Origin of the sequence: Nocardia sp. NPDC006044 (genome assembly GCF_042871115.1) — a bacterium.
Classification (GTDB): Bacteria; Actinomycetota; Actinomycetes; order Mycobacteriales; family Mycobacteriaceae; genus Nocardia.
The window spans coordinates 173,015-216,025 of record NZ_JBIAID010000007.1 but is presented as its reverse complement, the minus strand read 5'-3'; the positions used below and the strand labels follow the sequence as shown (position 1 = coordinate 216,025).

Genomic DNA, 43,011 nt, shown 5'->3' with positions numbered 1-43,011 from the left:
TTTTTTTTTTTTTTTTTTTTTTTTTTTTTTTTTTTTTTTTTTTTTTTTTTTTTTTGTTTTTTTTTTTTTTTTTTTTTTTTTTTTTTTTTTTTGTTTTTTTTTTTTTTTTTGGTGGGGGGGGGGGCGGGGGGGGCGGCGGCGCCCCCCCCCCCCCCCCCCCCCGCCCCGCCCGGAGGGGCTTTGCCCCCCGGACCCCCCTCTCTGGTTGGCAGTCCTAGGTAGTGGAGTGGTTCTGATGGCTGCCACCAACTTGCAGTCGGGGCCTGTCCCGGAATGTCTTGCTGCGCAAGTGTGCATCCTTTACGGTGCTCCGGGGGTTTGGCTGTTCAACTGATCGTTTGAAATTTGGCGTGCTGCAATGTGTTCCACGTGGAACGGGTGCGCTGGTGGGGGACGACGTGGAAGGTTCAGCACCCCAGCACGTCTCACATCCGAGAGGTGCTGGGGTGTTTCGCTGGTCAGCGGGGGATTGCGGCTGCTTCCAGGCGGGCGAGGGTTTCGGGGGTCGGCCAGTGGCGGATTTCGTAGCGGCGGGGGGACATGTGGGGGATGGGGGTGAGGCCGGTGATTTCGGCTACTGCGGGGAAGGGGACTTCGAAGAGGGTTTGCATTTGGCCGTTCTCGTCGGTGCAGAAGACGACTCGATCGGCCTCCGGGAGAAGGTATTCGACGTCCTTGCCCCAGATTGTGACGGTGTGGGGGCCGGTGTCGTCGGATAGGTACATGACGGAGCCGGCGAAGGCGGTGGCCAGGTCTTCGTGGTCGGGGTAGGCAAGATAGTCGTCCACCGCTTGCTCCAGCACTGCGGCTTGGGCTCCGTATTCGGTTATGGCCAAACCACATCGGGCGCGGAGGGCTAGCACGCGGTGACGGTGGTCGGGGATTTGGTCGAGCGGGACGACGGTGCCGTGGTCGTCGACCGTGTAGGCCTGCGGGGAAATGGGGCGCACGGCTTCGCGGTAACGCTGCTCGACGTGTTCGAAGACCGGAGCGAGGTCGTCCAGATCGGGGGCGATGATGAGGGTGTCCACGTCGGGGAGGAAGGCGATCGGGCGGTGGGTGCCGTCGCCGGAACCGGCCAGCCAGCCGGGAATCAGGGGCCACGAGGTGCAGTAGCCGTCGCCGTTGTCGGCGAAATGGATCAAGCCGTCTCCCTTGAAACCACCGGAACCGACCATGGCGGTGAGGTTTTCGCGGGCAGCGGCGAAGACTTCGTCGGCGCTGACGTCCCAACGTCGCAGGGTCTCCGAGGAGACGATCGAGCGGGAATGCGGGCGGTCGATCGCGACCAGTTCGTCGATGAACGGGAACGCGGGGCGCGAAATCGACCGCATACCGTCGGTATCGGAGTTGATCCCGAAGGTGTTGGGGCGCAGTATCGGTCGCAGCAGGGGCCGGACCTCGGGCCAGGTGTCCGGCGCGTCGTCATCGGGCACGGCGGCGACGAAATTCGCGATGCGCCGGTCCCGGTCTTCCGCGGAGAGACCCGCGGTCTCGCGATAGATATTTCCGAGGTACAGCCGGAGGCTGCCCACGGTGATCTCGAAACCGTCGGGGTCGTACTCCGCGTCGTGCTGGCCGGCGGCGGTCAGTTGGTGCAGGACGAGCGCCGCGAACTGGTCGGCGTCGGTCCCGATGTTCTCCTCCACGCGGCCACCGTAACCGGCAGGACCGACGAGTGCACAGGGGTCATTCCTCGGAGAGCGGTCCGTGCCGATCGAGGTGCAGGTAGGTGTAGCCGGTGACGATGAGGCAGACGACGGTGGCGGTGATGAGCATGGCCCAGCCGGCGACGAGCAGGCTCAGCAGGCCACCGAGCAGGGCGCCGAGCGCGAAACTCAGGTAGAGCAGGAAGTAGCCGAGCCAGTCGGCGTAATCGCCGCCGCTCATGTGGCGTTCGATGCCCTGGGCCAGCTTGACCAAGGTGCCGGTGACGTAGCTCAGGGGCACGGACACCTCGCCGTCCTTGACGAACGAGGTGTTGAGCGCGCCGACGCCGAAGGCGACGAACAGGATCGGCACGAAGTCGATGGAGGCGGTGTCGGGGTCCTGGAAGCGCACGATGTCGATGATCGAGGCGGTGGCGAGGCTGAACGTCGTCAGCAGCGTGGGACCGTGCGGATGCCCGGACCAGTAGCGCCTGCGGCACCAGGAGGCGACCACGACACCGGCGACGAACGACCCGAGCAAGCCGGCCGCCGCTGCCGCGGTGTCGTTCTGCTGATGGAAGTGGCCGAGGATGGCGCGCTCGGTGTTGCCGGTCATGAAGGTGACGAAGTAGCCGGCGGTATGCATGAACGCGGCGGCGCCGATCAATCCGGCCAATGCGGCCAGTACCCAGGACAATCTGGCCTCGTTGTCGAAAAGTGCCCGTTTGCGTGCTTCGTCCGGTTTCGGCACAGGTCAGGCTCCTTTCGAAGGTGAATGCGACTCTTCAGTGTTACCGCTCGCCGGCGGAACGCGCATGCGCAGCGCCGTGGTTTGCCAGACGGTCACCAACGCGACATCGACCGGCCGTTCGGCCGGCCGGTGGTCGGTTGGTCGGTATCCGAGCGGTAACCGAGTGACTTGAAAGTGCCGACTTCCGTGGTCAGCGGCGGTGACGCATGATGCTGTCGGTAACAATTAGTAACCGACCGAAGCGGTTGCCGAACGGCGCTCGGGATCATCGGAGCGCCGACGAGCGGCCCGTCCGTTGTGACCGGTCGCACGGAAGGAGCAGGGGCAATCCGCGCAGCCGGATCTGGCGGTCGCCGGTGGACGCCGAACGCGTCGCGGTCTGACGGCGGGCCGAGCGGGCCGCCGCCGGTTACCGTGCACGAGTGGACTCCGTGCTCGATTTCCTGCTGACCGAACCGCTCGCCGCGGCCCCGCTCGACGATGTCGCCGCGGCCTGGACCCGACATCGGGTGGCCGCGAACCGATTCGGCAAACCGGTCGATGTCGCCCTGGCCGGCGGCTTCGGCGCGGACCGGCTCGGTTACGCGTTCCTGTCCGGGTATCAGGAGGCGTTGCGCACGCTGATTCCGGATCTGCCTGCGGACGAGCTGGTCGCGTTGTGCGCGACCGAGGCGGGCGGCGGACATCCGTCGGCGATTCGGACGACGTTGGCCGAAGACCAGGGCGCCGTCCGGCTCAACGGGACGAAAACCTTTGCCACGCTTGGCATGCTGGCGCACCGGCTGGTGGTGATCGCGAGTGCCGGCGCGGACGAGGCAGGCCGGAATCGGTTGCGCGCCACCATGGTCGACGTGCGGGCCGCCGGGGTGCACGTGACGAATCTGCCCGCCACTGCGTTCGCCCCGGAGATTCCGCATGCGATGGTCACGCTGACCGACGTTGCGGCAGTGGTGTTGCCGGGCGACGGCTACCTGGATTACCTCAGGCCGTTCCGCACGATCGAGGACGTGCATGTGCTCGCGGCGGCGCTGGGCTGGTTGATCCGGGTGGCGCGGGCGGCGGACTGGCCGCGGTCCGCGCTGCAACGACTGCTCACCGCGGTGTCGGCGGTGCGCGGGCTGGATATCGATGCGCCGAGTTCGCCGGGCGTGCACATCGCCTTGGGCGGCGCGTTCGACTATGTCGGCACGGTGCTGACGGAGCTGGATTCCCTGTGGGCGTCGGCGGATTCGGCCACACGGCAATTGTGGGAACGGGATCGTCCGCTGCTCACGATCGCCGGAAGGGTGCGCGATCAGCGGCTGGCAACGGCCTGGCGATCAGTGCGACCCGAGCCGGAGCAGGCCGTGTGACCTGGTCCGAAAATGGGGAGCGGGCCTCGGCGAAGGGGGGGAGTTAGCCGAGGCCCGCGTAAGGTCGGCCCGGGGGGGAGGGGCCGACTTGAATGATCCTACGCGATGATCCGCGATTGTGTGCGCGTGGGGAGGGCCACTTTTCCAAGATTTTTTGGGTGGGCTTACTTTCTGCTTGCTCGGCGACGATTCGGGTACTCGAGATGCCTCGCGGGGGCATGGCTCGAGGGTGGCCTGGTGTTTGCCAAAACTACTGTTGCGCAGGTCGATACCTGATTTGTGCCAGCTCGGATCTGGGCCGATGGCAGTGGTGGAAAACATGCCGACCGGTCGCTGTGTGGCGAGGATCGCTGTCGGATATGGGTGATTCGCGTCCGGCGGCCGCGCACGGTGCCGCGTGTCGTTTCGGCGCGCGGATTCACGGCTCTCCCGAATCTGTCGTACCCCGGTGCGAACATGTGTTCGTGTTCACCCGGTGCGCGACCAATCGCCTCGGCCGAGCGGTCAAGGCGCTCGGCCGATTTCACGGCGGCCCGCCCCGGCCTGAGTATCGCGCGGCGGCGAATCGAGTAGTCGGCTACCCGCGACCGGTCCCGCTGCGGCGCGGGAGTATCGAACCGGTCGCACTTCGATCCGGCACCCCCGAGCACCGCCTGGATCGAGGTGCGACCTTTGTCTATCTGTGGAGAGCCGTCGCGGCAGATTTGGGGGTGGGCAGCCGCGCGCGAACTCTGTACATTGTAGAGAGATCATCTTGTCGCGGGCCGGGCTGCTCGCAACCGGGTGGTTCACTTTCCATGATCGAGAAACCGAACAAATCGGATGAAATTGTCGGTGGGTGGCGCAATACTGTCCCGAGTATCGGTAAAGGTCCCGATCCAGCGAATTCGGCAGACGCCAACGCACCGGCGTCGAGCAAATACATCCTACGAAACTCACGAACTCAGGAGAATCATGCCCGACGCAATAGTCGCCGAGGGACTGGTCAAACGATATGGCGATCTGGTCGCCCTCGACGGACTCGACCTCGCGGTCCCGGAAGGGACCGTCACCGCGCTGCTCGGACCCAACGGCGCAGGTAAGACCACCACGGTCCGGGTGCTCAGCACGCTACTGGTACCGGACGAAGGGCGGGCGACGGTCGCGGGCATCGACGTGCTGCGTGATCCCCGGACGCTGCGCTCCCGGATCGGCGCATCCGGTCAGTACGCCGCGGTGGATGAATATCTGACCGGTTTCGAGAATTTGGAAATGGTCGGGCGGCTCTATCACATGGGCGTGCAGCGCAGTAAAGCGCGCGCCCGCGAACTACTCGACCGGTTCCGGCTGAGCGACGCCGCCGACCGCCCGGTGAAAACGTATTCCGGGGGCATGCGCAGGCGACTCGACCTGGCCGGAGCGCTGGTGGCCAACCCGCCGGTGCTGTTCCTGGACGAGCCGACCACCGGCCTGGATCCCCGGGCCAGGCTCGACCTGTGGGACGTCATCGAGGAACTGGTCGCGGGCGGCACCACCCTGTTGCTCACCACGCAGTACATGGACGAGGCCGATCGGCTGGCCGACGCGATCGCGGTGATCGACCACGGCAAGGTCATCGCGCGCGGCACCGCGGATGAGCTCAAGACCCTGGTCGGCGGCGATCGGATCGAGCTGACCGTCGACCACGCGGACAACCTCGGCACCGCGATGCAGGCGCTGAAAGGCCTGGCGGACGGGGAAATTCACGTCGAACCCGGGCTGCGCCGGATCACCGTCCCGGTGTCGGACGGCTCGCAGGCGCTGGTCACGGCGATCGGCAAGCTGGCCGAGCACGACGTCAAGATCCACGACGTCGGCCTGCGGCGCCCTTCGCTCGACGATGTCTTCCTCACCCTCACCGGGCACGAGGCGGAGGAATTGGTCAACGACAACGGCCGCGCGGCCGGAAAGCTCGAAGCAGCGGAAGGAAAGACCCGATGACCACCGTGGCCTCGGTGAATGACCGGCCTTCGGCCGTCGACCGGCTCTCGATGGTGGTCAGCGACAGCCTGACCATCGCGAAGCGCGGCGTGATCAAGATCCGGCGAGTGCCGGACGTGCTGATCTTCTCGACGCTCTCGCCGATCATGTTCGTGCTGCTGTTCGCCTACATCTTCGGTGCGGCGATCGATGTGCCCGGCGTCTCCGGCGGGTACCGGGAGTTCCTGATCGCGGGCATCTTCGCGCAGACCGTGGTGTTCGGTGCGTCGTTCACCGGTGCGGCGCTGGCGGAGGACATGCAGAAGGGCATCATCGACCGGTTCCGTTCGCTGCCGATGGCCCCGTCGGCCGTGCTGATCGGCCGGACGCTCAGTGACGTGGTGATCAACGTGGTCAGCCTGACCGTGATGTCGCTGACCGGCCTGGTGGTCGGCTGGCGGATCCGCGGCTCGTTTCTGGACGCGGTGCTGGCCTATGTGCTGCTGTTGCTGTTCGCCTACGCGGTGTCCTGGGTCATGGCCTATGTCGGCCTGCTGGTCCGCGCGCCGGAGGTGTTCAACAACGCCAGCTTCATCGTGGTCTTCCCGCTGACGTTCATCGGCAACACCTTCGTGCCGAGTGAGAAGCTGCCGACCGCGCTGCGGGTGATCGCCGAATGGAACCCGGTCTCGGCGCTCACCCAGGCGACCCGCGACCTGTTCGGCAACACCAGTCCGTTGTCGCCTGAACCCACCGCGTGGTCACTGCGCCATCCCGAAGTGACCACGCTGATCTGGGTGGTGGTGATCATGGTGGTGTTCGTGCCGCTGGCGGTGCGTCAGTACAAGAACACCGTCAGCCGCTGACCGGTCAGCGCCCGTTCTCCAGGCCGGCCCCGGCGACCGGGGCCGGTGCGGAGCCGTTGCGCGAGTAACCGATCCGCGGCGGCGCCGGGGCGGGGGCGGGCGGCTGCGGGCGCTTGCTCCGGATCAGCAGGGCCACGGCACCCGCCAGCGCGACGGCGGTCGCGACGATGAGCCGGTTACGAGTACGTGCGGATACATGTAGGGGCCCCAAGGTCATTGGCCCATGCTGGCACAACCGGACCGTTCATGCAGTAGCGCCAGCTCAGCGGCGCGTAATCGGTGGCCGAACGCGGCCACGCGCCGGAGCCGACACGGGCGGCACCGGCCGGTGCCGCCGGGGTTCCCGGGCGGCGGGACCGTAGCATTGCGGCGTGACCTCACCGAATCAGACCGCTGTGGCGACGCTGCACACGAATCGCGGCGACATCAAGATCTCGCTCTTCGGTAACCACGCGCCCAAGACAGTTCGCAACTTCATCGGCCTGGCCGACGGTTCCGCTCCGTACACCACCGCGAACGCGAGCGGCGGCAGCACCGGCCCGTTCTACGACGGTGCGGTGTTCCACCGGGTGATGGCCGGGTTCATGATTCAAGGCGGGGATCCCACCGGCACCGGACGCGGCGGCCCTGGCTACGAATTCGGCGACGAGTTCCACCCGGAACTGCGCTTCGACCGCGGCTACCTGCTGGCCATGGCCAACGCGGGACCCGCGACCAACGGGTCGCAGTTCTTCATCACCGTCGGCCCCCAGCCGCACCTCAACCGCAAGCACAGCATCTTCGGCGAGGTCGTCGATCCCGAGTCGCGCAAGGTGGTCGACGCGATCGCCACCACGGCCACCGACCGCAACGACCGTCCTCTGGAACCCGTCGAAATCACCAAGATCACGATCGAATGAGCTTATGACCGCCCAGCCGCCTGCGCCGACGTGCGTTCGCCATCCCCAACGTCCGACCGGCCTGGCGTGCACGCGCTGTGGACGGCCCGCCTGCCCCGAATGCCTGCGTCCCGCGGCGGTCGGCCAGCACTGCGTCGATTGCCTGCGGCAGGAGCAACGTGACGTTCCGCCGGTCCGCACTGTCGCCGGCGCGCCGGTGGCCAGGGCGTCGCTGCCCTACGTGACCTATGCGCTGATCGCGATCAACGTCGCGGTGTTCGCGATCACCGCCGCGCAGGCGAAGAGCCTGGTGAACAACCGGGCCTCGGCGCTGTTCGCGGACTGGGTGCTCTTCCCGCCGTGGGTCGCCGACGGGCAGTGGTTCCGGGTGATCGGCTCGGGCTTCCTGCACTACGGCCCGATCCACCTGCTGCTCAACATGTTCGCGCTGTATGTGATCGGCCGCGACGGCGAGCTGGTGCTCGGCCGGCTGCGTTACCTGGCGGTCTATCTGGTGTCGTTGCTCGGCGGCTCGGCCGCGGTCATGGTGTTTTCCCAGGACAGCGCGACCGCGGGCGCCTCGGGTGCGGTGTACGGCCTGTTCGGCGCGATCACCGTGATCCTGATCCGGCTGCGGCAGAACCCGAATCAGATGCTGATCCTGATCGGTATCAACGTGTTCATCAGCTTCTCGCTGCCGGGCATCTCGCTGTTCGGCCACCTCGGCGGTCTGGCCGCCGGCACGCTCGCGACGCTGGGCATCCTGTTCCTGCCCGGCTGGCTGCGCGCGACATCGCAGGACACGGCGCGGCTGATCGGCTGGGTCGCGGTCGCGGCCGTCGCACTGGTGGCGCTCGGAGTGATCGGCGCGACCGCGATGTCGCTCACCTGATTCGCCGCTCGCACCGAAGTTGTCACCAGCCCCTGTGGATAACTCTGGCCGAAACGGATCAGCTGGGGCGTTCTCCGGTCAGCCGGAGGGTGTGGACAAGGGTGTCGTAGACGTCGTCGGGCCGGGTGCCGAGATCCCAGCGGCCGAAGATCAACAGCCGTTCGGTGCCGTCGTGGTCGACGTCGATCTCCAGCATCGGCATCTTGCGGCCGAGGCGGCGATAGTCCACCACGCGCGCCCGGATGATCTGATCGCGGGCGTATTCGTCGGCGCCGAGCGCCTTGCGCACAACCAGGCGCGGGTCGGCGCCCGGAAGCACGGAAAGCCGAGGTCGCTGTCGGAAACCCAGTCCGGCCAGCACCAGCAATCCGGCCGCGGCCAGGCCGACAAGCAGTCGGCTGGCGGCCTCGTCGGCCAGGATCGCGGCGACCGCCAGGACGACACCACCACCGGCGACCGCGACTAGCGCGGGGGTCGGCGTGGTCCAGGCGAGTCGCGGCGTGGCGTCGCGGGGCGCGGAATCTGCCGACTGGGGATCAGGAGAATCCGGTGTCACGCGTCACTTTCCCCAATCGGTCCTCGAGTTGTCCACAGGTTCATCCACAGGTGTGTATGAATGACACGTCTGTAACCAAGATGTGGTGTCCGGTTCACCGGAAACAACCCAGATGTGGTGTCAGCGCCACCGCATCGTCATGATCAGACCGACCACCATGAGGCCGAATCCGATCAGGAAGTTCCATGCGTTCAGATCGTTCATCCAGCCGATGTGGTCGGCGGCGAGGTAGTACACGAGCAGCCAGGCCAGGCCCGCGAGCATGAACCCGAGCATGATGGTGACGTACCAGACCGGCGACGGCCCGACCTTTACCTTCACCGGGGTCCGGCTGGCAGGGTTGATCGTGTAGTCGGTCTTCTTCCGGACCTTCGACTTGGGCATGACGTCCTCGTATTTCGGCGTGCAGGTCGGTACCGGCGGGGCAGGCGCGGGTGGGTCGTGCGGAGCTCGCTCGCCGCAGTGGACGAGGCTCCGGCACCCTCCGGTGTGTGTCTAGGCTATCCCAACTGGTAATGGATGCGACGCGGCGGCGTGCGGGGACGTAATCTCGGACCATGCGTGTTCTGGTCGTCGACAATTACGACAGCTTCGTCTTCAACCTGGTCCAGTACCTCGGGCAGTTGGGTGCCGAGGCCGTGGTCTGGCGCAACGACGACCCGAACCTGGCCGAGGTGGACTCCGTGGTCGCCGAGTTCGACGGCATCCTGATCAGCCCCGGACCCGGCACCCCCGATCGCGCGGGCGCCAGCATCGACCTGGTGCGCGCCTGCGCCGCGCACAACGTCCCGCTGCTCGGCGTGTGCCTGGGCCATCAGGCGATCGGCGAGGCATTCGGCGCCACCGTGACCCGCGCGCCCGAACTGCTGCACGGAAAGACCAGTTCGGTGTTCCACATCGGCGCCGGCGTGCTGGCCGGCCTGCCCGACCCGTTCACCGCGACCCGCTACCACTCGCTCACCGTGCTGGAAGACACCCTGCCCGCGGAGATCGAGGTGCTCGGCCGCACCGAATCCGGCATTGTGATGGCCATGCGGCACCGCACCCTGCCGATCCATGGCGTGCAATTCCATCCCGAATCGGTGCTGACCCAGGGCGGTCACCGGATGCTGGCCAACTGGCTCGGCGTCTGCGGCGAACACCCGGCGGAGAGCCTGGTGCAGACGCTGGAGGCGGAGGTCGCCGCGTTGGTGCTGCAATGAGCGCACGGCGGTGCGCGGGTCGGCGGCACCGTGGACCCGGAGACTGTGTGCGGCACCGGCTGACCGGCTCGTCGAAACCGTGTCTTCACGAACGGGCGCGGGGGTGAACATCGGGAGCGAGCGCGTCGCGGACGCCGGGCGCAGTGCGACCGCAATGCGTCCCCACGTGCTGCTGTCGGTCGCGGTCAGTGTCGACGGGTACATAGACGACGCCAGCTCTGCGCGGCTGCGGTTGTCGGATGCGGCCGATTTCGATCGGGTCGATCAGGTGCGCGCGGATTCCGACGCGATCTTGATCGGTGCGCAGACGCTGCGGCGGGACAATCCGCGGCTGCTTGTGGACAGTGCCGATCGCCGGGCCGCGCGGATGGCCGCGGGCAAACCGGAGTTCCCGCTGAAGATCACCCTCACGGCCAGCGGTGACCTCGACCCGGCCCTGCGGTTCTGGCACCACGGCGGTGACAAACTCGTCTACACGACCGATGCGGGCCTGCGGCAACTCGCCGACCGCCTGTCCGGGCTCGCCGAAGTGGTCTCGCTCGGCGCCGAACTCGACCTCGGCGCGCTGCTGGACGACCTCGGTCGCCGCGGCATCGGCCGGCTCATGGTCGAGGGCGGTACTCGCATCCACACCGCCTTCCTCGCCGCCGATCTCGCGGACGAGCTGCACCTGGCCGTCGCGCCGCTGCTGGTCGGAGACCCCGGAGCACCCCGTTTCCTCGACGCCGCCGACTATCCCGGCGCCCCGCACCGCCGAATGCGACTCGCCGGCGTCACGCAGGTCGGTGACGTCGCGGTCCTGCGCTATCTGCCGAGGCCGGAAACCCAGGCAGAACAGGACGTTCGGTTGATGCGGCGGGCAATCGAACTCGCGCGGCTGTGCCCGCCGAGCGACACGGCGTTCTCGGTCGGCGCCGTGATCGTGGCCGACGGCGTGGAGATCGCCACCGGCTATTCCCGCGAGACCGACGCGAAGGTGCACGCCGAGGAGTCCGCGCTGGACAAGCTCGGCGCGGACGACTCCCGGCTGGCCCGCGCGACGATCTACACCACCCTCGAACCGTGTTCGCAGCGCAGCACCGCGACCCGCCTGCCGTGCACCGACCGGATCCTGCGCGCGGGGATACCCCGGGTGGTCCTGGCCTGGCGCGAGCCCGCGACCTTCGTGGCCGACTGCGTCGGCGTGGAGAAGCTACGGCAGCAGGGCGTCGAGGTGGTCGAACTCCCGGAGCTGGCCGATGCGGCCATGTCGATGAACCGCCACCTCGATCTGTCCTAGGGCCGGCCGTAGATGGCCGTCACGAACTCGCCGAGCTGATTGTCGTCGAGGTGCCTGGCCAGGTCGGCCTCGCTGATCATGCCGACGAGGCGCTTGTGGTCGATCACCGGCATTCGCTTGACCCGGTGACTCTCCATCTCGTCCAGCACGGTTTCGACGTCGGCGTCGGCGTCCACCCAGCGCGGCGTCGACTCGCAGAGTTCCGCGGCGCGCGTGGTGGCCGGGGAACGGCCCTGCGCAATGCATTTCACCACGATGTCGCGATCGGTGATGATTCCGCACATTCGGTCGTTGTCGTCGGCGATGACGAGCGATCCCACGCCGAGTTCGGCCATCACCCTGGCGGCCCTCCCGACGGTCTCGTCCTTCGAGATCCACTGGGCACCGGGCTTCATGATGTCTCTGGCGGTCGTCATAGGCTTCCTCCTCGCTAGTCAGCACTGCTGATCCGGATGGAGCAAGACTGATTCTGCCGCCGATCACACCGACCGGTCGGTGCTTTGAGTCAACTGATCTCTACAACACAGGGTTAACCCACCCGGCACAGGCCGACTGCCGGCGATGAAACCGCCGGCAGCCGAGTCACTGATGTCGCACCTGTATCCGGCCTGAATATGCGGAGAGGCGGGTCGGCTCAGGGCGGTCCGAGGACGCCCACGCCGACCACCACGGTCCCGTTCTTCGCGATCGACCCGCTGGCCGACGGCTGCTGACTGAGGATCCGGCCGACACTGCTCGTGTCGAACGTGCCCTGCGGGGACTGGCTGATCTGGCTCTGTGTGCCGGTCCACCCTTCCGCCCGCAACTTGTCCACCGCCTGCGCGACGGTCAGGCCCACCAGCGACGGCATCTTGATCTGATCGCTGGACACCTGCACGGTGACCGTCGAACCCTTCTCCGCGCTCGCGCCGCCCGCGGGGCTGGTCGACAGCACCTCACCCTTCGGCCGGGAGGACGGCACCTCCTGGATGGTGATCTTGAATCCGGCGCTGTCCACCAGGTTCGGCTTGGCGACGTCGATGTCCTGGCCGACAACGTTCGGCACCCGCACCGATTCCGGGCCGCTGCCGAGGGTGATGACGATGGCCTTGTCCACGTCGACCCGCGAGCCCGCGGACGGATCCTGCCCGATGACCTTGTCGACGTCCTGCGCGCTGGACGGCTTCTTCTGCACCTGCGGGTCCATCTTCAGGTTGCCGTTGCGCAGCGCCACCTCGGCCTCGGCCTGGCTCATCCCGTCGAGCTTGGGCACCTGAACCTGGGCCGGGCCGGTGGAGACCTGCACGGTGACGGTGCTGCCCTTGTCCTGCCGGGATCCGCCGAGCGGCGCGGTGGCGATGACATTGCCGGTCGCGACCTTGCTGTCCGGCTTCTGCTGGATGGCCACCTTGAAGCCGGCCTGCTGCAACACATCGGTCGCCTGCTGCGAGGTCTTGCCCGAAAGGTCGGGCACCGCGACCTGATCCGGCTTGCTCCCGGGGCCGATCAGCACCCAGAACAGCGCCAGCAGCACGGCGACACCGGCCGCCGCGGCGATCCCGATGTAGAGCGTGCGGCGTGGGCCGCCCTGCTCCGGCGGACCCTGCTCGGCGGTGTCGTCATTGCGCTCGATCGTGCGGTAGCTGCGCGGCGCCGGCTCGTCCGAGCCGAAGACGGTGGTGCGGTCCTCGTCGGTCATCACCATCGGGGCGATCGGCTTCTGCCCGCCGAGCACCCGGATCAGGTCGGCGCGCATCTCGGCCGCGCTCTGGTAGCGGTTGGCCGGGTTCTTGCTCATCGCCTTGAGGATCACCGAGTCGAGCTCGCGCGGCACGCCGGGATGCACGTGCGACGGCAGCCGCGGATCCTCCCGGACGTGCTGGTAGGCCACCGCGACCGGCGAGTCACCGGTGAAAGGCGGTTCCCCGGTGAGGATTTCGAACAGCACGCAGCCCACGGAGTACACGTCGGAGCGGGCGTCGACGGTCTCGCCGCGCGCCTGTTCGGGCGAAAGGTATTGCGCGGTACCGATCACCGCCGCGGTCTGGGTCATCGGGTTGGCGCTGTCGGCGATCGCGCGCGCGATGCCGAAGTCCATCACCTTCACCGCGCCGGCCCGGTTGATCATGATGTTGGCCGGCTTCATGTCGCGGTGCACGATGCCGGCCTTGTGGCTGAAATCCAGTGCGGCACAGACGTCCGCGACGACCTCCATGGCCCGGCGCGGCGGCAGTGGACCCTGGCCGCGCACGATATCGCGCAGCGTGTCGCCCTCGACGTACTCCATCACGATGTAGGGCAGCGGGCCGTCGTCGACCTTGGCCTCGCCGGTGTCGTACACCGCGACGATGGCCGGGTGATTCAGCGCGGCGGCGTTCTGTGCCTCGCGCTTGAATCGCAGATAGAAGGTGGGGTCGCGAGCGAGGTCGGCGCGCAGCACCTTGATCGCCACGTCCCGGCTGAGCCGCAGGTCGCGGGCCTTGTGCACCTCGGACATGCCGCCGAACCCGATGATCTCGCCCAGCTCATAGCGGGAGGAGAGATTCTTCGGGGTCGTCATTGTTGTCCTTGCGAAGAGTTATTGGGCGCGCTCGGTGTGGCCGCGGGGCTACGGCCGTTGTTCCCCGGAAATGGTATGTCGATGGTGGGAATCCGGGGCAGAGTCGTGGCCGGAGTCGTCGTCGACGGCTTAGTCGTCTTCGGCGGCGTGGTCGTGCTCGGCGGCGGTGTGGTCGTCGTCGGCTCGGGCGTCGTCGTCGGCGGTTCGGTCGTGGTGGTCGGCGGTTCCGTGGTGGTGACCACCGGCGGCGGAACGGGTTTCGGCGTCGTCGTGCTGGTCACCGGCGGCGGTGGCGGTTTGGGCGCCGTGGTGGACGTGGTGGCCGGCGGCACCTTCGAGTCCGGGTTCGTGTCGCCGCCGAACATCAGGTACAGCACGAGCGCGAGCAACAGCACCGCGCCGCCGCCGAGCGCGGCCATCCACTTCTGGGTGGGGGTGAAACGCTTGCCGTCACCCTGCGCGACCTGGTTGCCGCCGGTGCCCGGGTTGAGCATGGTCGCGGGCGCACCGGCGCCGTTGGCGTAGCCCGCGTTGCTGAGGGCCGCGCCGGCCGGCGTGGAGTAGTGCACCGTCGCGCCGTCGAAATCGGTTGGCGTGGACGGTATCGCGACGGTCGGTCCGGGCGGGAGCACCCGGGTGGCGCCGGTCATCGACATCGACGGGTTGGCCCCGGTCGGGGTCGGCGGCCTGCGCCCCGCGCGGACCGCGGCCACGGCGTCGGCGAATTCGCCGCCGCGCGAGTAGCGGCTCTTCGGGTCCTTGCTCATGGTGATCTCGATCAGCTCGCGCACATTGGCGGGCAGATCGCCCGGCATCGGCGGCGGCGTCTCGCGCACATGCTTCATCGCGACGGTGATCGCGCCGTCGCCGCTGAACGGGCGGGTGCCGGCCAGCGCCTCGTAGCCGACCACACCGAGGGAGTACACGTCGCTGGCCGCGGTGGCGTCCTCGCCGACCGCCTGCTCCGGCGCGATGTATTGCGCGGTGCCCATCACCATGCCGGTCTTGGTCACCGGCGAGGCGTCCACGGCCTTGGCGATGCCGAAGTCGGTGATCTTCACCTGACCGGTCGGGGTCACCAGGATGTTGCCCGGCTTCACGTCGCGGTGCACTACGCCCGCGCGGTGCGCGACGTCGAGTGCCCGGCCGGTCTGCTCCAGCATGTCCAGGCCCTGGCCGACGGAGAGCCGGCCGAGCCGGTTCAGCACCGTGTTCAGCGGCTCGCCCTGCACCAGTTCCATGACCAGGTAGGCGGTTTCGCTGCCCTGCGGGTCGGTGGTCTCGCCGTAGTCGTAGATCCCGGCGATCCCAGGGTGGTTCAGCTGGGCGGTGGTCCTGGCCTCGGTGCGGAACCGGTGCCGGAACGTCGGGTCGGCGGAGAACTCGGATTTGAGCACCTTGACGGCCACCCGGCGGTCCAGCCGGGTGTCCAGCGCCTCCCAGACCTGGCCCATGCCGCCGGTCGCGATCAGGCGTTGCAGGCGGTAGCGGTCGGCGATCATCGCACCGTTGTTCAGCATCCCCGTACCTTCACTCGCACATCCATATCGTTCAGCTCCCCCGCAGACCGGCGTCCAAGACCGCACGCGCGATCGGCGCGGCCACCTTGCCGCCGGTGGCGCCGAGCGCCCGATCCCCGCCGTTCTCCACGATGACCGCGATGGCGATCTTCGGGTTCTGCGCGGGTGCGAAGGCGATGTACCAGGCGTGCGGTGGGGTATTGCGGGGATCGCTGCCGTGTTCGGCGGTGCCGGTCTTGGACGCGATCTGATAGCGGGCGGAGGACTGGCCACCGGTGGTGTTGGTCTCCGACGCGATCATCAGATTCGTCAGCTGTGACGCTACCTGGGCGTTGAACGCTTGGCCGAGTGAGACCGGCTTGGTCTTGGACAATTCACTGAGGTCGGGCCCCTGCAGCTGGTCGACCAGGTGCGGCTCCATCCGGACGCCGCCGTTGGCCACGGTCGCCGCGATCATCGCGTTGTCCAGCGGGGTCAGCGCCACGTCGCGCTGTCCGATGCTGCTCTGGGCCAGCGCGGCGTTGTCGGCGATGGTGCCGACCGTGCTCTCCGCCACCGGAATCGGGATGCCCCGGTTCTCCCCGATGCCGAAGGCCGCGGCCTGGTCCTTGAGCTTGGCCGCGCCGACCTTCACCCCGAGTTCGGCGAACGCGGTGTTGCAGGACAGCCGGAACGCGTCGTACAGCGAGGCGCTCTGGCCCGAGCCACAGTTGGAGCCGCCGTAGTTCTCCAGCGTGGTGCTGGTTCCCGGCAGGGTGATGTTCGGCGCCGCGGTGAATTGGTCCTCCGGGGTCGCGATGTTGTTGGCCAGCGCGGCCGCGGTGGTCACCACCTTGAACGTGGAACCGGGCGGATAGGTCTGCGAGACAGCCCGATTCAGCATCGGCTGGCGCTCGTCCGCGCTGAGCTGCTCCCAGGCCTGGGTGCCGCGCGCGCCGTCGTGGCTGGACAGCAGGTTCGGGTCGTAGCTCGGCGTGGACACCATGGTCAGGATCCGGCCGGTGCTCGGCTCGATCGCCACCACCGATCCGGTGAAGCCCTTACTGGTCAGCTGGTCGTAGGCGACCTGCTGCATGGCCGGGTCGAGGGTGGTGATCACGTTGCCGCCGCGCGGATCCCGGCCGGACACCATGTCGACCAGCCGCTGTCCGAACAGGTGGCTGTCGGAGCCGTTGAGCACCGAATCTTCGGCCCGTTCCAGCCCGGTGGTGCGGTACTGCATCGAGTAGAAGCCGGTGACCGGCGCGTACGCCTCGGGGGAGCTCGGGTAGGTGCGCAGGTACTTGTAGCGGTCCTCGGTGGCGACCGAGTTGGCCAGCACGGTGCCGCCCGCGGAGATCTGCCCGCGCTGGCGGGAGTACTCGTCCAGCAGCACCCGGGAGTTGCGCGGATCGGCGCGATAGTCGTCGGCCTTGATCACTTGCACGTAGGTGGCGTTGAGCAGCAGCGCGACGATCATCAGCATGACCGCCATGGCGACTCGGCGCAGGGGAGTGTTCATATGGCCGGCCCCGCTTCCGGTCGGCCCGCGTCGGGCTTGCGCAACAGTTCGGTGGTCATCTCCGCGATCGGGGCCGCGGGCACGGCCTTGCGGGCCGGCGCCGGCGCGCGCGCCGCGTCCGAGACCTTGATGAGCAACGCCAGCAGCGCGTAGTTGGCCAGCAGCGACGAGCCGCCGTAGGACATGAACGGTGTGGTCAGGCCGGTCAGCGGAATCAGCTTGGTGACACCGCCGACCACCACGAACAGCTGGATCGCAACGGTGAACGCCAGGCCCGCCGCGAGCAGCTTGCCGAAGCTGTCCCGCACGGCGAGCGCGGTGCGCAGGCCGCGCACGATGAGCACCAGGAACAGCACCAGCACCGCGGTCAGCCCGATCAGGCCGAGCTCCTCACCGATGGTGGTGATGATGAAGTCGGTCTTGGCGAAGGGCACCTGATTGGGGCGTCCGCTGCCCAGGCCGGTGCCGGCCAGACCGCCGGTGGCCAGCCCGAACAGCGACTGGGAGATCTGGTAGCCGGTGTTGTTGTAGTCGTCGAACGGATGCAGCCAGGTCTGCGTGCGCACCTTGACGTGGCTGAATGTCTGGTAGGCGAAGAAGAAGCCGAGGGTGAGCAGCGCGCCGCCGATGATCAGCCAGCCGACCCGCTCGGTGGCGATGTAGAGCATCACCAGCACCGTGCTGAAGATCAACAGCGAAGTGCCCAGGTCCTTTTCGAAGACGAGCACGCCGACGCAGACGATCCAGACCACCACGATCGGGCCGAGGTCGCGTCCGCGCGGGAACTCCATGCCGAGCAGGTGCCGACCGGCCGCGGTGAACAGATCGCGCTTGGCCACCAGCACCGAGGCGAAGAAGATGATCAGCAGGATCTTCGCGAATTCGGCCGGCTGGATGCTGAACCCGGTGATCTTGATCCAGTTCTTCGAGCCGTTGATCTCGGAGAACCGCGCCGGCAGCACCGCGGGCAGGGCCAGCGCGATCAGGCCGACCAGGCCGAGGGTGTAGCCGTAGCGGGCCAGCGTGCGGTAGTCGCGCAACACGATCAGCAGCACGACGAACACCACCATGCCGAGCGCGGTCCAGAGGATCTGCTGATTGGCGTCGGGGGAGGGCATCGACCACGAGTTGTAGGCCGCTTCCTGCTGATCGGCCAGGTCCAGCCGGTGGATCAGCACCAGTCCGAGTCCGTTGAGCAGCGCGACGATCGGCAACAACAGCGGGTCGGCGAACGGCGCGAACCGGCGCACCGCGAGATGGGCGACCCCGAACAAGCCGAGAAAGGCCAGGCCGTACTTGGCGATGTCCCAGGTGACCGATTGCTCCTGACTGGCCTCGACCAGGAACAGCGAGACCGTCGTGATCACCGTCGCACCCGCGAGCAGCAACAGTTCGATGTTGCGTCTCGTGCTCGGCGGCGGCGCGGGAGCGAAGCCGCCGGGAGGACTGGGAAAAGCCCCAGCGGACGGCGGTGCCGGCGCGGACATCAGTCCGTCACCCGGCAGTTCTCCCCCGCGATCTGGGGGTTCGGCGACGCGGACGCCGACGGAACCGGGGTCGGCGTCTTGATCTCGGGGCCCTTCGCGTCACCGTTGCCGGGCGGTGCGGGCTCGGTGGTGGGGGCGGCAGCGGTGCTCGGCGCGCCGGGAGTCGGCGGGGGCGGGACGGCCGGCGGCGAGGATTCCGGCGTCGGCAGCACACCGGGCTGCGGCACCGAGGTCTTCGCCGGGCAGGCCGGCAACAGCTCGCCCTGCGAGATGGACCGCATCTGCTCCTTGGCCCGATCCAGCGAACCGGGCGGCAAGCCCTTACCGACCTGTTCGCGACCGGTCTGCTTCAGGTCGGTGACCTTCAGCTGCTTGCACGAGGAGGGCAGGTCGGCACCGGGATCGACCAGGGACAGCTCCCCGGTCTTGGTGACGCAGCCGACGAGATTCACGTCGTGGATCGAATATCCGAGCACCGAACCGGGTAGGCCGCGCAGGATCACCACCGAGCCGTTGTCGGCCCCGACGTAGTAGTTGCTGCGAATCATCTTGTAGCCGACCAGCAATCCGGCACCGACGGCGACCACCAGGGCCAGCGCCAGCACGATCCAGCGCAGCTTGCGCGCCTTGCCCTTCGGCTCCGGTTCCGGGGTCGCGGCGGCGCGGCGGGGCGCGGCCCGCGGCGGCCGCATGGCTGCCGCGCGTCCGGCCGCGGTGTTCGGCGGCGGCGTGTCCTCGTCCACCCCGGACGCGGCGCCGGCCACGATCGGATGGCTCTGGCCGTAATCGAGATCGATCACATCCGCGACCACGACCGTGACGTTGTCCGGTCCGCCGCTGCGCAACGCGAGCTCGATGAGCCGGTCCGCGCATTCGTCGGTGCTGCCCTCGCGCATGGTGTTCGCGATGGTCTCATCGCTCACCACATCCGAGAGGCCGTCCGAGCACAGCAGATAGCGGTCTCCGGCGCGCGCCTCGCGCATGATCAGCGTCGGCTCGATCTCGTTGCCGGTGAGCGCGCGCATGATCAGCGAGCGCTGCGGGTGCGTGTGCGCCTGCTCCGGGGTGATCCGGCCCTCGTCGACCAGCGACTGGACGAAGGTGTCGTCCCTGGTGATCTGGGCCAGCTCGCCGCCGCGCAGCATGTACGCGCGGGAATCGCCGATGTGTACCAGGCCGAGCTTCTTGCCGGCGAACAGGATCGCGGTGAGCGTGGTGCCCATCCCGTCGAGTTCGGGCTCCTCCTCGACCTGATCGGCGATGGCGGCGTTGCCCTCCCTGGTCGCCGCGTCGAGCTTGCCGAGCAGATCGTCGCCCGGTTCGTCGTCGTCCAGGTGGGCCAGGGCGGCGATCATCAACTGCGACGCCACCTCGCCCGCGGCATGGCCACCCATGCCGTCGGCGAGCGCGAGCAATCGCGCACCCGCGTACACGGAATCTTCGTTGTTGCCCCGGACAAGTCCGCGGTCGCTACGCGCTGCGTAGCGGAGAACGAGTGTCACGATCGCAGCTCGATCACTGTTTTGCCGACACGGACAGGAGTGCCGAGCGGAACCCGCACGGCAGTGGTGACTTTCGCGCGATCGAGGTAGGTGCCGTTCGTCGAGCCGAGATCTTCGACGTACCAATCATCGCCACGCGGGGACAGTCGCGCATGTCTGGTCGAGGCGTAATCATCGGTGAGCACCAGCGTGGAGTCGTCCGCACGCCCGATCAGCACCGGTTGGGTGCCTAGCGAGATGCGGGTGCCGGCGAGTGAACCTTGAGTCACCACAAGAAATTTGGCGCCCTTCTGGCCCCGGCTGAAGGAGGGCAGCACCGCGGAACCGCGCGCGGCCCTGGGCTGAATCCGTATGCCGGATGCCGCGTAGATGTCGCTGCGCAAGGTGCGCAGCACCGCCCACACGAACAACCACAACAGCAGCAGGAACCCCGCGCGGGTCAGTTGCAGGATCAGTCCCTGCACGGCGTTCCACCTCCTGTTCGACCGTGTATGTCGGTGCCGTAGGTGCGGTTCGACCACCCCCACCAGCATGCTGGTCTTGCCGACCCCGGTACCGGAGACGTGCGTGTGTTGGCAGCATCATAGGGCCGTAGGTCGAATTCGATCACGATACGACCGACGAATCCTGGATGGCCAAGTCGTGACCTGCATCGCGAGCTTACGGGATCAGACGATACGGATCAGGATCTCGGAGTGCCCGGCGCGGATCACATCCCCGTCGGCGAGCTGCCAGTCCTGCACGGGAGAACCGTTGACCAGCGTGCCGTTGGTGGATCCCAGATCCGAGAGCATCGCGGTCTGCCCGTCCCAGCGGACCTCGATGTGCCTGCGCGAGACGCCGGTATCGGGCAGCCGGAAGTGCGCGTCCTGGCCGCGGCCGATGATGTTGCTGCCCTCCCGCAACTGGTACGTGCGGCCGCTGCCGTCGTCGAGCTGAAGAGTCGCCGAGTAGCCCGATCCCGCCTGCGGGGCAGCCGGATACGCGGGCGCGGCGCCATAGCCGGGCTGCGCGCCGTAACCGGGCTGCTGCGAGTAGGCCTGGCCGTAACCGCCCTGGTCGTCCTGGCCGTAGGCGCCCGGCTCGGAGTAGGTCTGATCGCCGTAACCGGGCTCCTGGTAGCCCTGCTGGCCGTAGCCCGGCTGGGCATAGCCCTGACCTTGCTGGCCGTAGCCCGGATCCGCGTAGGCCTGATCGCCGTAGCCTTGCTGGCCGTAGCCCTGCTGCCCGTACCCCGGCTCCTGGTAGCCCGGCTGACCGTACGCGGGTTCCTGGTAGCCCGGCTGGCCGTAGCCCGGCTCCTGGTAGCCCTGCTGCCCGTAACCACGATCGGCATAGCCCTGTTGCTGCGCGCCGTAGCCCGGCTCCTGGTAGCCCGGCTGGCCGTAGGCCTGGCCACCCTGCTGGTAGTCGTAGCCGTTCTGGTAGTCGCCGTACCCCTGCTGCGGCGCGTCCGGCGCCGCATAGTCCGCGCCGTAGGGCGCGGCGCCACGACCGTAGTCCTCGCGGTACGCGCCGTTCTGCGCACCACCGCGACCGGCAGGCGGTGGGGCGTACCCGCGGTTGCGTGGATCGGACTCCGCGGGCTCACGGCTCGGGTCATAGCCTGAGTTCTGCGTCATGGGGCCAGCTCCTGGTTGCGGGTTTGCAGGTCGTTGTGGCGTGGGTTCAGGGCCCCGAGCTGCTGTAGCTCCGCGACCGACGTCCGGGTCGACCCGGCCGCTAGCCCTGAACTGTCCGGTGTGCAGCGTAGGGGATGCCTCGAACGCCACGTGTACTTCGCCGTAGGTCTGCCAGCCTTGCTCGCGGATGTAATCCTGCAGGTGTTTGGCGAACGCGCGGGTGGTGAGGTCGTGATCGGCGTCCAACTGCTGGTGATCGGAAGCATTGATCGTGATCACATAACTGTTGGGCGCCAACAGATGTCCGCCGTCGAGCTCTTGGACATGATCGGCAGCCTCGCGCTGCAGCGCCGCCTCCACCTCCTGGGGCACGACGTTGCCGCCGAACACCCTGGCGAACACATCACCGACGGCGCCCTGCAGACGACGCTCGAACCGTGAAACGATGCCCATCTCGGCCTCCCTTCGGTGAGCGTCTCTTCTGCTGATTCGTAACAACGACACACGGGTATGGCGTGTCGCGTATCGAGCACGTTCATTGCATGATATCCACGATCGTCCACACCTGTAACTCTCGGCGAGATCAGCAGGTTCCCGCGCTTGTCCAGCCCCCGCGTCACGGCCCCCCGCACGCGATTTCGTACTCACGCCGAGTGCGTGCTACTGTCTCCCAGTCGCTCGGGCGAGTGGCGGAATGGCAGACGCGCTGGCTTCAGGTGCCAGTGTCCTTCGGGACGTGGGGGTTCAAGTCCCCCTTCGCCCACTCCACTCGTGGAAGGCCCATGCTCACACAGAGCGTGGGCCTTTCTCGTTTCGTTCATTTGTCTTTGTGGGGCGCGGCCCCACGCCCGCTCGGAGGGGCTTCGCCCCCCCGAACCCCCCATTCCTCGGGCATAGCTGAAACAGTGAGCGTGAGGGGTGCGGTGGTGCTTCGGCCCTGTCTCTCAGGGGGAGGAGGCTCGGCGGGCAAGGGGCTGAGAGCGAGGGCGTCGGGGCGTTGCCTGGCATCACTCGGCGGGTTTTGTCTCCTTACCCTGCCTTCTCCCTACTACCGGGCTTCGATGACTGCCGTCGGGGCGAGTAGTTACTCGCAATCGAGGAATGTTGATTGCTCCGGGGTGAGGTTTCGTTGAGAACTTGTTGATGGCAAGGGCATACGGATGGGGGTGGGCTATCGGGACCTGTCAAAGTGTTCTGTTAATGCTGGCGGGTGTTTTAGTTCGGGGGCGGGAAAGTTGTGGTGGGGGTGGGTGACGCACCGTGACACGCAATGGTTTTCGGGGGATTTTCAGCGAAAACTCAGGAATTGCCGGTTCCTAACGCTTTATCTGGCATTTCGAGCGCTATGCTCGCCGCGCGACTTACCCCGAATCCGGCGTTTCTCAAACGCTGCTGCATCACTTCAGTGGGGTTGCGGCCCGAATGTGCCGCTGTTCGTGGAGTTTCAGGAATGTCCGCTATCTCCGACTGTGAAGGATCGCGTATGAATGTGCTCCACAAAGGGCGTCGGCGTCGATTCGTGGTGACGCTGGCGGCGACGGCTGCGGTGACCGCGCAGATCGCGGCGGCCGGATATGCCTCGGCCGACCCGGCGCCGGAACCTGTTGGCCAGCAAGGGCCCTACCCGGTGTACCCGCAGCTGCCGTTCCCGGTGCCGCCCGCGACACCGTGGAACGATCACGGGATTCTCGGCCGATTCGACGGCCACGATCCGTCGTTCTACTATCCGGCCGGCGATGTGGTCGCGTCGAAAGCGCCCGGCGAGATCATTGCCGCCCGGCAAATGGTGCCTTCATTCTTTTCGGTAATTCCACTCGATGTGGATGCCTGGCAGCTGTCGTACCGATCCACCAACACACGCAACGAGCCCGTCGCCGCGGTCACCACGGTCATGAAGCCACGCGGCAGCAGGCCAGACCGGTTGATTTCCTATCAGATTCCGCAGGACTCGCTGGCGCCGCATTGCGCACCGTCGCAAACCATCCAGCAGGCCACCGTTCCGTCGAATTATCGCGGCTCGGTCGGCCCGGACAGTGAAGTCCTGATTCCGCTGTACGCCCTCTCGCAGGGCTGGGCGGTTTCGCTGCCGGACCACGAAGGGCCGGCGAATGCGTTCGGGGCAGGCCCGCTGGCCGGTCAGATCACCCTGGACGGAGTCAGGGCCGCCGAGAATTTCGCCCAGATGTCGTTGGATCGGGGCGCGGACACGATGGTGGGCCTGATCGGTAACTCCGGTGGTGCGATCGCCGCCGGGTGGGCCGCCGAGATGAAAGAGCAGTACGCGCCGGAACTCAATGTCGTCGGTGTCGCCGAAGGCGGCGTACCCGCGGACATGACCGCGATGGTCGACCTGGCGAACAGCCAGCTCGCCGCAGGGCTGATCTACTCCGGCGTGCTCGGCGTGGCCAGGGAATACCCGGAGTTGCAGGAGTACCTGGACCAGCATCTGAATCCGCTGGGCAAGGCGATGATCGGGCCGCAGAGCAACATGTGCATGGGCTGGAATGTGATGACCATGTTCCCGTTCCTGAACATCAAGGGCCTCTTCGATTCTCCCGACATGGTGCGGGAGCCGGTGCCCGCCGCGGTGCTGGAGAAGGTCCGGATGGGCAACAACGTGCCCAAGATGCCGATGTTCATCTACCAGTCCAATCCGGACTGGATCGCGCCCGTCGGAGCGGTGAACCGGTTGGTGGACGACTACTGCCGGAATGCGGATGCGAAGGTCGAGTACAACCGCACGCATGCCAACGAGGGCTACAGCCTGTTCGTCACGGCTCAGCCGCGGGTCATGTCGTGGATGAAGGACCGGTTCGACGGTGTTCCGGTGGCCAAGGGCTGCATCAGGAATGACGTCGCGGGCATCGCGCTGGAAGGCGCGGAGCAGGAAGAGTTCGCGGCCGCCGTCGGCCCGCGCATCGCGGCGCTCTCCGAGCAGGCCATTCGCGAGATCAAGTAGGCGGTTCGATCACGTCGAGGGTCCGGACCGCTCAGGTCCGGGCCCTCGAGTGTTTTCCGGGGTCGTCAGCACACATCGGGTGCCCCGATAGATCGTCGGCATACAGCGATTGCAGTGGGTACACAGCGACTCGCTCGCGGCGTCGGCGCGCATCCGGTTGACCAAGCCCGGGTCGTGCAGCAGCGCGCGGGCCATCGCGACGAACTCGAACCCGTGCGCCATCGCCGTGTCGACGGCCGCGCGCGAGGCGATGCCGCCGAGCAGCACCAGCGGGAGCGCGAGCTCGGCGCGAAAACGCGACGCCTCGTCGAGCAGATAGGTCTCATGGTAGGGGTAGCTGCGCAGGAATCGCCTGCCCGCCAAGCGGATACCGGCGCGCTGCGGCTGCGGGAACGAGTCGGCGAACTCGCGCAGCGGCACGTCGCCGCGGAACAGGTACATCGGATTGCGCAGCGAGCTGCCGACGGTGAGTTCGAGCGCGTCGAGGGTGCCGTCCTGTGCCAGCCACCGTGCGACAGTGAGGCTTTCGGCGCCGCCGAACCCGCCGCGCACGCCGTCGTCCATGTTGAACTTCGCCAGCACCGCGATCTCGCCGCCGACCTCCTGCCGCACCGCGTCCGCGGTCCGCCTGGCCAGTTCGGCGCGTTGGCGCAGGGTGCCGCCGTACTCGTCCGAGCGTTTGTTCAACGCCGGGCTGAGGAACGAGCTGATCAGATAGTTGTGCCCGAAATGCAGTTCGACGGCGTCGAATCCGGCCTCCACCGCCAGCCGGGCGGCGCGGGCGTGCGCGGTGATGATCCGCTGGATGTCGTCGACCGTCGCCGCCTGGGTGAGCCGCAGGCTGATCGGACTGAACTGCCTGCTCGGCGCGAGCGCGGGCGCCCGATTGGAGGCCGCGTTCGCCACCGGCCCGGCGTGACCCAGCTGCGCCGATACCGCGCCGCCTTCGGCGTGCACCGCGTCGGTGAGCCTGCGCAGCCCAGGCACCGCCTCGGGCCGCATCCAGATCTGGTGCCGGTCGGTCCGGCCCTCGGGCGCGACCGCGCAGTAGGCGACCGTGGTCAGCCCGGCGCCGCCCGCGGCGACCGCGCGATGGAACTCGATCAGCTCGTCGGTGACCAGGGCGTCGGGCGTGCGGCCCTCGAACGTCGCGGCCTTGATGATCCGGTTGCGCAGCTGGATCGGCCCGAGTCTGGCCGGTTGGAACGCGTCGTTCGGCATCTGCTCAGACTAGAACGTGTTCCAGTTCTGCGTTCCGGAATTGAGATGCCGGAAGTGTCTTGACTCACAATGAGAACCTGTTCTAATTCTTGGCATGCGCAGATATGACGGCCGCCGGGTGGTGGTGACGGGAGCAGGCTCCGGCATCGGGCAGGGCATCGCCCTCCGGCTGCTGGACGAGGGGGCGCAGCTGGTCGCCGCCGATATCGATGAGCCGGGCCTGGCGGCCACGGCGGAAAAGGCGGGCGACGCCGCCGAGCGATTGCGGACGGTCGCGGTGAACGTCGCCGACCCGGAGTCGGTGCGCGCGGCGACCGAGACCGCGCTCGGCTTCCTCGGCGGGCTCGACGTGCTGGTGAACGGCGCGGGCATCCTGCGCCCGGCTCGCACCCACGAGATGCCCCTGGACGCCTGGAACCAGGTGATCGGAGTGAATCTGACCGGCACCTTCCTGGTGACCCAGGCCGCGCTGCCCGCGCTGGTGGAATCGGGTCACGGCGTGGTGGTGAACATCTCCTCGACCGCGGCGTTCAGCGCCGCGCCCTACCTCGCGGCGTACGCGGCGTCGAAGGGCGGGGTCAACGCGTTCACCCACGCGATCGCGCTGGAATACGCCAAGCAGGGGCTGCGCGCGGTGAACATCGTGCCCGCGGGCATCACCAGCGGGATCACCACGAAGTCGATCCGGGATCAGCCGGAGGGCTTCGATCCCAAGCTGTTCGCCCGGATGACCGGCTGGCTCAACGGCGGCGCGCTCGGCAGTCCGGAGGACATCGCGGGTGTGGTCGCGATGGTCGCCTCGGACGACGGTCGCTACATGACCGGCACCGAGATCCGGATCGACGGCGGCGCGTTGATGTAAGTCGTCCCGCGCGGGTGGCAATCAGCAGATGATGCGGGGTCAGCGGCGCAGGATTTGGATCATTGGCGTTTCGAATACTGTGCCGATGGCGTTCGGTTCGGTTCGATCGAATGCTGTGCCGCCGACCCGAAAGACCGTTATGCGCGTTCCGCTGATCCTGCTCGCCGCCTGTTCGACCGCGCTGCTGACCGCGGGTCCCGCCGCGGCCGCACCGTGGGGTCCGCTGGCCCCGCCGAATCCGTATCTCGGGCCGCTCGGTACCTCGACGATGCACGGGGACGCGGGCTCGTCGGACGCGACTCCGCTGGCCGGGCCCGGCGCGGACGCACCGGTCTCGGCATATCCGCTGGCCTCGGCTTGCCCGACGTTGCTGGAGGGTTCGGACCATCTGGTGGTCGCGTTGTGCACGGCGATCGCCGGGCAGGCGCCGGTCGTGCAGCTGATCGATCCCGCGTCGCCAGGACCGATCGGCTCGTCGCTGGCCGCGCTGCCGCTGGCCAAGGGCAGCCTGCTCGGCGGCGTCTACGCGTATCTGGACAATGACGACAAGCTCGCCGTCGTTGACGGCGGCAATCGATTGCTGCGCGTCGGGCACGCCCGGGACGCGACGGGGAAGTGGCGGCTGACGAGCGAGCAGGTGGCGGACCTGTCCGGGGTGATTCCGGTGGGGGACAACGTGACCGGGCTGGTGCCGGACTGGGCGGGCAATATATGGTTCGCCAGCGGAAAGGGCGTCGTCGGTTTGGTCGCGCCGTCCGGTGCGGCGGTCACAGTGACGTTGCCCGCCGATGAGCAAGTGGCGAACAGCATTTCGGCCGCGCCGAGCGGGCGGATCGCGGTCGCGACCACGCACGCGCTGTACGAACTCCGGGCCGACTCGTCCGGCCGGCCCGAGGTGCTCTGGCGCGCGGCGTACGAACGCGGCTCGGCGCGTAAACCCGGACAGCTGAGTTGGGGCACCGGATCCACACCCACCTACTTCGGACCGAAGACCGGCGCGGACTACCTGACCATCGTCGACAACGCCGACGGACAGGTCAACGCGCTGGTATTCCGTTCCGGAACCGGACAATTGGTGTGCTCGCAGCCGGTGCTGACGAAGGGCGGTGCGGGGAGCGAGAATTCGCCGATCGGCATCGGGCGCTCGCTGTTCGTCGCGAGTACCTACGGTTATCCGTATCCCGCGGTGCCCGCGGGCGCCGGACCCGCGGTGCCGCCGACCGCGCCGTTCACCGGCGGGATGACCCGGGTTGATGTGGACGACAACGGATGTCACACGGTCTGGGAGAACACGGTGCGCAGTGCGGCCGTTCCACATCTGTCCACAGCCGATGGCGCGGTGTACACAGTGACCCGGCTCGGTGCGGAGATCACCACGCCGTTGGACGGATACGCGTTCACCGCAGTCGATCCGGACACCGGCGCGGTGACGGCGAGCAGTCCGCTGCCCGGCACCATCGTCGACGATCCGTTGCAGACGTCGCCGTTGATCACGCAGGGGCGGCAGGTGTTGCAGGGCACGGTCACCGGGATTCTGCGCATCGGTTGAGCGCGGTCGGCTTCGGCGCCCGCACGTGCACCGCCTGTGGATACCCGTGTTGCACAGCCGAGTTCACGCTTTGTGCACATCCCGGACCGAGGGATCGCACCTGTGGATGAATCTGTGTGCTGCTCGAGGAGCATCGATCGGCACCCACCCACGTTTCCGCGCTTTCTGGGCGCGATATTGCGCCGCACGGGGTTTGGTGACGAAGGTCGGCGGCTGTGGATGATGCTGTGGGTTGTTTCGGGATGGCCGGATGCCGTTCACCGTCGCGTTGCCTGCCTGAGCTCGAGCGTTGCGCCGCAATCGACACCGAACCGCCTGGCTGACGCCTGTGCATGACCGTCCCCATGGGTGGGGACAGCGGTGCGCGAAAGCTGTTGGGTGAGTGCTGCCTTTGGGGATGGCACGGTGGTACCCAGGTGTGGACATCCATCGGGTCGGTCGTCGGCGGTGCGAAGGGTTGTGGACAAGGCGCGTCCTGTCCACAGCGGTGGAGCGTCGCCGACCCCCAGGCTGTGGACGGGCGCGATCCTGGATCGAGACGCCGAGAAGCGTCCCCAGTCATGCGCCTTTCGGCGTGTTGTACCGGTGTGTCCCGATTGGGGAAAGCTTGCCGCAGTGCCGATTTCGCCGCATTCGCCGGTTCCGCGCGGGCAGTGAGGCGAAGATCACACCCCGGCGGGAGGTTGCGGCCGTGGTGCTGAACCGGTGCCGTCGAGGTGCTCGATCAGGCGCCTTTTCGCGTCTGGTTATTCCTGATCTTGACAAGACGCATGCATGTCCACGGGCGGTTCAACCAGGTATGTGTCGTGTTAATTACGCTGTAAACAAACCTGTGGTCGCTTTCTGTTCATCCGGTGTCCAGCTAACTCGGTTTTCTCGGACGAACCGGCAGGTCGCTGCCCCTGCGTGCCTGCCATGGAGGTGTCTATGTCGAGGGCGCAGCTAATCATTCGAACAAAGTTTGTACCGCCACTGAGTGGATACGGAGAGACCTGCGGATTCGTACGCGCGAGTACTTGTCGGCTGTTCGAATGACGCGAAAACCGACAGCTGCGAGTTAGCTGGAAGTCTGAAAAACCATGCTCTCACAAGGGTTTGCTGGCGAGCTGCTTTATACGCTTGACACCAGCGGGGAGGGTTGCATAGGGATAACGATTGTGTAGAGTCGACGGTAACGCTGGCCGCAGCTGAGCACGACTCGCTGCGGCCAGCGGAACTCAAATGGGGGACATCGCAACCGATCCGTGACACGGCGTTGCTGTCCAGTGCCCGAACCCTCTTCGCTCAGTGTGTGCTCGACGTTGTCTACCGACCGTCGTCCGATCCGTCCAGCGTCTCCGCGCGCTTCGCCAGCACCACCCGGCGACCCACACCGAACACATAGAGCAGGAACAACGCCTCGGCGGTGAATCCGATCGCGATGCGCACCGGCGCGGGCAGACCGCTCGGCGTCACGAAACCCTCGATGCAGCCACACACCAGCAGCACCCCGACCAACCCGAGCGCGATCGTCGCGGTCGCCCGGCCCTGCCGCGCCACCGCTTCCAGGCGACTCAGCCGGCCGGGATCGATGAGCGTCCAGCCGAGTTTCAGCCCGGCCCCGCCCGCCACGAAGATCGCGGTCAGCTCCAGCGTCCCGTGCGGCAGGATGAAGCCGAAGAACGAATCCAGCCGCCCCGCGTCGGCCATCAGCCCGGCCGAGACGCCGAGATTGAGCGCGTTCATGAACAGCAGATACACCGCTGGCAGGATCAGCACCCCGGTGAACAGGGCGATCGCCGTCACCCAGGCGTTGTTCGTCCACACCTGCGCGGCGAACGCGCCCTGCGGATGCTCGGAGTAATAGGACTCGAAGGCGCCGCCCCGCTCGGTCAGCCCGCCGGTGTCCCGCGGCAGGCCGAGAACCGTACGCGCGGAATCGAATCGGGCCACCCAGACGGCCAGCCCGGCGGAGACCAGCAGGAACGCCGCGGCCACGCCGGCCCACCACGGCCAGCTCCGGTACAGCGCGGCCGGGAAGCGGTGAGTGAAGAACCGGCCGATCTCCGACCAGGTGTCGCCCCGGCCGCCGAGCACCCGCCCGCGCGCCCTGGCCAGCAACGCGCTCAGCCCGGCGATCAGTTCCGGGTCCGGGCTGTGCGACTGCAACCGGGCCAGCTGCTGGGACGTGCGCCGGTACAGCGTGACGAGTTCGTCCGCCTCGGCACCGGTGAGCCTGCCCCGTTTGGCCAGATAGTCCAGCCGTTCCCAGGCCCTCCGGTGCGCAAAGCTGTACGCGTCGACATCCACAGGCTTGCCTCCCACTACCGCCGGTCGGAAGAATGCTATCGACATGGCTGAATTCACCACCGGCGAAGCGGTCGCGCTAGAGCTGCCGATCGCCCGGATCCCCACCCGGGCCACCGCGTTCCTCGTCGACGTGGTGGTGCAGATCATGCTGGCCATTGCGCTGTTCGTGCTGACCGTCAGCGTGCTGCTGCCCGGCGGGGCCGATACGGCGTGGCTGGACGTGGCCGTGCTGGTCACCATCGTCGGGGTGCTGGTCGGCTATCCGGTGATCTGCGAAACCGTGTGGCGCGGACGCACGTTGGGCAAATTGCTGCTCGGGCTGCGGGTGGTGCGCGCGGACGGCGGCCCGATCGACTTCCGGCACGCGCTCACCCGCGGGCTGGCCGGGGCGATCGTCGACTTCTGGATGCTCGGCGCGTTCGGCGCGGTCGCGGTGCTGACCTCGATGTGCTCGCCGAACGCGCGCCGGGTCGGCGACGTGCTGGCCGGCACGGTGGTCGTGCACGCGCAGCGGTCGCTGCCACTGCCGCTGCTCGCGGTCGCGCCGCCGTGGCTCGCGGGCTGGGCCGCGCCGCTGCCGCTGGCCATGCTGCCGGATGACCTGGCGCTGGCGGTCCGGCAATACCTGAGCCGGTTCCGGACCCTCACACCGGCGGTGCAGCACGAGCTGGGCAGCGCGCTGGTCGGCGCGGTGTGTGCGCGACTACAGGTGCCGGTGCCCGGCGGGTATCCGCCGTTGCAGGTGCTCGGCGCGGTGATTGCCGAGCGGCAGCGCCGGGCGTTGCCGCCGCCGATGTTCCCGGTGTTCGGTCCGGCGCCGCTGCCGGTCGGTCCGTAGTTACCGGTTGGCCGCGACGTAGTCGTCGATCTCCCGCAGGAACGCGTCCAGCCGGGCCGGGGTGATCCACGAGGCGCGGAACGAGTTCTTCGCCAGGGCCACCAGCTGATCGATGTCGAGGCCTGCGTGTTCGGCGAGCGCGACGTAGTTGTCCGCCGCGTACGCCCCGAAGTAGGCGGGATCGTCGCTGTTGATCGTCACGGTGAGCCCGCGATTCAGCAGCGCGATGATCTCGTCGGACTTCATCAGGGTGGTGACGAACGAATTCGAGACCGGACAGCAGGTCAGTCCGATGCCCCTGCCCTTGGCCAGTTCGACCAGCCGGTCGTCCTCGACGATGTTGGTGCCGTGGTCGAGCCGGTCGACGGCGATGTCCTCCAGGGCCTGCCGGATGTGCTCGATCGAGTCCTGCTGGTCGATGTCGCAGTGCATGGTCAGCAGGAAGCCCTCGCGCCGGGCGCGGGCGAACACCGCGGCGAACTTGCTCGGCGGATTGCCGCGCTCGTCCGAGTCGAGCCCGACGCCGACGATCCAGTCGCGGTAGGGCAGTGCCTCCAGCAGGGTCGCCATCGCGTACTCCGCGGAGTAGTCGCGCAGGAAGCAGAGGATCAGCTCGGCGGAGATGCCGAACTCGCGCCGCGCCCGCACGATCGCCGAGCGGTATCCGCCGATCACGGTGGCGAACGGGACGCCGCGGCCGGTGTGCGCCTGCGGGTCGAAGAACATCTCGACATGCCGGACGCCCTGGGCGTGCGCCCTGGTCAGGTAGTCGAAGGCGAGATCGTGGAAGTCCGCGGGTTCCCGCAGCACCCGCATGGCGGGGTAGTAGACCTGGAGGAACGAGGTCAGGTCGTGGAACTGATAGGTCTGCTTGACCTCGTCGACCGTCTTTTCCGGCAGTTCTATCCCGTTGCGCCGGGCCAGCTCGAACTTCAGCTCCGGCTCCAGCGTCCCCTCCAGGTGCAGGTGCAACTCGGCCTTGGGCAGCCCGCGGACGAACGCGGCGAGATCAGACATGGCTTCCATGATGCTCCGCAGCTACCGGTCCGGGGAGGTGTTCCCCCGGCAGTTGTGTCGGTGAGGGCTACATCGTGCCGGACTGTTTGAGTTCCAGGTATTCGTCGGCGAGAGCTTCGGGGAGGTGCTCGGGGGAGGCGGCGACCACCGCGATTCCCCTGCGGCGCAGCGACTCCTGCACCAGGGCGCGTTCGGCGAGGATGGATTCGGCGGCGGCCGCGGGGTAGAGGTCGGCGCGGGTATCGCGCTTGGCGGCGGCCGCGGCGACGTCGGGGTCGGTGACCGAGACGATCAGCACGCGATGGCGCTGGGCGAGGGTCGGCAGCACCGGGAGCAGGTTCTCCTGCACCGCGGCCCCGTCGAGACTGGTGAACCAGACGACCAGGCTGCGCCGGCGGGTGCGCTGGATGGCGGCGCGCACCAGGCCCGCGCTGTCGGTGTCGACCAGGGCCGGGGTGATCCCGGCCAGCGCGTGCATCAGCCGGAGCTGCAAGCCTTTTCCGCTGATCCCGCGAACTTCGGCGCGCGGCTCCCGGTCGTAGGCGAGCAGATCGACCGAGTCGCCGGCGGCCGCGGCGAGCCCGCCGAGCAGCAGCGCGGCCTCGATGCTCGCGTCCAGGCGGGTGCCGTCGCCGACCCGGCCCGCGCTGATCCGGCCGGTGTCGAGCAGCATCAGCATGTGCCGGTGCCGTTCCGGACGCCAGGTGCGCACCAGCACGTCGGTGGCGCGGGCGGTGGCGCGCCAGTCGATGCCGCGCACGTCGTCGCCCGCGACATACTCGCGGAACGAGTCGAATTCGTCGCCCTGCCCGCGCAGGTTGGCCACGTTGCGGCCCTCGAGTTGTTGCAGCCGTTTGACTTTCGAGCGCAGCAGGCGCTCGCTGCGGAACGCGGGCAGCGCGCGCACCCGCGCCGGGACGCTGCGGCGGGACTGCCTGCCCGCCAGGCCGAGCGGGCCGATCAGTCGGATGGTCACCTGGCCGGCCACCCGGTCACCGCGATAGGCCGGGGCCAGCGTGGTGCGGAAACGGACCAGCGTGGCGGGGTCCAGATCCAGTGTGTGCGTGCGGTTCCCGGTGCGGGCGCTGTCCGGCCAGTCGTCCCATACGGTGCCGCGCAGCGGGCGGGTGCCGTTGTTCACCGCGACCAGTTCCACCTCGGTGGACCGGCCGAGCCGGACCGTGGTCAGCGGCGCCCTGGACAGCGCGAGGTCGCCCGCCCGCCCGACCGAGACGAGGTCGACGAGCAGCACGGCGGCCAGCACGCTGGTCGCGAGGAGCACGCCGAGCAGCGACGGAACGACGAAGGTGACGAGCAGCGCGAGCACGCCCGCCGCGGCGGCCAGCCGACCGGTGACGACCACGGACTACACCGGAACCGGGACCGAGAGCAGCAGCGACGACATGACACCCTCGGTGGTCACGCCGTCCAGCTCGGCCTCCGGCCGCAGTTGCAGCCGATGCCGGAGCACCGTGACGGCAAGGGCTTTGACGTCGTCCGGAGTGACGAACGCACGCCCGTTCAGCCAGGCGAACGCGCGCGCGGCGGCCATCAGGGCGGTGGCGCCGCGGGTGGACGCGCCGTGCTGCACGGCGGGGGACATGCGGGTGGCGCGGCACACGTCGACCATGTAGGCGAGCACCTCGGGAGCGATGGTCACCTTGGCGATCGCGGCGCGGCCGGCCAGGATGTGCGCGGGCCCGGCCACCGGACGCAGGCCGGCCGCGGCCAGGTCGCGCGGATCGAAGCCGGCGGCGTGCCGCTGCAGGATGCGGAATTCGTCGTCGCGACCGGGCAATTGGACGTCGACCTTGAACAGGAACCGGTCCAGCTGCGCCTCCGGCAGCGGATAGGTGCCCTCCTGCTCGATCGGGTTCTGGGTGGCGATCACCACGAACGGGTCGGGCAGCGGGCGCGGCTGCCCGTCCACCGAGACCTGGCGCTCCTCCATGGATTCCAGCAGCGCCGACTGGGTCTTCGGGGGCGTGCGGTTGATCTCGTCGGCCAGCAGCAGGTTGGTGAAGACCGGGCCCTGCCGGAAGGTGAACTCGGCCGAGTGCGGATCGTAGATCTGCGAGCCGGTGACGTCGCCGGGCATCAGGTCCGGGGTGAACTGCACCCGGGCATGGTCCAGCTCGAGCGCCGTCGCCAAGGCCCGCACCAGCAGCGTCTTCGCCACGCCGGGAACGCCTTCCAGCAGTACGTGACCGCGGCACAGCAGCGCGAGCACCAGGTACATGATCGCGCCGTCGTTGCCCACCACCGCCTTGCCGATCTCGGCGCGCAACGCCGCGAACGCGGCCGCCGCCTCCTCGGCGGTGGGGGTGTGGTTGGTGTCCTTGGTGGGGATGGTCATCCGACCTCCAGTGTCAGGCGGGGGTTCCCGCGCCCCGTCGAGGGAAAGCGTGCTGCGCGTTGGTGTCTCATCCGAGCTCGGCCTCGATCCAGTCGAGCTGGGTGGCCACGAGTTCCAGCGTTTCGGCATCCGGCACCTGGCCGAACAGGGCGCGGCCGATCCGGTCCGGAGCTTGGCCGGTGCGCGCTGCCACGGCGGCGATCAGCCGGTCCGGCGGGGTGTCGGCGGTCATGCCGAGCGGTGGGCGGATCCGGCGCAGGGTCGCCGCGCGCAGCTTGTTCGCGACGTGCTCGTGGTCCTTCGAGCGCCGGTACAGCGCGGCCTGGCCGGCGAGCAGCTCGTTCGCCGCGACCTCGACCGGGCGCGGTTCACGCACCAGCGCGCCGCGCCGGCGGGCCCGCCACCACACGACCAGGGCGGCGGCGATCAGGAATTGCAGGCCGCCGAAGAAGACCGGGGCGGGCAGCCGATCCCAGATGGCGTCGTCGCCGGTGCCGAAGCCCGAACCGCCGGAGTCGCGGGGCGGCCTGGTGCGCGGGATGTCCGGCGGTTGCTGCGGGGTCGGCGCGTTCGGCGCGCCGCAGGACTGGAGCGAGGCGTAGAGCAGGAGCAGCAGCACGGCCAGGCCCGCCACGGCGGCCCAGAACTTGGGGTTGCGCAACAGATCCGGCAGCGGCGGCAGGGTCCGGCGGGTGCGCGGCGCCTTTTCGGTGGCGGTGACCTCCGTCGGTTCGAGGGCCGGCGGTGGCGCTGCCGCGGAGAACCGGTCGGCGTATTCGAGCCTGCGGTATTCGTCCTCGGTGGCGCGCCGGCCGCCGTAGACGACCTCATCGAAACTGTGTGCCGCGGGCTGGAATTCGGCGACGGACTCGAGCGGGAGCGCGGTCGTCACGTCGTTGGCGGTCTCGCGGGCGGTGCGGGACCGGCGCACCTCGAGCACGCCGCGCTGTTCCAGTCCGCGCAGCACGGCGCGGAAGCGTTCGCGCAGCGCGCGGTCGAAATCGCGGTGCTGCGCGGCTTTTTCGGCGGCGGCGCGGTGGTCGGCGGCGGCGCCGAGCCGCGGCGGGCTCGGCGGGGCCGGGGCGTCTCCGGGCGCGTCGTCGTACTCGCTCATCGCATTGCCTGACCGGGGACGTGGATGTCCAATCCCTCGCGGCGGCAACGGCGGTCGACGTAGGACACCACCCGGGTGGCGGCCTCGACGACCTCGCCGAACGCGACCACCAGCAGCACCCCGCCGGTGAGCAGCACGATCACCGGCCACCGATGGGTGCCGGAGAAATCGGAGAGGTACCAGGGAATCCCGAGCAGCGGCACGGCCAGCAGCGCGAGCAGGCAGCGCTGCATGAACCACAGTCCGGCGGTCTGCCATTCCGCGCCGGCGGCGAGCAGTTTCGAGCGAGCGACGGCCGCCTGATACGGGGCCCGCTCGACGAGCATCACCGGAACCGCGACGAATCGCTTGGCCCGCAGCCAGCCCAGCCAGGCCACCCCGAACGGAACGCTGATGATCAGCGGAGCGGACACCGCGAGCACGCCGAATCCGACCAGGGTGTACAGGATCTGGAAGATCAGCATCGGCCCGGCGGCCGCGCCGGCCCGGCGCACGGCTGTGCGCGCGTCGATCGGTGCGCCCGACACGCTCGCCAGCCCGATCGCGACGGTCGTTCCGCGCAGCACCAACCGCAGCAGCCACACGCAGGCCATCGTCGACAGGACCGCCGCCCACGCCGTGGCGGAGTCCGAATCGCCGGTCAGCGCGGAGATCCCCGCGGTGCTCGCGACGACCACCAGCTCGGCGGCGACCAGCGCGGACCCGCTCGACCAGGCCAGCGCGCGCAGGTTCGCCTGGATCAGCGCGAACGGCACGTCCAGCAGTTCGCGGAAGGTCATCGGACGGATCGGCACCGTCGTTCCAGGGGACCCTGGTACCGGATCGCTCCCCGCCCCGACGGCACCGGCCGGGTCGGCGGCTGGTAGCACGGGCCGAGTCTAACGGGCGACGTCCGATTTGCCGCCCGTGCAGGTCCTACGTGGTCGAGTTCGGCGCGGGTTCGACGTTCTGGTCCAGCAGCCGTGCCACCACCTGCCGGTAGCGCGCGGGGTCGATGGGCGGAAGGCCGAGCAGCGCACGCAGATACACGCCGTCGCCGACGAGTCTGATGATGTCGGACTGCACCGGATCGTCGATCTCCTTGTCCAGGCCGTCCGACCAGGAGTCCATCATTTCCATCAGGGCCTGCTGCACCTCGTCGACCTCGGTGCCGGCCGCGGCGTCGATGGTGCGCATGGTCGCCAGCATCGAGCGATAGATCTCGAGTTCCACCGCGTCGGCGGCATTGTCGGTGTTCGGGGTCTGCAGATACCAGCCCGCGACGGACTGGCCGCGTTCGAGGTGTTCGTCCAGCTGCTGACCCGCGCGGTCGGTGAGTCTGCGGACCAGCCCGGCGAGCAGCGCGTCCTTGCTCTTGAAGTGATAGAGCAGCCCGCCCTTGGAGACGCCGGCCTGCGCCGCGACGCTCTCCAGCGTCACGTGCGACATGCCTTTTTCCAGGAGCAGGGATTCGAGTGCGTCCAGGATTCGGTCGCGGGTGTTAGCCGTCACCAGCGGAACTATACCGGCTGGACGGTAAGGTCTGGTACTGTACCGTCCGGACGGTAAGAAGAGATGTGCGACGAAAGTCGAGAAAGCCAATGACCACACACACCGCGAAGAACCCCCGGCTGACCGGGCCGAACCTCGAGACCCCACCCCGCGCCACCGCACGCGACTGGGCGGGTCTGGCCGTGCTCGCGCTCGCGCTGTTGCTGCTGGCCGTCGACGCGACGGTGCTCGACCTGGCCGTGCCCGCGATCAGCGCGGACCTGGCGCCGACGACGCCGCAGCTGCTCTGGATCATCGACGTCTACTCGTTCGTGCTGGCCGGCCTGCTGGTGATGATGGGCAACCTCGGTGACCGGATCGGCAGGCGCAGGCTGCTGCTGATCGGCGCGGCCGGGTTCGGCCTCGCGTCGGTGATCGCGGCCTGGGCCGTCTCGCCGGAGATGCTGATCGGCGCGCGCGTGCTGCAGGGCGTCGCCGGTGCGACGCTGATGCCCGCGACGCTCGGCCTGATCCGCTCGATGTTCCTCGATCCGCGCCAGCGCACCGTCGCCATCGCGGTGTGGAGTGCGATGGCGGGCGGCGGCGCGGCGGCCGGACCGCTGCTCGGCGGCTGGCTGCTCGAGCACTACTGGTGGGGCTCGGTGTTCCTGGTGAACCTGCCGGTCATGCTGGTGCTCATCGCCCTGGGGCCGTTCCTGGTGCCGGAATCCCGGGACCCGAATCCGGGTCGCTTCGATCTGCCGAGCGCCGGACTGTCCATGCTCGCGCTGGTGCCGATCGTGTACGCGATCAAGGAGTCGGCGGCGCACGGGCTCAGCCTGACCTCGGCCGTTATCGGCATGGCCGGTGTGCTGGCCGGCGTGGTGTTCGTGCGCAGGCAGCGCACCCTGGACAACCCGATGCTGGACCTGAAGTTGTTCGCGCTGCCCAGGTTCCGCACCGCGGTGATCACCAACCTGCTCGCGGTGTTCGCGCTGGCCGGTGTGCTGTTCTTCGGCTCGCAGTACCTGCAGCTGGTGCTCGGTCACTCGCCGATGGAAGCCGGCCTGCTCCTGCTGCCCGGCCTCGCGGCCAGCGTGCTCGCCTCGCTCGCCGCGGCGTGGCTGGTGCAGCGGATCCGCCCCGGCGCGGTGCTCGGCAGCGCCCTGACCGTCGCCGCGTTCGGTTCCGCGCTGTTCCTCTGGCTCGGGCCGGATGCCGCGGGCAGCACCACGCCGTTCATCCTCGGGTTCCTCTTCATCGGCGCGGGCGTCGGTGTGGCGCTGACGGTCTCGTCGGACCTGGTGGTCAGCTCGGCGCCGGTCGAGCGGGCCGGCGCGGCCGCGGCGGTGTCGGAGACCGCCTACGAGACCGGCATCGCGCTGGGCGTGGCCATCCTCGGCAGCGTGGTCATGGCCATCTTCCGCAACGGGCTCGACCTGACCCACGTGCCCGGCGACCAGGTGGGTGTCGCGTCGGAATCCCTCGGCGCGGCAACCGGATTCGCGCGACAGCTACCGGAGGCGGTATCGGGTGAGTTCCTCGCCTCGGTGCACACGGCGTTCGTCTCCGGCATCCACTTCGCCGCGATCGGCACGGCCTCGATCCTGCTGATCGCCGCGGTGGTGGCGTTCCGGTTGCGGGCGGCGCGTCCGCAGTAATGGTCGATTCGTACCCCGTTCCGCGTCGGCGGAGCGGGGTACGTCCGCTTTACGCGGAAAATCCGTCGCTGTGCTGTCCGCCGCGGCGGCCTTGATCGGCGCGCGGTCCGGCGCTGCGCGGGCGGGCGAGCCGGGTGGGCGTGAGACGGCCGCGGAGGGTGACGGATTCGCCGAGCTCCCAGTGCCCGGTCTCGGCCGGATCCGCGGCGGCGATGGTGTTGGCGGAGGCGAGCAGCAGGTCGTCTTGTTTGGCGAGTTCGCACAGGCGGGCGGCCTCGTTCACCGCGTCGCCGATGACGGTGAACTCGTAGCGCTGCCGGGCGCCGACATTGCCCGCGACCACCCGGCCCGCGGCGACGCCGATGGCGGCGATGAAGTCGTTGGCGGTCGTGTCGAGCCGCCGCCGGATCGCCCTGGCGCAGGCCAGGGCCGCGCCGGAGGCGTCGGAAAGGGCGGCGGGCGTGCCGAATACGGCCAGCGCGGCATCGCCCTCGAACTTGTTGAGCAGTCCGCCGTGCGCCTCGACCTCGTCGACCACGATGTCGAAGAACCGGTTCAGGATGGCCACCATCTCGGCGGCGGGCACGGTCGCGGCCATGGTGGTCGAGCCGACGATGTCGACGAACAGCGCCGCCGCGTCGGTCTCCACCCCGCCGAGCGACGGGTTGCCGGCCAGCGCCGCGTCGGCGACCTCGCGGCCGACGTGCTTGCCGAACAGGTCCCGGATCTGTTCGCGCTCGCGCAGCCCCTCCACCATGTGGTTGAAACCGCTTTGCAGCTCGCCCAATTCGGTGCCGTCGTACACGGTGATGTTCACCCGCAGGTCGCCGTCCTCCACCTGCCGCAGCGCGCGCCGCACGCCGCGGATCGGCGCGATGGTCGCGGCCACCGTCTGCATCATCAGCAGCAGGCCGAACACCAGCGTGGCGCCGCCCAGCGACAGCACGCACACCGCGAGCCGGGCCGTGCTCACCGACGAATCGACCAGCGCCCACACCGCGACGATCATCGACAGCGCCACCGGCACGCCCGCGCCCAGCATCCAGGCGATCAGCGAACGGGCGAACACGCCCATTCCGCGTCTGCGCCGCGAGGGCGCGGCATCGAGCACCCGCGCGGTCACCGCTCGTAGCGCGAATTCGGCGATCAGATAGCTGTTGGCGCACACCACGATGGCGCTGAAACCGATGCCGAGCAGGATCTTCGGAATCAGCGCTGGCTCGACCACGCCGTAGAGCGGGGTCAGCACGGCCGCGCCGGCGAACCACAGCACCGCCTGCCGCACGACCAGCCGGCGCGGCACCGCGGCGGCGGCGATCTGCTCGGCCTCGTTCGGCACCTGGTCCGGATCGGTCGCCCAGCGCAACGCGCGCAGCCCGCTGACCGTGCCCCACCACATGCCGATCAGCAAGGCCAGCGCCGAGTAGGCCGGCGTCGCGATGACATCGAGCAGCAGCAGCTCCCTGGTGAACACCGTCGGGCCGGGCAGCACGAAGCCGATCAGCGCGAAGGTGACCGCCATCCCGGCCAGGTTCGCGGCCACCAGCGGCACGGTGAGCAGCAGCTGCACCCGCAGCCGGCGCATCCCCGACGATTCGTCCACCGGTCCGAGCAGCCGCGACCCGAAGGCGGCTGTCGAAACGTCACTGGAGGCCATGGGAGGAAAGCCTAGGCCGGACCACCCGCGAAGAGCTGGACCAGACGTCCACGATCGGCCGAGCGCCTCGACGATCGGGCGGGTCCGCAGGTCGGCGCGGGCGCAGAACCGGTCCACCGGGCCGGTCGGTCGCGCGCGACCGGCGGGGCGGTGGCGCTGGGCGAGTTCGTGGCGGATCGGGCAGCGCGCCAGGGCGACGCCGCCCCCGTGCGTCGCCGACATCGTGCGGGCCCGGTTCGCTCGAACGCGTCGCATGGCCCCACGGTAGGCACTCAGCGCCCGCGCGGCAGTTCCCGCTGGTCGCGGCCGGGAAGCCCGGACTGCCGGCGGCCGCTGAGCTCGTCCGGCCGCGCGGCGGCCAGGCCGTACGCCTGGTCGCCGGGACCGTCCGGCAGCGCCGGGTAGCGCGGGTCCTGCTGCCCGTAGTCCGCGTCGACCACGGTGGCCGCGAGGTGCTGGGCGCGCAGGGCCTCGGGCGATCCCGGTGCCGGCTGATATCCGGCCTGGACGGTCGAGTCCTGGGTGTCGATGGTGACCTTGCGGGTGCGCTTGAGGGTGAAGGTGATCTCCTCGACCTCTTCGAACGCCTGCCTGGCCGTGCGCAGCGGATGCGTGGCGTTGTCGATCGCGTTGGCCACGAACGACGGGACCAGCGGGCGGATCAACCTGGCCGCGGTGTCGGTGAACGGCACCGTGCCGATCAGCGGGAGTTCCAGCCCGCCACCGGTCTTGGGCAACCGGGCGGGCACGCCGGCGTTCGGTGCGAGCGACCGCGCGGTGACGGGCGCCGGTAGGTTCGGGAATCCTTCGGCAGACACGGGGCTGTCCTTTCGGTCGTCAGCCGGTGCGGCTGGTAGTTCGGGGCGGCCCGGCGGTTCGCTGATGCCGATCTCCAGCCCACCGATGGCCGCGACGATCCGGGTGCGCTGCCGCTCCCGGTCGATGGCGTTGTCCGCCTCGACCGCGAGGCGGGCGGCGGCGAGTTCCTGTTCGGCCCGCAAGGCCTCGGCCTCGGCGCGCGTCTCAGCCCGTTTGATCGCGATCGCCGCGTCGGCCGCGTGCTCGGCCCGGTCCTGCACATCCAGGAACGCGGTGCGCCGGTCGAACGAGGTCTGGCCGCGCCACCAGCGCAGCAGCAGCGGCAAGAGGGCGAGGGCGATCAGCGCGACGATGGTCAAGACGCGCAGCGGCATGGCCCCGCCGTGCTGGGTGGTGTAGTCGTTCATCGCCTGCCAGCGCGCGCCGAGGCCGCGGTCGGCGGTGTCGAAGGCGGCGGCTTCGGCCGCGGTGACGGCCTTTTCGTCGTCGGCGATGCGCTGCTCGAGCGGCTCGACCCGGCCCTGCGCCGTGGCCAGCTGCTTGCGCGCGTCGTCGAGCATGTCGTTGGCGATCTGAGCTTCCGGTCCGCGCCCGGGCACCCTGGTGATCGGCAGTCGCGCGCATTCCGGGCTCGGGCTGAGTTCGCAGCGGGCGATGGTCAGTGAACGGTCGACCTCGGCCTGCGCCTTGGCGATCGTCTGGTCCAGCGCGGTCCGGTCGGCCCTGGCCTGGTCCAGTGCGGCGTGCGCGGTGCGCACCTGGGGTGCGGAAGCGACTGAGCGCTGGGCTCTTTCGTCCAGGGTCCGGTCGACACTGCCGCCGAAGACGACGATCGCGGCCAGCTCGGCGATCAGGCCGCCGGCCAGCACCGCGAGGGCGAGCCGGCCCAGCAGGCCGAGCCGGTCGGGGCCGCCGCCGGGTCGCGCGGTCGCCAGGGCCCGCGCGATCGCACCCGCGAGCACCGCGACGAGCAGCGCCACCAGAACGATCGCGAGCACCGCCCAGGTGCCGATCGAGGCCAGCGCGAACCCGGTGACGAGGCCGGACACGACCGCGAACAGCAGCACCGCCGTGCCGGTGACGGCGTAGCTGGTGTGTTCGTGGCGGTAGGCGACTTCGCTGTGCTGACCCCCGCCGAGCCAGGTGAACAAGCCGGTGAAGGTCATGGGAACTCACATCCTCTTGGTCCCAGGGGATTTCGCGGGCTCAACCGTCACGGTTTCGTGGTCACAGCGTGACAGGACCGTCCCCGACACACCGAGTGGCATCGGAGGTATGTGGCCAGGTTCACAAAACCGCCGATGTGGTGCGGGTACCCGGCCGGGGAAGCGGTCCGGCACAGGCTGTTTCCCGGTGGTCGGCGGCTGAGGCGGGTGGCCGGGTTCGCCTACTCTGACTCGATGATCCGTTCCCGCGCGCACCATCCCAGGAGGTCAGCTCATGCGGTTCGTCACGCTGATGATCATGTCGGTGGCCTTGATCGTGTCGCCGATTAGCGCGAACGCGGATCCGGCCGGCGACCGTGGCTCGCTGGACCGCCTGGTCGCGCTGGTGCTCGAGCGCCTGAACACCGGCGACGCGGTGGCCGCGGCGAAGTGGGTGAGCGCCGCGCAGACCGGCGCCGAACCCACCATCGACGATCCGGCCAGGGAGGCCGTGGTCTAC

The 43,011-nt window shown here is 68.6% G+C and carries 37 protein-coding genes and 1 tRNA gene (1 of these 38 running past the window's edge); 14 read left to right on the top strand and 24 right to left on the bottom strand.

Annotated features, from left to right (window positions below):
• The 3 genes from ACFYO1_RS41890 to ACFYO1_RS41880 all read right to left on the bottom strand — a co-directional run.
• The coding region (locus ACFYO1_RS41890) for a hypothetical protein (protein WP_387244610.1) at positions 1–246 on the bottom strand (246 nt) is incomplete at its 3' end.
• Positions 247–458: 212 nt separating this feature from the next.
• Positions 459–1,649, bottom strand: coding sequence for a hypothetical protein (locus ACFYO1_RS41885; RefSeq protein ID WP_387244607.1), 1,191 nt, complete (start codon positions 1,647–1,649; stop codon positions 459–461).
• A gap of 40 nt (positions 1,650–1,689) precedes the next feature.
• A complete protein-coding gene (locus ACFYO1_RS41880; protein WP_378716927.1) occupies positions 1,690–2,400 on the bottom strand; it encodes a YoaK family protein in 711 nt (236 codons plus the stop codon).
• A gap of 422 nt (positions 2,401–2,822) precedes the next feature.
• On the opposite strand from ACFYO1_RS41880, the gene ACFYO1_RS41875 reads away from it, so the two are divergent.
• The 3 genes from ACFYO1_RS41875 to ACFYO1_RS41865 all read left to right on the top strand — a co-directional run bounded on the left by ACFYO1_RS41875 (position 2,823) and on the right by ACFYO1_RS41865 (position 6,556).
• Entirely contained in the window at positions 2,823–3,752 is a 930-nt protein-coding gene (locus tag ACFYO1_RS41875; protein WP_387244604.1) for an acyl-CoA dehydrogenase family protein, read from the top strand.
• A gap of 954 nt (positions 3,753–4,706) precedes the next feature.
• A complete protein-coding gene (locus ACFYO1_RS41870) occupies positions 4,707–5,711 on the top strand; it encodes an ATP-binding cassette domain-containing protein (RefSeq protein ID WP_387244600.1) in 1,005 nt (334 codons plus the stop codon).
• A complete protein-coding gene (locus tag ACFYO1_RS41865; protein ID WP_387244598.1) occupies positions 5,708–6,556 on the top strand; it encodes an ABC transporter permease in 849 nt (282 codons plus the stop codon). Before ACFYO1_RS41870 ends, ACFYO1_RS41865 begins: the two co-directional genes overlap by 4 nt.
• Before the next feature lie 4 nt (positions 6,557–6,560).
• Here the strand turns inward: ACFYO1_RS41865 and ACFYO1_RS41860 are convergent, their stop codons facing one another.
• Entirely contained in the window at positions 6,561–6,773 is a 213-nt protein-coding gene (locus ACFYO1_RS41860; RefSeq protein WP_387244595.1) for a hypothetical protein, read from the bottom strand.
• A 154-nt stretch (positions 6,774–6,927) separates the two neighbouring features.
• Between ACFYO1_RS41860 and ACFYO1_RS41855 the strand changes: the two genes are divergently transcribed.
• Both ACFYO1_RS41855 and ACFYO1_RS41850 read left to right on the top strand, forming a co-directional pair.
• Positions 6,928–7,455 carry a peptidylprolyl isomerase gene (locus tag ACFYO1_RS41855; protein ID WP_387244593.1) on the top strand — a complete coding sequence of 176 codons (528 nt, stop codon included), beginning with the start codon at positions 6,928–6,930 and terminating at the stop codon, positions 7,453–7,455.
• A gap of 4 nt (positions 7,456–7,459) precedes the next feature.
• Positions 7,460–8,326: a rhomboid family intramembrane serine protease gene (locus ACFYO1_RS41850; protein WP_387244590.1), complete on the top strand. Its 867-nt coding sequence runs from the start codon at positions 7,460–7,462 to the stop codon at positions 8,324–8,326.
• Positions 8,327–8,384: 58 nt separating this feature from the next.
• On the opposite strand, the gene ACFYO1_RS41845 is transcribed toward ACFYO1_RS41850, so the two are convergent.
• Positions 8,385–8,882, bottom strand: a complete 498-nt coding sequence (locus ACFYO1_RS41845) for a PH domain-containing protein (RefSeq protein ID WP_387244587.1) — start codon at positions 8,880–8,882, stop codon at positions 8,385–8,387.
• Between the two features lie 120 nt (positions 8,883–9,002).
• Entirely contained in the window at positions 9,003–9,266 is a 264-nt protein-coding gene (gene crgA, locus ACFYO1_RS41840) for a cell division protein CrgA (RefSeq protein ID WP_150400480.1), read from the bottom strand.
• 173 nt (positions 9,267–9,439) lie between these two features.
• Between crgA and ACFYO1_RS41835 the strand changes: the two genes are divergently transcribed.
• Both ACFYO1_RS41835 and ACFYO1_RS41830 read left to right on the top strand, forming a co-directional pair.
• Positions 9,440–10,084 (top strand): aminodeoxychorismate/anthranilate synthase component II, encoded by a 645-nt coding sequence (locus ACFYO1_RS41835; protein ID WP_387244584.1) that lies wholly within the window; start codon positions 9,440–9,442, stop codon positions 10,082–10,084.
• Between the two features lie 79 nt (positions 10,085–10,163).
• The gene (locus ACFYO1_RS41830; protein WP_387244581.1) at positions 10,164–11,363 is read left to right on the top strand and encodes a dihydrofolate reductase family protein; all 1,200 of its coding nucleotides are present in this window, start codon (positions 10,164–10,166) and stop codon (positions 11,361–11,363) included.
• On the opposite strand, the gene ACFYO1_RS41825 is transcribed toward ACFYO1_RS41830, so the two are convergent.
• The 8 genes from ACFYO1_RS41825 to ACFYO1_RS41790 form a co-directional block, all read right to left on the bottom strand.
• Positions 11,360–11,779: a CBS domain-containing protein gene (locus tag ACFYO1_RS41825; RefSeq protein ID WP_387244578.1), complete on the bottom strand. Its 420-nt coding sequence runs from the start codon at positions 11,777–11,779 to the stop codon at positions 11,360–11,362. The genes ACFYO1_RS41830 and ACFYO1_RS41825 overlap by 4 nt on opposite strands.
• A gap of 218 nt (positions 11,780–11,997) precedes the next feature.
• Positions 11,998–13,902 (bottom strand): Stk1 family PASTA domain-containing Ser/Thr kinase, encoded by a 1,905-nt coding sequence (pknB, locus tag ACFYO1_RS41820; protein WP_387244575.1) that lies wholly within the window; start codon positions 13,900–13,902, stop codon positions 11,998–12,000.
• On the bottom strand, positions 13,899–15,422 hold the full coding sequence (locus ACFYO1_RS41815; protein WP_387244572.1) for a serine/threonine-protein kinase: 1,524 nt from the start codon (positions 15,420–15,422) through the stop codon (positions 13,899–13,901). The genes pknB and ACFYO1_RS41815 overlap by 4 nt, the downstream gene beginning before the upstream one ends.
• A 31-nt stretch (positions 15,423–15,453) precedes the next feature.
• Entirely contained in the window at positions 15,454–16,923 is a 1,470-nt protein-coding gene (locus ACFYO1_RS41810; protein WP_387244569.1) for a peptidoglycan D,D-transpeptidase FtsI family protein, read from the bottom strand.
• Positions 16,920–18,410: an FtsW/RodA/SpoVE family cell cycle protein gene (locus tag ACFYO1_RS41805; protein ID WP_387244566.1), complete on the bottom strand. Its 1,491-nt coding sequence runs from the start codon at positions 18,408–18,410 to the stop codon at positions 16,920–16,922. Before ACFYO1_RS41805 ends, ACFYO1_RS41810 begins: the two co-directional genes overlap by 4 nt.
• Entirely contained in the window at positions 18,410–19,912 is a 1,503-nt protein-coding gene (locus ACFYO1_RS41800) for a PP2C family protein-serine/threonine phosphatase (RefSeq protein WP_387244563.1), read from the bottom strand. Before ACFYO1_RS41800 ends, ACFYO1_RS41805 begins: the two co-directional genes overlap by 1 nt.
• Positions 19,909–20,376, bottom strand: a complete 468-nt coding sequence (locus tag ACFYO1_RS41795; RefSeq protein WP_014980860.1) for an FHA domain-containing protein — start codon at positions 20,374–20,376, stop codon at positions 19,909–19,911. The genes ACFYO1_RS41800 and ACFYO1_RS41795 overlap by 4 nt, the downstream gene beginning before the upstream one ends.
• A 204-nt stretch (positions 20,377–20,580) precedes the next feature.
• On the bottom strand, positions 20,581–21,987 hold the full coding sequence (locus tag ACFYO1_RS41790) for an FhaA domain-containing protein (protein ID WP_387244559.1): 1,407 nt from the start codon (positions 21,985–21,987) through the stop codon (positions 20,581–20,583).
• 227 nt (positions 21,988–22,214) lie between these two features.
• On the opposite strand from ACFYO1_RS41790, the gene ACFYO1_RS41785 reads away from it, so the two are divergent.
• Together ACFYO1_RS41785 and ACFYO1_RS41780 are read left to right on the top strand one after the other, a co-directional pair.
• Positions 22,215–22,297: transfer RNA gene (locus ACFYO1_RS41785), tRNA-Leu, on the top strand.
• Between the two features lie 720 nt (positions 22,298–23,017).
• Complete coding sequence (locus ACFYO1_RS41780; RefSeq protein WP_387244557.1) at positions 23,018–24,493, top strand: lipase family protein; 1,476 nt, start codon at positions 23,018–23,020, stop codon at positions 24,491–24,493.
• Between the two features lie 9 nt (positions 24,494–24,502).
• Here ACFYO1_RS41780 and ACFYO1_RS41775 read toward each other — a convergent pair whose 3' ends face one another.
• Positions 24,503–25,714, bottom strand: a complete 1,212-nt coding sequence (locus ACFYO1_RS41775; RefSeq protein WP_387244554.1) for an NADH:flavin oxidoreductase — start codon at positions 25,712–25,714, stop codon at positions 24,503–24,505.
• A gap of 94 nt (positions 25,715–25,808) precedes the next feature.
• Here ACFYO1_RS41775 and ACFYO1_RS41770 point away from each other — a divergent pair, with 94 nt between their 5' ends.
• Positions 25,809–26,576 (top strand): SDR family NAD(P)-dependent oxidoreductase, encoded by a 768-nt coding sequence (locus tag ACFYO1_RS41770; RefSeq protein ID WP_150400503.1) that lies wholly within the window; start codon positions 25,809–25,811, stop codon positions 26,574–26,576.
• Between the two features lie 139 nt (positions 26,577–26,715).
• Positions 26,716–28,125, top strand: a complete 1,410-nt coding sequence (locus ACFYO1_RS41765; protein ID WP_387244641.1) for a hypothetical protein — start codon at positions 26,716–26,718, stop codon at positions 28,123–28,125.
• Between the two features lie 1,305 nt (positions 28,126–29,430).
• Here the strand turns inward: ACFYO1_RS41765 and ACFYO1_RS41760 are convergent.
• A complete protein-coding gene (locus ACFYO1_RS41760; protein ID WP_387244551.1) occupies positions 29,431–30,414 on the bottom strand; it encodes a stage II sporulation protein M in 984 nt (327 codons plus the stop codon).
• Positions 30,415–30,457: 43 nt separating this feature from the next.
• On the opposite strand from ACFYO1_RS41760, the gene ACFYO1_RS41755 reads away from it, so the two are divergent.
• Positions 30,458–31,252 carry an RDD family protein gene (locus ACFYO1_RS41755; protein ID WP_387244548.1) on the top strand — a complete coding sequence of 265 codons (795 nt, stop codon included), beginning with the start codon at positions 30,458–30,460 and terminating at the stop codon, positions 31,250–31,252.
• On the opposite strand, the gene add is transcribed toward ACFYO1_RS41755, so the two are convergent.
• From add to ACFYO1_RS41725, 6 genes are all read right to left on the bottom strand, one after another.
• Entirely contained in the window at positions 31,253–32,269 is a 1,017-nt protein-coding gene (gene add, locus ACFYO1_RS41750; protein WP_387244545.1) for an adenosine deaminase, read from the bottom strand.
• 67 nt (positions 32,270–32,336) lie between these two features.
• Positions 32,337–33,632 carry a DUF58 domain-containing protein gene (locus tag ACFYO1_RS41745; protein ID WP_387244542.1) on the bottom strand — a complete coding sequence of 432 codons (1,296 nt, stop codon included), beginning with the start codon at positions 33,630–33,632 and terminating at the stop codon, positions 32,337–32,339.
• A gap of 3 nt (positions 33,633–33,635) precedes the next feature.
• Positions 33,636–34,625, bottom strand: a complete 990-nt coding sequence (locus ACFYO1_RS41740) for an AAA family ATPase (RefSeq protein ID WP_387244539.1) — start codon at positions 34,623–34,625, stop codon at positions 33,636–33,638.
• Positions 34,626–34,692: 67 nt separating this feature from the next.
• Positions 34,693–35,739: a DUF4129 domain-containing protein gene (locus ACFYO1_RS41735; RefSeq protein ID WP_387244536.1), complete on the bottom strand. Its 1,047-nt coding sequence runs from the start codon at positions 35,737–35,739 to the stop codon at positions 34,693–34,695.
• The gene (locus tag ACFYO1_RS41730; protein WP_387244533.1) at positions 35,736–36,533 is read right to left on the bottom strand and encodes a hypothetical protein; all 798 of its coding nucleotides are present in this window, start codon (positions 36,531–36,533) and stop codon (positions 35,736–35,738) included. The genes ACFYO1_RS41735 and ACFYO1_RS41730 overlap by 4 nt, the downstream gene beginning before the upstream one ends.
• 121 nt (positions 36,534–36,654) lie before the next feature.
• Entirely contained in the window at positions 36,655–37,230 is a 576-nt protein-coding gene (locus ACFYO1_RS41725; RefSeq protein ID WP_387244530.1) for a TetR/AcrR family transcriptional regulator, read from the bottom strand.
• 89 nt (positions 37,231–37,319) lie between these two features.
• Here ACFYO1_RS41725 and ACFYO1_RS41720 point away from each other — a divergent pair, with 89 nt between their 5' ends.
• Positions 37,320–38,870: an MFS transporter gene (locus ACFYO1_RS41720; RefSeq protein WP_387244527.1), complete on the top strand. Its 1,551-nt coding sequence runs from the start codon at positions 37,320–37,322 to the stop codon at positions 38,868–38,870.
• A 49-nt stretch (positions 38,871–38,919) separates the two neighbouring features.
• Here the strand turns inward: ACFYO1_RS41720 and ACFYO1_RS41715 are convergent, their stop codons facing one another.
• Together ACFYO1_RS41715 and ACFYO1_RS41710 are read right to left on the bottom strand one after the other, a co-directional pair.
• Positions 38,920–40,527, bottom strand: coding sequence for an adenylate/guanylate cyclase domain-containing protein (locus ACFYO1_RS41715; protein ID WP_387244638.1), 1,608 nt, complete (start codon positions 40,525–40,527; stop codon positions 38,920–38,922).
• Between the two features lie 272 nt (positions 40,528–40,799).
• A complete protein-coding gene (locus tag ACFYO1_RS41710; protein ID WP_387244524.1) occupies positions 40,800–42,512 on the bottom strand; it encodes a DUF4407 domain-containing protein in 1,713 nt (570 codons plus the stop codon).
• A 274-nt stretch (positions 42,513–42,786) separates the two neighbouring features.
• On the opposite strand from ACFYO1_RS41710, the gene aroQ reads away from it, so the two are divergent.
• Positions 42,787–43,011: the 5' portion of a gamma subclass chorismate mutase AroQ gene (gene aroQ / locus ACFYO1_RS41705; RefSeq protein WP_387244521.1), read on the top strand. 360 nt of this gene lie beyond the right edge of the window; only the first 225 of its 585 coding nucleotides appear in the window; its start codon is at positions 42,787–42,789; its stop codon lies off the right edge, out of view.

Bases quoted from the DNA above. Each gene is read 5' to 3' on its own strand.
- pknB (WP_387244575.1), bottom strand. From the start codon at position 13,902: ATGACGACCCCGAAGAATCTCTCCTCCCGCTATGAGCTGGGCGAGATC.
- ACFYO1_RS41790 (WP_387244559.1), bottom strand. From the start codon at position 21,987: ATGGGCATCGTTTCACGGTTCGAGCGTCGTCTGCAGGGCGCCGTCGGT.
- ACFYO1_RS41870 (WP_387244600.1), top strand. From the start codon at position 4,707: ATGCCCGACGCAATAGTCGCCGAGGGACTGGTCAAACGATATGGCGAT.
- ACFYO1_RS41715 (WP_387244638.1), bottom strand. From the start codon at position 40,527: ATGGCCTCCAGTGACGTTTCGACAGCCGCCTTCGGGTCGCGGCTGCTC.
- ACFYO1_RS41765 (WP_387244641.1), top strand. From the start codon at position 26,716: ATGCGCGTTCCGCTGATCCTGCTCGCCGCCTGTTCGACCGCGCTGCTG.
- ACFYO1_RS41770 (WP_150400503.1), top strand. From the start codon at position 25,809: ATGCGCAGATATGACGGCCGCCGGGTGGTGGTGACGGGAGCAGGCTCC.
- crgA (WP_150400480.1), bottom strand. From the start codon at position 9,266: ATGCCCAAGTCGAAGGTCCGGAAGAAGACCGACTACACGATCAACCCT.
- ACFYO1_RS41710 (WP_387244524.1), bottom strand. From the start codon at position 42,512: ATGACCTTCACCGGCTTGTTCACCTGGCTCGGCGGGGGTCAGCACAGC.
- add (WP_387244545.1), bottom strand. From the start codon at position 32,269: ATGTCTGATCTCGCCGCGTTCGTCCGCGGGCTGCCCAAGGCCGAGTTG.
- ACFYO1_RS41810 (WP_387244569.1), bottom strand. From the start codon at position 16,923: ATGAACACTCCCCTGCGCCGAGTCGCCATGGCGGTCATGCTGATGATC.
- ACFYO1_RS41805 (WP_387244566.1), bottom strand. From the start codon at position 18,410: ATGTCCGCGCCGGCACCGCCGTCCGCTGGGGCTTTTCCCAGTCCTCCC.
- ACFYO1_RS41720 (WP_387244527.1), top strand. From the start codon at position 37,320: ATGACCACACACACCGCGAAGAACCCCCGGCTGACCGGGCCGAACCTC.
- ACFYO1_RS41815 (WP_387244572.1), bottom strand. From the start codon at position 15,422: ATGCTGAACAACGGTGCGATGATCGCCGACCGCTACCGCCTGCAACGC.
- ACFYO1_RS41850 (WP_387244590.1), top strand. From the start codon at position 7,460: ATGACCGCCCAGCCGCCTGCGCCGACGTGCGTTCGCCATCCCCAACGT.
- ACFYO1_RS41780 (WP_387244557.1), top strand. From the start codon at position 23,018: ATGAATGTGCTCCACAAAGGGCGTCGGCGTCGATTCGTGGTGACGCTG.
- ACFYO1_RS41775 (WP_387244554.1), bottom strand. From the start codon at position 25,714: ATGCCGAACGACGCGTTCCAACCGGCCAGACTCGGGCCGATCCAGCTG.
- ACFYO1_RS41835 (WP_387244584.1), top strand. From the start codon at position 9,440: ATGCGTGTTCTGGTCGTCGACAATTACGACAGCTTCGTCTTCAACCTG.
- ACFYO1_RS41865 (WP_387244598.1), top strand. From the start codon at position 5,708: ATGACCACCGTGGCCTCGGTGAATGACCGGCCTTCGGCCGTCGACCGG.
- ACFYO1_RS41860 (WP_387244595.1), bottom strand. From the start codon at position 6,773: ATGACCTTGGGGCCCCTACATGTATCCGCACGTACTCGTAACCGGCTC.
- ACFYO1_RS41825 (WP_387244578.1), bottom strand. From the start codon at position 11,779: ATGACGACCGCCAGAGACATCATGAAGCCCGGTGCCCAGTGGATCTCG.
- ACFYO1_RS41735 (WP_387244536.1), bottom strand. From the start codon at position 35,739: ATGAGCGAGTACGACGACGCGCCCGGAGACGCCCCGGCCCCGCCGAGC.
- ACFYO1_RS41755 (WP_387244548.1), top strand. From the start codon at position 30,458: ATGGCTGAATTCACCACCGGCGAAGCGGTCGCGCTAGAGCTGCCGATC.
- ACFYO1_RS41740 (WP_387244539.1), bottom strand. From the start codon at position 34,625: ATGACCATCCCCACCAAGGACACCAACCACACCCCCACCGCCGAGGAG.